Source organism: Nostoc sp. LPT (genome assembly GCF_017115165.1).
Taxonomy (GTDB): Bacteria; Cyanobacteriota; Cyanobacteriia; order Cyanobacteriales; family Nostocaceae; genus Nostoc.
The window spans coordinates 1-54,132 of the sequence record NZ_JABXKF010000160.1; the positions used below are offsets into that span (position 1 = coordinate 1).

The following is a 54,132-nucleotide window of genomic DNA, read 5'->3' on the forward strand; positions in this document are numbered from 1 at the left end:
AATTCGGGTGGTCGTTTATTGAATTCGGGTGGTCGTTTATTGAATTCGGGTGGTCGTTCATTGAATTCGGGTGGTCGTTCATTGAATTCAAGCAGTGGTTAGGGTGGGGTAAAACCCAGATTCAAAGAACAACGTAGAGACTTGTGTGTACACCGTAGCGCCTTTTAGGAGAGGGAGGCTGGGAGGGAGAGGTCTGTCGAACTCACGTAATAATTAGGTGCTGTAGAATGCTTTAACCCTGACCAGTTTTGCATTTTAAATTCCCTGAAGGCGAACAGCGTCTCCAAGAGTTGGGCTGACTGCTAGGCTAAACTTATAGCAATGAGACACTTGTTGCCATGTCTGTCGCCCAAGATTTAGAATCCCCAGAAAATGTTATATTTCCCCCAGGGGATTTATATAGTGACGAACCGCCTTGGGAAAGTGACTTGCATCGGTTGCAAATGACACTGCTCATCCAATGTTTGGAGTGGCTGTGGCAAAATCGCAAAGATTTTTATGCATCGGGTAATCTCACCATCTACTACAGTCCACGCCAACGCAAATCAGAAAATTTCCGGGGGCCAGATTTTTTTGTCGTATTGGGGACTGAACGCAAACCCCGTAAAAGTTGGGTTGTCTGGGAAGAAGATGGCAAATATCCCAATGTAATTATAGAAATTATCTCGGATAGCACAGGCGACACTGATAAAGGCTTAAAAAAACAAATTTACCAAGATATATTTCGCACACCAGATTACTTCTGGTTTGACCCAGAAACGTTAGAATTTTCAGGGTTCCATTTGCTGGATGGTGAATATCAACCGCTAGAACAAAATCCCCAAGGCTGGTTATGGAGTCAACAGCTAGGTTTATATTTAGGGGTTGTTCAAGAAAAATTACGCTTTTACACTCGTGAAGGAGAACTGATTCCCACACCGGAAGAAGTGGCACAACACCAGAAACAACGTAGCGATCGCTTGGCAGCAAAACTGCGAGAATTAAATATAGATCCAGATACTATTTAACTTCCACGCTGTCTTGCTTGTGCCTGTTGACTCAAATGCTATGGATCTTCAGGAAAAACCCATTTTGGCGGTTCCGTCATTTTTTTGTGCAGACGTTCTTGTGCCAACTCCAGCATTTTGTCTAAGGGAGTCTCTTCAATAAATTTTGTGGCTGACTCTCTAAACTCGATATTGGGGCATTTATTCCCTAAAACACACCCGTTAACACAGGCTACAGCGCAGTTAATCTTTTGCTCCACAGTAAATTCCTCTCTCTAAAAGTTATGAGTTATAAGTTGTGAGTCGTGATTTTCATCTCTAACTCTTTGCTCTTAACTCTTTACTATCAGGCATGACCTACAAGTAAATTTTACCTTGCCAGTTGGTATCTCATTAGTTTAAATACTTACCATTTAAAAACTTATGAGTTATAAATTAACGCGGTGTGCAACTTTATAGCAAAGTGCTGAGTGCTGAGTGCTGAGTGCTGAGTAGAAACCCAGTTATATCATGGCTTTTAGCAATCAACATTGTCCTAACTTATGTGGCTACGGCTATATCTCAAACCTAACCCCCAGCGCCTTCCCTACTAGCGTTGGGCAGCAAGACTTAAAGCCTCTCCCTGAAGCGGGGAGAGGAATGGAAGTGGGGTTTTAAGAATAAGTCGCACATCGCGCAAATTATGATTTTTACTTTTTACTCTATAATAAAGGGCGCTCATGTCAGAACTCTTTGCTACTACTGGAACTATAGCCGCGATCGCCACTGCTGTTGTCCCCCAACAGGGTAGTGTTGGGATTGTGCGGGTGTCCGGTTCTCAAGCAATGGCAATCGCCCAAAGTCTCTTTCATGCACCAGGGCGACAAGTTTGGGAAAGTCACCGGATTCTCTACGGTTACATTCGCCATCCCCAGACGCAACAAATGGTGGATGAAGCCCTGTTGTTGATGATGAAAGCACCCCGTTCTTACACCCGTGAAGATGTAGTGGAATTCCATTGCCACGGGGGAATTATGGCAGTGCAGCAGGTATTACAACTGTGTTTGGAAAATGGCGCCAGACTAGCGCAACCTGGAGAATTTACCCTCCGCGCCTTTTTGAATGGACGATTGGATTTAACTCAAGCCGAAGGTATTGCTGATTTAGTGGGAGCTAAATCGCCCCAAGCGGCTCAAAGTGCTTTAGCTGGTTTACAAGGAAAATTAGCTCATCCGATTCGGCAGTTACGCGCTAACTGTTTGGATATCTTGGCAGAAATTGAAGCTCGGATTGATTTTGAGGAAGACCTTCCCCCGTTGGATGATAAAGCAATTATATCAGCAATCGATAAAATTGCCGCAGAAATAACTAGGTTATTGGAAACCAAAGATCAAGGTGAGTTGCTACGCACTGGTTTAAAAGTGGCAATTGTCGGGCGTCCAAATGTGGGTAAGTCGAGTTTATTGAACGCTTGGAGCCGGAGCGATCGCGCCATTGTGACTGATTTACCTGGCACAACCCGCGATGTGGTGGAATCTCAGTTAGTTGTTGGCGGAATTCCCGTACAAGTACTAGATACAGCGGGGATTCGGGAAACAACAGACCAAGTAGAAAAAATTGGCGTCGAGCGATCGCGTCGTGCCGCCAATGCAGCTGATTTAGTCTTGCTTACCATTGATGCTTCCACAGATTGGACAGAAGGCGATGAAGAAATTTATCAGCAGGTGCAACATCGTCCGTTGATTATAGTTATTAACAAAATCGATTTAGTAGAAGAAAGCGATCGGGAAAACCTTCAATCCAAAATCCCAATTGTACTGGAAGCACACCAAATGTGCGATCCGAAATCTACAATTGTCACAGCAGCAGCCCAAAATCAAGGTATTGATGCTTTAGAAACAGCAATTTTAGAGATAGTTCAATCTGGAAAAGTGCAGGCGGCTGATATGGATTTAGCCATTAACCAAAGGCAGGCAGCAGCCTTAACTCAAGCTAAAATATCTTTGGAACAAGTACAAGCAACAATTGTTCAGCAGTTACCTCTTGATTTTTGGACAATTGACTTACGAGGTGCGATTCAAGCTTTGGGAGAAATTACTGGAGAAGAAGTAACAGAATCAGTTTTAGAGAGGATTTTTAGTAAGTTCTGTATCGGGAAATAAACAGCAAAATTGCCAAATTTAAAAGGAAGTAGCAACCTGTAATATGTAGAATTTCTGAAGGGGTGACAAAGAAGCAACAAAGTAGACTAGTACCGCAAGGCGGAAGTCAAAAGTCAAAAGAATTGTATTTCGGGCTTTTACACCATTTGAAATGGTATGTTTATTTACGCCGTGCTGTACTAGATAAGAGACAATTTATAAAGTAAATCTTTAGACAACAAGACGACGCAGCATGATACGAGTCATGACAGCGTATATGGCAGCTTCACTCACAACCACTTTCAACAACAGTCCCAGACCATTCGTGAAAGACTAAGATAAAGTGTCTTTTATCAATCAGTTAAAATACTCAAAATAACCTTAATAAAAATTTTGACAGATTCCTTGCTGGTTCTAAAATGAAATTGGACTTCATCGCTGACACACCCTAGCTTATGCAAGACTTTAGACAAGAAATAAATGCCAGAGCTTCTATGGATTTGGAACAGCGAAGGACTTGGTATTCTCCCGTTGCGGATGTTTATTACAACGCAAGAGCACGCTATCCAAAGGAACTAATCGATCGGTCTGTCGCTTTAGCCCAACTTTCTTCAGATGCATCGATTCTTGAAATTGGTTGTGGTCCAGGAAATGCGACGGTGGCTTTTGCTCAATTTGGTTTTTCAATGACGTGTATTGAGCCAAACCAGGATTTTTATCATTTGGCACAACACAACTGCGATCAATATCCAAAAGTTACAATTTGCAATACTTCATTTGAGGAGTGGGAACTAGAAGCAAAACAGTTCAATGCCGTTCTATTTGCCAATGCCTTTCACTGGATACCGCCAGAGATTAAATATACCAAGGCAGCATCGGCAATGTGTGATAACGGTTTTCTTATCCTACTATGGAATCTGACCCCAGAACCGAAATACGAAGTTTACCAAGCGATCGAGGAAGTGTATCAAGCTTATGCTCCCTCATTTGCCCGATATGACGGTGCAGAAATTCAAGCGGACATTTTGAGGGGGTTTGGACAAGAGATTTTAGACTCCAATTGTTTTAAAGAGTTGGTTGTCGAGCAAACTGCGTGTGAAGTCACCTATAGCATTGATGACTACCTCAAGCTTTTGAGTACCTTTCGGAGACTAGAGCCACAAGCCAAAGAGTTACTATTTGCAGGATTGCGGGAGAAGCTAGAAAAATTTGGAGATAGCGTACAACTCTCGTTTCTTTCTGCTGTTCATGTTGCCCGCAAAGCACCCGTAAGAGATTAAGAGAATTGCACAAATGCCTTTAATTGTAAGTCGAAAACTTTTATGAAACTCTACTATGTAACTTTAAATAATACAGATGAAGCACGGCAAATTGGTCGGGCATTACTGGAATGTAAGTTAGCAGTTTGTGTCAATTGGTTCCCGATTACTTGTGCTTATAGTTGGCAAGGAGAAATTACTGAAGAACCAGAAGTTGTTTTAATTGTCAAAACTCAAGATGGTTATGCTTTAGAAATAGAAAAACTTATTCAAGAGCATATTACTTATACTAATTTTATCGCCGAAATTCCTCCGACAGCAGTTAATCAGGGTTTTGTCAATTGGTTGAATGCAGAAGTTTCACTGCGCTAACAATAGAAATTACCTAAGAAGACAGCAAAAATAAAGGTATACAAGGTATAAGAGCAGAGAAAATAGCTGGGAGCAAGATATGAACCTGCCACGGGTATGATTAACGCTCCTGCAAAATATGAAACAATAGAATACTTTTTAAATAGTGTATTTGCTACTACAAGTTATGCCTCGAAAGCCTGATTATAACTATTTTACTGGAGGTCAAAAATGGCAGTTCTCAAACTAGAAAATGGAACTCTCCACACCGATTTAATTCACATTTCCCAGGAATTAGCCCCCCTGAATATTCAAATTAATCGCCTGACTGTAGCAAATAACCCCAAACTCCAACATTTGTTGGCACAGGATAGTCTCAACGAAGATGAAAAAGAACAAGTACTCAAAGCAATAGATAGTTACTTTGAGCAACTACAACAGACAGCCGGCTATAAATCTCGTGATTTGGTTGTCCTTCATCAAGGGATTCCTAACCTTGATGAGTTAATGGCAAAGTTTGACCAAATTCATACCCATGCAGATGATGAAGTCCGCTACATCATTGATGGAGAAGCGATTTTTGGTTTTGTACTTTCTGATGGTAGTCAAGTAGAACTGACAGTGCAACCAGAAGAATATATCAACATCCCAGCCGGAACCGAACATTGGTTTTATCTCACCCCAGCAAGGCGGGTGAAAGCAGTACGCTATTTCATCACCACAGAAGGTTGGATACCTCAATATACAGGCATAGAAATTCACACTCGCCAACCCCTGGGGAGGTAAATTCTAAATTATCAAACATTACAAATTACAAATCAGTATGAAACGGATTGTTTTTTGTGACTTTGATGGCACTATTACAGTTGACGAAACTTTTGTTGCAGTTCTGAGAAAGTTTGCACCAGTACTTTCTGCAAAACTCCTGCCTGAAATGTATGCAAAAAGGCTGACACTGCGAGAGGGAGTCAAGGAAATTCTGCAATCAATTCCATCTGCAAGTTATCCAGAAATTCTGGAATTTACTAAACCTCAATTGATGCGTCCTGGGTTTATAGAATTGTTGGATTTTCTGGAGTGTCAGGGAGTTTCATTAATAGTAATTTCTGGAGGGCTACGGGGAATGGTAGAGGTTGTTTTGGATGAGATAGTGCATAGAATAGAGAGAATTTATGCTGTAGATGTCGATATTAGCAGTGCTTATTTAAAAGTAAATTCTGAATACGAAGGAGATACAGAACTGATGGCTAAGGTGCAGGTTATGGATCAGTACCCAGCCGATGAAAAGATCGCTATTGGTGATTCCATCACCGACTTAAATATGGGATTGCAAGCTTCTGTTGTCTTTGCACGCTCTCCTTTAGCACAATATTTAGATGAATACCAAAAACCCTATATTTTCTGGAATGATTTTTTACAAATCCGCGATTATTTAGCAAAATCATGGAGTTAAACCCAACAATAGCAGATCCTCGTTTGCAACTAATTGCCACTGCTCGGTATTTTTACCAACAAGGTTGGATGGTAGGAACTGCCGGCAACCTCTCTACTCGATTAGCTGATGGTAGTTTTTGGATTACAGCTAGTGGTAAATCTAAGGGTGAGTTATTACTCAACGATTTTGTTCTCATCGCTCCAGATGGCAAAATAGAAGCATCAGCAAGCCAGGGGCTACCTTCAGCTGAAACAGCTATTCATCAACTACTTTACCGCCTGTTTCCAGAATCACTTGCTTGTTATCATATACATTCTATTGAGAGCAATTTGGTTTCTCGCTTGGTTGAAGGTGATACTTTACCTTTACCGCCGCTAGAAATGCTCAAAGGTTTGGGAGTTTGGCAAGAAAATCCCTGTTGTGTAATACCAATTTTTGCTAATCATCTCCAAGTTGCCCAGATTGCTGGTTATATTGAACAACGCTTTGCCGTCACTCCACCGCAAATATCCGCATTACTAATTCGGGATCATGGTTTGACAGTTTGGGCTTGTTCTCTTGAAGCTGCTCGTAATTATATTGAGTTATTAGACTACATCTTTCGCTATATGGTTGCTGCCATTCGGTCAGGCATAAATATCTGAATCAGACTAACTATTGACTATGGACTTTTGATTATGAACTAATAGCTAATAATGCTGGAGTGCCAAAATAAGATATTGTTTTGGGTTTTCATGCTCCCTACAAACGGAAGTTTACTAAGTTAGTAGGTTAGGCAAAATAGCTGTAGAAGTTATAAGTTATGAGTGATAAGTTATGAATTTTTAACTTATCACTTATAACTCATAATTCATAACTCATTTTCTGTAGCGATCGCTCTTGGGATATTACCAACAGTTGCCAGTTGCACTGTAAAGGTAGAACCTTCAGATAATTTACTTTTTACAGAAATAGATCCACCACAACGCAGCAGCAATTGCTGTACAATTGTTAACCCTAACCCAGCACCACCATAATCTTCGGTTGCTGCTGTACGCACGCGATAAAACCGATCAAAGATTTTGGGAATTTCGTTTTCGGCAATACCAATACCTGTGTCGCGGAATTCTAATTGGACATAATCGCCTTGATTACGGGCACGCACCCATACTTGACCTCCATTAGGGGTAAATTTAAGACTGTTGTGTAGTAGATTAATTACAATTTGTCTCAGCTTACCAGTCACGCACCAAACAGATGGGAGTTCAGTCGGTACGGTGTAGGCTAGCATAATTCCTTTTTCTTGGGCTACAGGTTGGTAAGTACTGACTACTCCAGGTACTATATCTGAGAGACGCACCAACTCCAAAGTCGTCCCCTCCAAATTCTGTTCTAGCTGCACCAGTTCCAAGAAACCAGTAATCAGGGAATTTTGCCGATCGCACTGGGTATTTAACATCTGTAAATAACGTTGTCGCTGTGGGGGTTTAAGATTAGGGGAATTTAATAACGAAAGTGCTGTCTTCATGTGCGTCAAGGGTATACGCAGTTCCTGACAGACATTTTTCAGGTATTCATCTTTGAGTTGCTCTTTGTTATGCAGTTCTTGATTTTGCTGCTCCAACTTATTAGTGCGTACTGTGATGATTTGACGATTAATTTCATCTTGTCGGAGGAGTTGTTTTGCCAAGAGTTGATTCATCAGTGCGGCTTGGGGCACGGTTGGACAAATAAAACTAGCAGGTAAAATTGAGGATGATTCTGGTGCAATCGCTTGTTGGATACCATTTAATACTTGCTGAATTACTCTCCCCTCAACAGTAGTTATAATCAGCAACGGCTGGTTTTTATTAGTATTTACCTTCCCCGATGTCTGATTTTTGCGTTTTTTAAGTGGTCGATGAGCCAAAACTAAACTGCAAAACTGGGGCGATAACACCATTAGAAAGTTTTCCCGTCGCATTTGGCTATCTGGTGGTAGGTGAACGGGGACATAATGAGAAGATGGGGATGAGGGGGATGAGGTAAAATTTTCTCCCCTTGCTCCCCCTACTCCCTCATCTCCCCCTGCTCCCCCTTTCTTACTCTCCTCAATCTGGCAAGTATAAATGAGACTAGACGCACCTACCGAGGATTGATAACGCGCTAATTCTGATTGCCAAATTTTATCTGGTGGTAGCTTCACCCAGAGAGTGGCTGCAATTTGCTGCTCAATGAGTAAGTCAATTTGCGCTCTTACCAGTGATAGCAGAGTAGCAGGACTGAGGGACAATGGTTTAGGAGGCGTTTGCACTCCCATAACCAGTTGATAAACAGACAGATCCTTAGCCAGAGAAACATTCATGAGTCAAGCACAACTTGGATGAAGCAAGAAATAATTCTGTCTTCGATTTTCACCTTTATATGTGCATTTTTTACAAAATCCCCACGGAAAGAAACATTAATACCAATTCAAAATTCACGCATTCAAAATTCAAAATTAAGAAAGCCAGACAGAACAAAGGTTTGGAAGTATGTATCTGTCGCATTCTTTTTTCAAATTGGTATAACTATAAAAAACTCTACCTAGAGGGGGAATGGAGAATAGGGAATGGGGAATGGGGAAGTAGTTTGCAATACCCAATCCCAATGCCCAATGCCCAAATTAAGCTTGTACGTTAAGTTTTTGCTGTAAAGCGTCGCGTGCGTGTTCTCGGTCGTCAAAATGGATTTTTTCGGTGCCGAGAATTTGGTAGTCTTCGTGACCTTTACCAGCAAGCAATACTCCATCACCGGGTTGTGCTTGTAAAATAGCGGTACGAATTGCGATCGCCCGATCGCAAATTACTGTTGGCTGCACTGTGTCAGCTATTCCCGCCAAAATATCTTGCAAAATCCTTTCTGGATCTTCAGTCCGGGGATTATCTGATGTCACCACTGCCACATCAGCTAACTGGGCGGCAATTTTACCCATTTTTGGGCGCTTAGTGCGATCGCGATCGCCTCCACAACCAAATACACAAATTACTTTGCCAGGTATAAACGGACGCGCAGCTTTCAATAAATTTTCCAAGCTATCGGGCGTGTGGGCATAATCCACAATCACGCTAATATCTTGCTCAGTACTAATCTGTACCCGTTCCATCCGTCCGGGAACTCCGGGAAACTCAGGTATCACAGATGCCACTAACTGCAAATCTAGCCCTAAGTGCAAAACTGCTGCTACGGCTGCTAAAAGATTTTCTAAATTATATTGTCCGACTAGGGGCGATCGAAAAGCCACGTCACCTTTAGGTGTATGTAATGTCCCACTAACACCATTTGGCTGGTAACTTAAATCGCTCATCCAGAAATCAGCGCTGTTGTCATTGACGCTGTAACTCCAAACCCGTTGGGAATCCAACGACGCAATTAACCGCTTCCCGTAAGAATCATCAGCATTAATTATTGCCCGTCCCTTGAGATAATTAGGACTAAACAATAACGCTTTGGCAGCAAAGTAATCTTCCATATCGCTGTGATAGTCGAGATGGTCTTGAGTAAGATTACTAAATACCGCCACCTCAAATTCACAACCCAACACTCTACCTTGGGACAAAGCGTGAGAACTGACTTCCATTACCCCGAACTCACTCCCAGCATTTACAGCCTCTGCTAGCTGCTGTTGCAGTTCCACTGCAAAAGGGGTAGTGTGGGCAGCAGTTTGCTCAAAACCTGCCCAACGAGTGTAGAGAGTTCCCATCAAAGCTGTAGCTAAATTAGCTTGCCCTAGCAGAAATTCAATTAAATGAGTAGTTGTAGTTTTGCCATTTGTACCAGTTACGCCTACCAACTTGAGTTTTCGCCCTGGATAACCATAAAAAGCACTAGCTATCTGGGCACAAGCTTGAGTTATGTTACTTGCACTAATGACCACAGCCTGATTTGTGGGAGGATTTTTTTGTGCAGCTTCGGGAGAAACGATCGCAGCTACCGCCCCCGATGCGATCGCACTTTGCCAAAATTCCCCACCATCAACCCGCGTTCCTGGCATTCCAATAAACAAATCTCCCACACGACAAGCATGGGAATTCGTCTTTAAACCCCTAATTTCCACATCTTCCAAAGTTGGATAACTAGGCAATTGCTCAACACTGTCTACCGCTGTTAGTAATTCCCGCAATTTCATTTTGTGAACCTCGTCACATTCTCGATCTTGCGCTTATTCTGCATTATTTTTTTCTAATTGGCTAAATATTTACGCAACATTTGCTCCAACTGTTGCACACTAGCACGAGGAGAAGGACGCGGCAATGGTTTCTCACTTCCCTCTTTTTCCTCTGTGCCTCTGTGGTTCGATAAATAAAGTACCGGCACTTCATACTCATACGCAGCAAACCAATCTTCACGAGTCGTAATATCCCTAATTTCCAACTCGAAACTGAGATTTTGGATTTGTTCTAGCTTTTCTTGCAAGCCTTCACATAAATGACAGCCGGGTTTACTGTATAAGATTAATCGCATTTGTTAATTAATTACCATGAACACTATTTTACATATCACCAAAAGCGAACAATGGGAACAAGCAAAAATCCTCGGAACTTATCCTTAAATATAATTATCGTTGCGAGAGGGTGATTGCGCTCTTTCTGCTCAAGCTTGTGCAATTACGGTATGGTTATCAAAACCGAATCCTTACTATTGGCGCTCAACTAGCATAGTTGTCACCAGGGCAAATCGATTATTTATTTAGGTAGTAAATTTAGCGTGCAAAAATCTCCATATCAAATCAGGTCTAACTTAGTAAGATTAATTCAAGATTCTCAAGATACTTATCCAAATTTGGCATCAAGGCTAAGGGAAATCAGTAGATGGATTGCTGATAAAAAGTCTGGACAACTGGTATCTAAAAAACACGTAATGCTTCTTTTGGAAGAGTTGATAGAAGATGCAACATTTTGGTTAGAACTACAATTAATACCTAAAGAGGACAAGGATGCTGAACTTTCCTCACTGACACCAATAGAGATGTATTGGTACGAATATTTATTCCCCCTTTGGATTAATGAGAGAGATCCAAAAAAAGAAACCTGGAAAAAAGAATTAATGGCTGGTAAATTCCAAGCAAACGATACTTCTTTAGTTGAGAAGATATGCCAAGTAATAGAGTTTCTTGGAGGTGATACATTTCATTTTTATATTGCGGATTTATCAATGGCAACAGATTTATTCCCTTCTGGACTAACCAATTTACCTCTTTCTGTTCAAATAACTACTATTCAAAATACACTTTCTCAACCAAAGCAGCAAAAATGGTTAGATACTTTACAATATTGGGGAATTGATCGGGGTTTGTTTGTAAGTTACAACCACCTGCTTGTTTAAGTGATCAGAGAATATACTGAATGCAGAGGGGACGGAGGAGGAGAGATGAGAACAGAAGAGTTTAATGTGGGTGAGTATGTTGATCAAATGGCGTTGTTGTTGGATTTGCAGCTAAGAGATGAGTATCGTGATGGTGTGGTGGCAAATTTTGAGAGAATTAGTGCGATCGCTAATCTTGTAAATTCTTTCCCTTTACCAGAGGAAATTGAAGTTGCAACAGTTTTTGAACCATAATCAATCGCTTCAAAAATAGCTATATTGATGTTTAAATATTTTTACTGAGTTTGAAATATAACTATAAATTCCGTAGTCCAAGCTTGGGAGAGAGATTTAGAGTGAGGGCTTTTGATTCATGAAAGAAGTCTAATGACCAAATTCTGTGACAATGATTAACAATCAACCAGAATACTGTATTTAAGCTACTCATGAGCCAAAGTTCTCAAAACAGACCTTTACCAGGCAAACCTGTTCAATCATATTTCCAGTGGTTATACGCTTTTTGGAAATTCTCTCGCCCTCACACGATTATCGGTACAAGTCTAAGTGTTTTGGGTTTATATTTAATTGCCATTGCCATAAGTAGAGACGCGATTAATCATATCTCTACAGACGCGATGAATCGTGTCTCCACGTATTCCTTACTCCCTGTCTTCGGTGCATGGATTGGTTGTCTATGTGGCAATGTCTACATTGTGGGGCTGAATCAATTAGAAGATGTGGAAATTGACAAGATTAATAAGCCTCATTTACCCTTAGCGTCTGGTGAGTTTTCTCAACAAACTGGGCAATTAATTGTCGCTTTAACTGGGATTTTGGCGCTGGTTGTGGCGTGGCTAACTGGCCCGTTTTTATTGGGTATGGTAGCAATTAGTTTGGCCATTGGTACTGCTTATTCTTTACCGCCAATTCGCTTAAAACAGTTTCCCGTTTGGGCGGCGCTGTGTATTTTTTCGGTGCGCGGTACGATTGTTAACTTAGGGCTATATCTGCATTACAGTTGGGCGTTGCAACAAAGCCAAACAATTCCGCCCGTGGTGTGGGTGTTGACATTATTTATTTTGGTGTTTACCTTTGCAATCGCTATCTTTAAAGATATCCCCGATATGGAAGGCGATCGCCTCTACAATATTACTACTTTCACGATCAAACTTGGGCCCCAAGCTGTGTTCAATCTGTCTCTTTGGGTAATAACAACCTGTTATTTGGGAATAATTCTGGTTGGGGTGCTACACGTCGCCTCAGTTAACGCCATATTCCTGGTAATTGCTCATTTGGGGCTGTTGGCTTGGCTGTGGTTGCGGAGTTTGACGGTAGACTTACAAGATAAAAGTGCGATCGCTCAATTCTACCAATTTATCTGGAAACTCTTTTTTATAGAATATCTGATTTTTCCTATCGCTTGCCTTTTGGCTTAGACAATGCTAGAAACCTTTCCCACTAGTTCGATTATCGCTGCTGTTGTAGTTGTTCTGAGTCTGTCAATCCTTGGCTATTTCGCTTGGAAAACTTTGATCACCTCAGACTTGTTTCAAAAAGGCATCAATCTTGCCCAAGCAAAAGATTACCAAGGTGCAGAAGCAGCCTTTCGCAAAGTGATTTCCATCAACTCTACAAATGATGTAGTGCGCTTGTTTTTGGGAGATGTTTTAAACCAGCAAGGACAAGTAGAGGAAGCAACAGAATTATTTCGGGAAGTGATTCGCCGCAGTCCGAAAAATCCTGATGCTTACTTGCGTCTGGCGAATATCCTCATGCAGCAAGAGCAAGAAGAAGAAGCTAAAAATAACCTGCTACAAGCTAAAGATTTATTACAAAAACAGCGCCAACCTGAAAAAGCTCAAAAAATCACTAAACTGTTAGATAAAATGAGTGCTAAGTCAAGCGAATCTTAACTTTAATGAGAATTGCAGAGATTAAATTTTCCTGTTGTGTCTCCTAATTTTTTGCCATTCTCATCATAATGATGGGAATGGTTTTTATTTGGTAACTTACTAGTGCACACTAGAATTATGTCCGTAATTTCCGCAAGTTTGACCACTCTATTCATAGCCATTAAAATTGTAATCGGATGCGCGACAAGCTCCATAGCCACAATTAATTGATTTAGGCTTAATAAGAGAAAATCTTGGGAATTTTAAATGATTTATTTTTGTAAAACAGCGATGATACTAACAGCCTTTTTGTTTTGTCAAGACATATTGTAGTCTCCTTAAGGAGTACAGAAATTAGACACACTGTATCAGTAATATTTTGGTACTAGAATAATATTAAGCAAAACAGAGATTTTATAGATTAAACAATCAAGTATTTATGTCAAATATAATATCAGAATTTTGGACTAACTTTTTGACATCAGAATCATTTATTCCACATGGACATTGCTATCTATGGCAAACGAATTTAGTTTGGTTACACATATTATCTGACGCATTCATTGCACTAGCTTATTACTCAATTCCAGCTACACTCTTCTACTTTGTTCGCAAGCGACAAGATTTGCCTTTTGATTGGATTTTTTTGCTGTTTAGTGGATTTATCGTAGCTTGCGGCACCACTCATTTAATGGAGATTTGGACACTTTGGCATCCAATCTATTGGATATCGGGATTTCTCAAAGGAGTAACTGCAACAATATCTGTAATTACAGCAGTAGAGCTTATACCTTTAGTTCCACAAGCACTGGCACTTCCTAGCTCTACTCAATTAGAACAAGCAAATCAACAACTTCAAACACAAATATCCGAACGTTTATGGATAGAGGAGGAACTGCGAAAATACCAGAATCATCTCGAAGAAATGGTTGCTGTTCGCACCAATGAAATTACTAAGACTAACGAACAATTACAACAAGAAATTCTTGAACGCCAACGCATCTTAGAAATTCTCCGACAAAGCGAAGAACGCTACCGTTACTTGGCTGAGGCAATTCCTCAACTTGTCTGGACAACTAAACCTAACGGTGAATGTGATTTTTTTAATCAAAATTGGTGTGAATATACCGGGCTAACATTAGAGCAATCTTTGGGTTCTGGTTGGTTAGCTGCATTGCATCCAGATGATCTTCAAAGAGCTGATAAAGTATGGTCTGATGCTGTAAAAAATAGCACTATATATAACAATGAATATCGCTTTAAACGAGCTGTTGATGGCTCCTATCGTTGGCAGCTAGCGCGAGGTTTACCACTCAAAGATGAGCAAGGTTTTGTAGTCAAGTGGTTTGGAACCTGTACAGATATCCACGAACAAAAACAAATACTTGAAGAACGAGCGCACCTGCTGGAATTAGAACAAGTAGCACGAGCAAAAGCAGAAACAGCCAATCGAATTAAAGATGAATTTTTAGCTGTCCTCTCGCACGAACTACGCACTCCACTGAATGCAATTCTCGGCTGGTCAAAGTTGTTGCAAACCCGCAGGTTAGACGAAACAAAGACATCTGAAGCACTAGCCACAATTGAGCGAAATGCTACCTTACAGGTTCAACTCATTGAGGACTTACTGGATATTTCCAGAATCTTACAAGGCAAACTGACACTGAATATTACGAAGATTAATCTTAAGTCTACGGTATTGTCGGCACTACAGACAATGCAATTAGCAGCAGAAACAAAATTGATTGAGGTGAATACAGTATTTGAACCGGGTGTAAGGCAAATCATGGGCGACTCGACTCGTTTGCAGCAAGTCGTCTGGAATCTCCTTTCTAACGCAATCAAATTTACACCCAGGGAAGGAAAGGTAGAAGTGCGACTCCAGGAAACTGATGGCTATGCTCAAATAATCGTTAGCGATACGGGTAAGGGAATTAACGCTGACTTTTTGCCATTCGTGTTTGATTACTTTCGCCAAGCAGATAGTACCTCTACGAGAAATTTTGGTGGATTAGGATTGGGATTAGCAATTGTGCGTAATATCATCGAAATGCATGGCGGCATCGTCAAAGCAGATAGCCACGGTGAGGGTCAAGGGGCAATATTTACTGTTAGCTTACCGCTTCTGGCAGATGAAAGTCCAAGGCTAACGGATGAACAAAACTACCCTGCACTTTTAGCTACTAACTCCTTACCTCTGAATGGCATCCGGGTTTTAGTTGTCGATGATGATACTGATTCGCGAGATTTTGTTGCTTTTGTATTAGAACAAGATGGGGCTTTTGTAATGGCGGTATCTTCTGCTGATGAAGCATTACAAACCTTAGCAGAGGTAAAGCCAGATGTGTTGGTCAGCGATATTAGTATGCCCGATATGGATGGCTATATGTTAATACATGAAGTGAGAACTCGAACACCAGAACAAGGTGGACAAATTCCAGCAATTGCCTTGACTGCCTTTGCGAGAAACGATGACTACGAAAAAGCTCTAAAAGCTGGGTTTCAGATGCATTTATCCAAACCTCTTAACCCAGAAAAATTAATTGCAGCCACTGTTAAACTTATAGAAACAAAAGTGTCAGCAATTACCTAAAAACGACTTTTTACTTTTAATAAAGCACCATCTATTAGACTTCTTATCTGAATCAATGAGCTTTCACCCTAAATCCCTCTCCAAGGTTGGGAGAAGGACTTGGAAATTGTCTCTTGTGTACAAATAGACATTTTTATCCTACATTCCGCACCCGGAAGTGTCACAAGCGGTAATTACTGAAATAAAAAAGTTAAACAAGAATAAAATCAGACATATATAGCCAAAAAAGACACATGATAAACTATGAATGTTTAATTCTCCCAGTCAAACCTGTTATCAAGAAGGAACAATAAGAATAGGAAGGATGTGAAATTGGGTTTGATAACTAAATGACTATGCAAAATGTCTAACGAGTGAAGTTTAACTGATAATTGGTTCTTTTAACCTAAAATTAGAACATCTGAACTGAGAGCTACCAATTAAATAGAATAGCTCAAGGATGGGAAATGCATCAACTAGCTTACAAATATAATAAGTAAAAATAGTTAGGTAACAAAGTGATAGTAATGAAGGCAATTTTCTGGGAGTAAATTCAATATGAAATTTCGATTATCATTCCAATTAGAAACTTGCTGTTGTTGATTAAATGTGACTAAATGAATCGATTGAAAACATTGAAATAACCACCTTAATGAGGGACGGTCAGTTGATTTACCAAGTTTATTTTTAATTTTTAATTTGGATTCAGATAACGCTGCTCGTATTTGTCTTGCTTATTGGACTTCCGAATTGGCGGCGTGGTCTTCATGATTGCTCTGGGCTACTGTCCCGTTTATGCACTGTACATTGATTGCTAAATGTAGGTCTTGGCAAAATGCTGACGTAGCAAATCATGGACGAAGCGATAACCACCACCGACTCGTTGCAGAAATAGGCGATTTGTGCAGTAATTAAGGAACTGTGCATAATTCCAAGGGATGTAACCGCTAGACCAGAGAATTACACGCAAAATAAAGTGTTTAATAGCAGGTGTTCCACTTCTAGGTATTGCAATCAATATTCCAAATAATAATCCTAGTATTAGGTTAGAAGTTAAAGCTAATTCTAAATTATTATTCTGTTGTGTAATCGTTTGGAATAAAAATATTAGTAATGCCACGAATAAAGTCACTGCTGATATAATAATAGTATTGATAACGGATTGACGAATTCCTTGATTTGGAATAGTTTTACTTTCTATTTCTACTGTATTAATTCCAAAAGCTATCCCTGCACCTAAACCCAAAAATAGCCCTGCTAATAATCCAAAAATTAGCCCAAAAGTAATCGTAAAACTTAGGCAAATAAATAATAAAACTAGAGCAATCATCGGTACTCCCAGCAATACAGGTAATAAACTAATTTCATTATGTAGCCAAAAATATTTTCCAAAATCAATTATCAAAATAAAATACAAAAACAGCCCAGTAGAAAACCCTAAAAATAGTCCACTAATTAATCCGTAAACTAAACCATAAATCACTCCATTAAAAGATTTTTTAAGAGATATTTTTATATTTTCAACAGCTTGAATATCTTCTCCAATCAATCCAAAAATTGATGCGAACAACATTCCTATTAGCCCATAAATTATACCCGTAATCATCAGTAAAAACGTATTTTCCAATATAAGCTCTGCCCGAAATACTTCAATTAACATACTAATCTGTCTAAAAAAAAGTTCATAAATTAGCCCGATTAGCCCATAAGCTAGTCCAAAAATCAGACCAATATTTAGCGATTTCAAGTTAATAATTTTTTTTAATTTATTTTCTATTAGTTCTTCAATTAATCTCATACCCTGTATACTAAGTAAAGCGGAAAAAATTCCATACATTAACCCTATAATTATTCCTAAATTTAGTAAAAACAATAATAATGAAAATCCTCCCATCAAATTTGTTAAGCCATAAAATAGCCCAAAAATTACTCCATTAGTTAATCCATAAATTAATCCAATTACTCCATTCATAAAAACACTAATTAGTCTTATTGTAATTTTCATGGTAATTTTTTTTAAAAGGTGAAATAAATTATCTTCTTTTGTTTTCTTTTCTAATAAATTGTCAATATAATCATGAAACAATCCATAAATCAACCCGAAAATAAATCCTATAATTAAACCATTAGTCAGATATTCAATCAATCTAAAAGCTAACTCAAAAATCAACCCTCCAATCAGCATTCCAATAATTCCCCAGGAAATCAAATTATAAATATGCTTTTGGAATTTATTATTCAAAAAATCTGGCTGTATCCTTTCAATCAAAAATTCAGTTGCACTTTCCTTAATTAGTTGATGTGCTAACCAGCCTAACCAACGCAAGGTATTTTCTTGTTTAGGTTGTTTTTTATCCTTATAAGGACGTTTGAACATTATATGGATATAAGCATCAAACAGATAGCTTAAACGTTCCTCGGAAGATTTGAACTGCTGCCAAATTGGAATTGATATTTTTAGAGCAGAAATTACAATGACATTTAATATAAACGGTGTTCTAGCTAATTGTTTTAAATCTTCATTCTGATTAATACTCTCCCACAATTGTAAATTACTAGTGTTTTGTAAATGTAAATATTGATAGACTTGCTCTTGAGTAAAAGGGCATAATTCCAAGGAGTTATTTAGTTGTAGTAGAGTAGCATAATGCTGATACTCTTGAGTGCGACTACAAACAACTAAAGGATTGCTCCATCCAGAGTGTAGAAAATCATTAATTTTTCTAACACATAGTTCTTGACGTTCTGCTGCTATTTCATCTAAACCATCTAGTAAGGGTATAATTTCTTGATTATCTACCCACTTTTTACCAATATCTTTCCGTACCCCGTATTTATCTTTAAGCTGTTCAATTAACCAATCTTTAATGCTTTGATTATCCTTTTTCCAAGTAAATAAAGAAAATAGCACTGGTATGGGATGTGTAAGATTATCATTGGCACGTTTTATTAACTCCTCAGCCAGCTTAAGAAGCATGGTAGTTTTTCCGGCACCAGGCTGACCTAAAATCAATAATCTACCTGCAATATCTGGCTGGTCAAAAATTGTGATAATTTCTATATTCTTTAGACGAACTTTAGGTTTAGAACCAACTTTAACATCCATCTCCCAAGGAGATTCTACCTGAGATGGATTTTGCTCTGCTTCTAGAACAACATAAATCAGATTATGTAAAGAACTATTTATCCGACTTTTTACTTCAATGCTGACTTGCTTTAACAATATTTGTCGGACACGGTTTCTGGAACTTGATGATTCACTACTATCTTTACGTCCAATAATAATATTAATTATCGATTTGAAGGCATTACCTTGAACGTAATCTCCTTCAATCCGTTCGTTATAATTACCTCCTCCAGTATTGATATTGCGGTTATCTGGCGGGTTCGGGCCTTCCATATTTTTACATGAGATAAATTTTCAGCCTAGAAGCTGCGGGTTGGTAAACTATGAACTTAGAAGTTTGTTATATTCAGTTCCCTCAATCTTTTGCCTCTAGTTCCTGCCAGCCTTTAATAGCACCAACAATAAAAGCGCCTGCTGGATTATCAATAGCTTTCTCAAATGCAGCCAAGCCACCTTCCTTAACGGCGTTTATTGCACGTTTTTTCAATGATGGATTACTCTCAATTTGCTTGATAGCTTCTGCTGCTACTACCATTTGTTGTGATGTATTAGTGGTCGGATAAGTTTGCTCTAATTGTTTTAGTAATTGCTGAATCTCGGCAGCAGCTTGGGCAAGGCTTTGGGGCTGTCCAGCAGCGTAGTAATTACCTTGGATATAATCGCGTTCAATGCGCTCGTTATAGTTGCCGCCACCTGTGTTGATATTGCGATCGCCGATCACTGTTGTATCTCCTTGAACTACTTTATTGTTATCGCCTTGAACGTTGTTAAAGTTGCCATCGACAGAACCGCCAACTGAAAGCCCACCTTGATTGTTAGTCATAGTACCTGTGACTTCAATAATATTTTGAATAGGTCTTTTAGCCATTGATTTAACTATTTCCGTCAAATCAGTACTTTGCTGACGATAAATTGCTATTTGTTCATCTTTGGCTTGTAAGTGAAATTTGTACTTTTCCTCAACAGCTACTAGTGCTAAGTCGTATTCTCGCTTTAAATAGTTTTCAATTTCCGCTTTTTTCGCGTCGCAAGGAACATTAACCCGAATAATCAAAGCACCATCATTCTTATTTTCAATAGCTTGAATGAATAGTTCTTCACCACCACATTCAACTTGTAGTTTTTGAAATGATGTTAGAAATGCTTGCCAATCAATACCATTACGAAAAATTAAATCAACTGTTTCCAAAGCTTTTTGGAATAGTTTGGTAAACTCTCCAGGCGCAAACTCACCGATACTTGGACGACGTTCTTGATTACCACTTTTCATATATACATACTGGCAATCAATATTATTAAGCTTTGTATCTGCATTGATATTCCAGTCTTCCAAGCAAGCACCTGTAAACTTTGCACCAGTAAAATCTGTTCCTAATGCTTGTACTCTTGTAAGGTTAGTTTCCCGAAAATCTGCTCCAGCAACGTTTGCTTTCCTAAGATTAAACCCTGTCAGATTCTGACCAGAAAAATTCGTTTCCTTGAGATATAATCCAGTTAAATCTGCTGCCGATAACTGTTTATAGACTTGTGCTTGTTGTAACAACCGTCGCAAACGCTGGCGCAAAACTGGCCAGTGAATTGGTTTGGTTATGTAATCCATTGCCCCTACTTCAAAGGCACGGTTGACAGACTCTTCATCATCCAGGGCTGTAATCATCAAGATGGGAGTCCGCTCCCATATTTTGGAGATGACAATATCGTTAGTATCAAAAGTTGCAAGGGCTGAGATTAAATTGTTCCTAGCAATTTGAAGCAACTGCTTACAGCAGGTAAAGCCATCCATTACAGGCATCACAGCATCTAGCAAAACTAGCTCCGGTTTGACAGTCTGGTAAGCATCTAAACACTGCTTACCATCAGAGACCTCGACTACTCGATAGCCTTCTAGTTCCAGAGCTTTACGCAACAGCACTCGCATGGACTTGTCACTATCAGCCACTAAAATCAGTGGTGGTTGCTTAGAAAGAGAAAATGGCCTTATGCCTGACATGAGATAGCATTACTGAGAAAATGCTGGAATATATGCTTAGATACATCCTGAGTATCCAATGTTCCGATTTATAACGCAATATTTCGCAGAAAATCAACGTTAAGCAAAGTTCGTAAAATGTCGGATAACAATTTACTTGTCATGTTATCAAATTAATGTCGTTAAACTTTTAAATTGATGAAATTACCATCCCAGCTATATTGCAGCACTTTGGATTCCCTGGAACAACGGCAGATAAAAAAGACTTATACTATGTGCGTATAATGGGCTAATCCTTGATATAGCCTAACTTGGCAGGGTGCATCCTAGAGCGACAGTAATGTGTTAACGACGACAAATAATTTGTTATCCGACAGAATTTATTTATTTCATAGTTCCTATGTACTATCTCTTCCTGTGTGACAGTTAAAGGTGCGGAATGTGGGTTTTATGAGAGTACACTTGTATCAAGTTAGTTTAATCACTTATAATTCCTGCTATAACCTCGCCAATACGCTTTTGCTCCTCTAAGAGTAAGGAAGGGCTGCCATGGGGGATTTTGACGATCGCAATTAGCCGAACTTGATATTATATGTAAACCAAGCAGGTAAGGTAATAAAAATGCTGAAAAACAAGAATCTACTGGTAGCAGCTATTATCTGCTTGTGTTTGAGTAATGAAAATACTGCCTTTGGTAAAGATGTTGGCGTTATTTTAGCAAAAATTAAAAATACTCAGTCCGCAGTTATTCAAAACAAAAACGCAGTTGCTAACTTCGAGCAAGGAAGCAATCTCTATAAACAGGGAGATTTAAAAGGAGCAGAGGCGGCTTTTCGGAAGGCAATTGAACTAGAACCCAATTTTGCACAAGCTTATATTGCCTTGGGAAATACTCTCGACGATCGAGGTAAACCACAAGAAGCGATCGCCCAATACAATAAAGCCATTAGCCTCGCTCCTCAAGACTCTGGAGCATACTTTAATCTGGGTTTGACTTTAGCAAGACTAAATCAGTTAGAACCTGCGATCGCCCAATATCAAAAAGCCATCAGCCTTGAACCCAAGTATGCTGAAGCTCACTATAACTTAGGAAATGCTCTCTACGCTCAAGGCAAGCTCACAGAAGCAGTTACCGAATATACAGCAGCAATTCGCCTCAAACCAGATTATGCACCGACTTACACCCGTTTAGGAAATACTCTGTACGATCGAGGTGAGCTAGCAGAAGCAGTTACTCAGTATAAAAAATCCATTAGCTTCGATCCTAACTATGCAGACGCTTACTATTACTTAGGAAACGCCTTGTACGCTCAAGGAAAGCCAGCAGAAGCAATCGCCAACTATACCGAAGCCATTCGCCTCGCTCCGAAAAATCCAGCAGGTTATAATGCCTTGGGAAATACTCTATACGCTCAAGGCAAACTAGAAGAAGCGATCGCACATTACAAAAAAGCCATCAGCTTCGCTCCCAACTATGCAGACGCTCACTATAATTTAGCAAGTGCTTTTTACGCTCAAGGCAAGCTAACAGAAGCAATCGCCGACTATACGGAAGCGATTCGCCTCGATCCCAAACACGCACAAGCTTACACAGGTTTGGGAAATGCGATGGACGATCGAGGTAAACCTCAAGAAGCGATCGCACATTACAAAAAAGCCATTAGCCTTGTACCTAACGATGCATTCACTTACTATAATTTGGGAATCACTTTGGGAAGAGAACAACAACCAAAAGAAGCGATCGTTAATCTCAAAAAAGCCAGAGAATTATTCCAAGCTGAGAAAAACAAGGAGATGGTTGAGCAAGTTGATCGGCTAATCCAAAAAATTAATACCCAAACGAATTGAATAAACGGATTGGGGATTGGGGACTGGGGACTGGGGACTAGGAAAGAAGCAGGGAAGAAAAACTATTAACAAATGACAAATGACAAATGACAAATGACAAAACAAAGGGGTAAAGTCTACCTCGTAGGTGCTGGGCCTGGAGATGCGGCATACCTAACAATAAAAGCTTACAATCTCTTAGCTACTGCTCAGGTATTAGTCTACGATGCTTTAGTAGATGCTCAATTATTGCAGTGCGTACCAGATAATTGTCTGAAGTTAGATGTCGGCAAACGCGGTGGCAAACCCAGTACAAGCCAAGCACAGATTAACAAGTTACTGGTAAACCACTGTCTGCAAGGAAAACAAGTTATACGCCTCAAATCAGGCGATCCGTTGATTTTTGGGCGTTGCACTTCCGAAATTGAAGCGTTGAAAGCATCCGGTTGTGATTTTGAACTAGTACCAGGAATTTCCTCAGCCCTAGCAGCACCTTTATTGGCAGGAATCCCCCTAACAGATCCGGTGTTAAGCCGCACTTTTGCAGTCCTTACAGCTCACGAACCAGAAGTTTTAGACTGGGAGGCGCTGTCACGCTTAGAGACACTGGTAATTTTGATGGGAGGGCAACATCTACCAGAGATTGTAGATCAACTGGTAAAACACGGGCGATCGCACTTAACACCCATTGCGATCATCCGTTGGGCAGGAACTCCCGAACAACAAATTTGGACAGCGCAACTGGGCAATATTCTGGAACAAACCGTCGGATTATCCCTTTCCCCAGCAGTAATTGTGATTGGCGAAGTTGTTAGGCTACGCAAGTACTTACAACCTGAGAAAATAGATTGTCAGGATTCGACTTCAGCCAAAACTTTTAGCCCCTCTGCTATGTCAAGCAATTTCCCCCTATCTCCCCTTACTGGTAAAATAATCTTAGTGACACGTTCAGTTGGTCAATCGAGTCAATTTAGTGATCGCCTTATTGCATCAGGTGCAACAGTCATCGAAATGCCTACCTTAGAAATCGGCCCGCCCTCCAGTTGGGAAGCTTTGGATCGTGCGATCGCTCATTTATCTGACTTTGACTGGTTAATTCTCACTTCTACCAATGGCATAGACTACTTTTTTGAAAGGCTAACTACCCAAGGTAAAGATAGCCGCGCCTTAGCTGGCATCAAAATTGCCGTCGTTGGTGAGAAAACAGCCCAAAGTCTCAAACAACGCTCTCTGCAAGCAGATTTTATTCCCCCCAACTTTGTTGCCGATTCTTTAGTGGAAAATTTTCCAGATAAATTAGATGGTAAAAAGGTATTATTTCCCAGAGTTGAAAGCGGCGGCAGAGAAGTTTTAGTTAAGGAATTAACTCTCAAGGGAGCAAAGGTGATAGAAGTTGCGGCATATCAATCTTGTTGTCCTAGTAGTATTCCACCTGCGGCAAAGTTAGCTCTTCAAAACCGCAAGGTAGATGCGATTACCTTTGCCAGTTCTAAAACTGTACAATTTTTCTGTCAACTTACTAATAATATATTTTCCAACAATGATGCTAGCCAATTCTTAGAGGGAGTTTGTATTGCCTCTATCGGGCCCCAAACCTCCAAAACTTGCCATGATTTATTTGGACGTGTGGATATAGAAGCCCAAGAATACACTTTAGATGGCTTAACCCAGGCACTGATCGTATGGGCGACAAATTCTTAGATGAGGCAGGGGAGGCAGGGGGAGCAGGGGAGCAGGGGAAGCAGGGGAGGTAGGAGAAGTGAGGGACAAAAATTAATAACCAATGCCCAATGCCCAATGCCCAATGACAAATGACAAATGACAAATGACAAAACGTATAATCGGTTTAACCGGAGGTATTGCCACAGGCAAAACCACTGTCACCAATTATTTAGCTAGCACTTATAATCTGCCGATTTTGGATGCAGATATTTATGCTAGAGAGGCAGTATGTTTAGGTTCGCCGATTCTGGGTGCGATCGCTCAACGTTACAGCGAACAAATTTTATTACCAGATGGCAGCCTCAACCGTCAAAAGCTAGGTGAAGTTATCTTTAATCGTCAAGATGAACGCAACTGGATAGACAATTTGATTCATCCTGATGTGCGCGATCGCTTTCTCAAAGCAATTGCTCAGTCTTCGTCACAAATACTGGTGTTAGTAGTGCCTCTATTATTTGAAGCGGGAATGACTGATTTGGTAACTGAAATCTGGGTAGTGCGTTGTTCTCAAGAGCAACAACTACAAAGATTGATACAACGAAACCATTTAAATAGAGAACAGGCACGTGCCAGGATTAACAGCCAGTTATCTATCGAAGAAAAAGTGGCTCATGCAGATGTCGTTTTAGATAACTCCTTCACCCTAGAAGTATTACTAGAGCAGGTAGATATAGCTCTAAAAACTACTAGTAAGGACTAGATGCTATTTATCTTAAAAAAGATACATAGATGACATTCTCAAGACATAAAAGCTTTATAAATTTTCGGATTATCTAGTTAAGTAAAAGAATGTCACCGAAGAGGCAGAGGGGAAGGGGGCTCTTAGCAGTTCTTGAGCAAGCCCAACACTCTGCGACAAGCGTTGCGGAGTATGGGTACGTTCGCGGAGCGTCTCGTTGGCGCAGCCTCTCGTAGAGAAGAGAAGCCCCGCCCTGGAAGGGCGCTCGGCTGGGAAGGGGTTACAAGCTTCGTCCCAGCCTCTCTCCCCTGCTCCCCCGCTCCCTGCTCCCCTACTTCTTTTGACATCTGACCTATTATTGTCCAATAATTCGGTGATTTTACAGTTGAAGCTGCAATTGATAGTACTGTAAATTTAAATGGTTGTTGGGCAAAAGATATCATGGAGTAAATTCAAACATTAATTCAAACATTAATTCAAACATTAATAACTAAAGATTAAGATTGAAGAAAAAATAATTTAAAATCATTGATTTTCTTTTAAAATTATTATTTAAGTACCTTTTCAACGAACTGCCTAATTAGACATTGGGTGATAAATTGCCTTTACTAGCTGTCAATGTGGTTAATTACTAACTAAATTGTCCACCTGTTCAATTCTGGATTGGTGATTGAAAGAGATTTAGATTTACCTAGAGTCTAGAACTCTTTGTTATAGATTTCTTCTTTTGGAGAACTCACTTATGTCTTTGATGAGGACAGGTATGAACTTAAGTTTTAGTTTTTTAAATAAATTAGCTGTGGTTATCTCTCCAGTAACAGAATTAAAACAAAAGAAGAAAATCCATGATTACAGACAACAAGTTTGTGGAGGCGACTACATATTTGAGCGCCTCAATGAAGGAACAATCGGGTACATGACTGGAGTAGGGAAAAGCGTTAAAGCCTGCGATCGCATTATTTTACGAGAAGGTTGTGAATCTTATCAATATCAAGTTGAAGAAATTGATTACTACTCCGCTCCATCTGATATGTGGATAGCTTTACTCAAGCAAATACCGAATGACTAAATATTAAAGTCAACCAGTTGCTTCAATTATAGAGTTCAATACAGTTCAGAATGAGCAACAAAATCCCGTTTATCGCATCTTTAAAGACCAATTATCTACACGATTCTCCTTCTCTTACTAGATAATAGTAGAAGTAAGGTACATCATAGTCTGCTCCTGGCTTGTTACAGGTTTTTGCAAATACATGAGATACACCCCTCCCCAACCCTCTTCTTACCAAGGGGAGGATGCGCGATAACGCTCTGTGAATCCTAGCTCAATTTCCTGTAAATTTTGTTCAAAGCCAATCGGTTTAATGTTCCTTAAAATGGCTTTATCAAATTTGCCTATTCTCCAGTATTGATTTCCCCAAGGCTTATTTTGATCGTAAAATCCTGGCGCTCGAAAACTTGCAAATTTAATTTCATTTTTAACGTTGTAAAAATCTCTCCATTTTGTGATGTTGGTAGCTAGCGTAGTTCTAACTTTTCTACTTTGCTCTCCTGATACAATTATCCTCTGATCAAGGGGGAACTGAGTAGCAACTTCTTTTTGATCGATTAGATTTCTCAGAAGATTAGTTTTGACTATTGTGCCGCTTGGATCTTGCCACGTTTACTTTTCTTAATTGGATAAAGTCGGACTCAGCTGTCGAAGAAACTCAATATTCAAATCTAGCTTTTCTCCTAACCATAGCGAATGAACTGCGTGGTCTGTCACAGCATCGCCTGTCTCAGGGTGGACGAGGATATCCAATCCGTCACGATTGAGCATTAACCAGGGAACGACTTTATCAAACTGATTCGGTAAGAAAGCAACTTGATACATTGCTTTTGGGTGAGGGCCGATGGGCTTGTCAAACCAGCGTCCGAGTTGCACGTCAAACCTAGCGCCTAATCCTTCGCGTACACGCGCAGCTACATCCCGACTCTCAGGATCGAAGTAAACATGAGCATGAAAACCAGTTATCTCGATAGTCTCTTCTTTCATAAATCCACTTTTCGCTCTCAACTCTAATTTTGGGTAGCAGACTTTTTCTTTCGTCGTAGTCAATTTTCATCCTGGGGCGGTAAGGTGTCATTTTGACAGTATAATCGAGCATTGTTTGAATGAAGCGATCGCTGATAATCCGCCCATAACTTTTCGCCCCCGCCTCTACTTCATAATCGCATTGTGGCATCTTTTCTACGTCGTTGTAGGCGTGGACTTCGGGAAGGTTAAAGTCACCGTCTTTGGACTCTACCACTAAACCATATTTCTTTACCTGTTCATAATCACATCTTGAGCAAAAAGTGGACATCCAACCCAGCTTTTTGCAGTCTAGCGCCATAGAATCCACCTAATGCTTCAGCTCCCAGAATGGAATACGTGCGATCAGACATTTTTTCTATAACGGAATTTTCCTAGAAACATCAGAAGGTGATGTCTGACGGGAGTATGCGTCTAGGTGTAGTTTATTCACCGCCTGATTTTAAATTTATTTTGTTTAATAAAACTTAAAATAGGTTTATTATCCTTTAAAATCTTTTGCAGAGATTTAGGTAAGATATATGGCTGATATTGTTGATATTGCAGTTACGGCTGAGTCGTTTAAAACACTGGTGGCAGCTGTACAGGCTGCTGGTTTAGTAGAAACATTAAAAAGTCCTGGCCCGTTCACTGTCTTTGCACCAAATGACGATGCTTTTGCCAAATTACCAGCGGGAACTATCCAAACTCTGTTACAGAATATTCCCCAGCTAACGCGAATTTTAAAGTATCATGTCGTTCCCGGAAAGCTGCTACAAGCTGATTTAGCACAACTCGGTACGGTTAATTCTGTAGAAGGTTCACCGATTAAAATTGATTCTTCTGATGGTTTTGAAGTTAAAAATGCCACAGTTTTAGCAGCAGACATCGAAGCTGATAATGGTGTGGTACACGTTATCGATACGGTAATTTTACCGGGTTAATTCGGCTGGGGTGGGTGTTTTCCACCCTAGTTATCCAAAAATTTTATAATTAACTAACTATTGGTAGTATTAAAACGCAACTCAATAGTTTAATTTATGTTATATTTGCAATGTGATTACTCACTCATATATTAATGTTGATTTCGTTATTTTAAAATACAATAAATTAAATTCTTAAAACGCTAACATCTATCCCAACAAATTAATGCTCGATTTAAACACCTTAGTTGAGTTCTCTCGTGGCAACTGCATAAGTATTTGTGCATTTCTCGTACCAGCGAACTTGCTTGTCACAATTTTAACGATGAGCCTGGTAGCGTTACGTCGTCCATCGCATCAAGTGTGGCAATCTGCTGGAATCGCTAGCTTTTTCGCTTCTGTAATGATATTGCACGTATATACTTGGTTCATGATTGGCGTAGTGATGGCTCCTACTTATATTTTGCTGTGGCTAGCAATCACTTGTTTGGTGACTAATTTTGCAGCAATTATTTTTCAAAGACGCTACAGTAACAGTCCTAGTCTTTCCAACTGAAGTCTATCGGGCGTCTATAGGTGATATTTTCCGAAAATGATCATTTGACGCCTATCCATTCATGCTCAAGGATGGCATATAACCAAGAGTCTCGCCATTCTCCCTTAATCCAATGGTGTTCTCGCAAATACCCTTCCTGCTGCATTCCAATTTTTTGCATAACTCGTGCAGAGGCAATGTTTTCTGGATGGCAAGTGGCAAAGATGCGATGTAAGTCTAACTGCTGAAAACCAAAGGATACAACTGCTTTTACAGCTTCAGTTGCATATCCTTGTCCCCAAAATTCCTGAGTTAAACAGTATCCAATAGAGCCTGTTTTGTTACCAGCATCCTGAACGGATATGCGACAGATACCAATCAATTGCTTTCGGGGTTTTAAAGTTACTGCCAAGGCAAAATGCTGACGAGGTTCTTCCCATTGTAATGAAATCTCTGTTTGCAAAAAGTTTTTGGTATCTTCTTCACTATTGGGGCCAAAGGTTAAATAACGCACAACTTTAGGATCGCTAGCATATTGATGAACCTCTTGCCAATCTGATTCTACAAAGTCTCGCAGTATAAGACGTTCGGTTTCTAGTGGTATCATTTGGGAAATTCTGCACGTAACTGATTGACTACCCAATCTAGTCCCACGGAATGGGCGGCTTTGAATAATAAACGATCGCCTGCTTGCACAAATGTTTTCAACCTAGCCACCAACTCGGCATGAGTTGCAAAGCACTCCGATGGGATACCCTCGGCACTAAGAGCGATCGCTTCGGCATCTTGTCCATCTACCAAAACCAACAAGCCATCTAAATTCAACTTTTGCACCGTTTCTCCCACTCGCTGGTGCAACTGTTGCGATCGCTCTCCCAATTCTTTCATTGCACCCAATACGGCAATTTTTCGCTTTCCGGGTGTGTCTGCCAATAATTGCAACGCTGCAATCATAGCTTCGGGTGCAGCATTATAAGTCTCATCTAAGATTACCACATCATTGGGTAAGGTAAATCGCTGCGATCGCCCTGTGGGCATATCCACCATTACACCTGCTTTTAAGGATGCCCAATCGATCCCCAACACCTTTGCCACCGCTAAAGCTGCCAAGAAATTAGTGGCATTATGACGACCAGGTAAAGGTAGAGGTAGTTGGATTCCTGCGACTTCCACAGTCTCGTTATCAATTAACTGCCCTTGAATATCCCCACCAGAAAAGCCGTAAGTCAAAACTTTTCCGTGCCAAACTTTTGCTGCTGTGGCCATTAATAAAGGATTGTCGTGGTTGAGAATTGCCACACTATCAGCAGGCATTTCCGCTAACAACTCACATTTTGCTTCAGAGATCGCTTCTTCAGAACCTAGTAACTCAATATGTGCCGTCCCCACATTGGTAATCACTCCAATTGTTGGCCGCGCTATTTGCGTCAGTTCGGCAATTTGTCCCCTACCCCGCATTGCCATTTCAATCACAGCATAGTCATTTTCGACGCCAAGTTCTAGGAGAGTTTTCGGAACACCGATTTCGTTGTTGTAATTTCCATAAGTTTTGTGAACTCGTCCCTTTGTTCCTAAAACTGCGGCGATCAATTCTTTGGTTGTAGTTTTACCCACCGAACCTGTTACACCAATTACAGGAATATTAAAGCGATCGCGCCACCATCGACCAAGTTTTTGATATGCCTTGAGGGTGTCTTTTACCTGTAATACAGGAAATCCCGGATTTTTGTATTCAAAATCTACGATTGCAGCTATTGCCCCCTTTGCGATCGCAGTTGGCACGAATTCATGTCCATCAAACTTATCGCCTCGGAAAGCGACAAATATTTCACCTGGCTTCAAGGTACGGCTATCTGTTTGGATACCGCTAGTTACTTGTGTTAAAGCAGTTTCAGATAAGTTTACAGAGTGGGCTAAAATAACTTCAGCCAGTTGGGTTAGGGTGACAGAACAAAGCATAAACAATTTATAATTTAAAGTTCAAAATCATAAAAGCAAAAAATAGTGGCAAAGAAGTTTAACTTCCGTGCCACGCTTTATTTATAAGCTACTTATACAGTTTAATCAAGTAAAGGACAATGGGCATAACAAGTTATGTTCAATCGCCCTATGCACGATTTTTAATCAAGATTACTTGCACAATTTGTATTGCTATCTCACTCGAAACCCCTAAAGCTTGATATAAATCAATTAAGAAGTATTTTTCTTCTTCAGGTATAATACCTTCAGCTAGGACAAAATCGGTGGCTACTGCAAAGGCTGTTTCCCGCAAATCTTGAGATAAAGAATCTTTTGCTGCATTAAACAAAGCATTAAAGTCATCACCTTGGAGAATGCCCAAAATTTTTTCAAACAGCCTGTTCATTACTTCATTGGAATAACTTTTAAAAAGTTTCATCCGAGATAGCACAGAAATGATAGAATTTTCTTGCTCAACAGAAAGATAACCGTCTGAAGCAGTTGCCGTCAATATAATGACAGCAAAAGCTTCCGCTGGACTGAGTGCTGCTTGGGCTTGGCTTTCTCTGCCCAACACAGCGTCAAATAGACCCATTGTAGTAGCTCCTTGGTTAGAGTCCCAATAGTGTCACAGTTACCTGTATGTTTGGTAGATTTACAGGAAAGACTGTGATACTTGAGACTTTCATCCTTTAGTGTTCCCAGGATTTATTCACGGCGAACACTTATATCCAATGGTTTTTGGCAGGAACTACATTGCCATCTATAAACTTAGCGTTCTCCTGTCTTTTCTATTGTCTCAATTACCGCCAAACCTATACCAGAAGCTGCCATTAACAGTACTACTGATATCAAATAGGCGTTGGTCAGCATTCGTAAAGCTTCATCGAAAAAAATATAGGTGGTCATTGCTTCACCTTTTGAACTTTGTGTTGCTAGTGCTTTTTATTTCTCCACACCCTGATAGGTGAATTTCGTTAAGAAATTGCTAGCAATTGCATCTTAACAAAACTTTAGCTCTTTCAGAACAGCATTCAAACTTTTTATTTCTGAAGATTTGATGAATTTTAGAAAGCCTTTGTAAAAGAAATTACTTAGTTTTAGTTTAGTTCGCAAGTTGTATCACCCTAAATTTACGTAAAGATAGTTGTTAAATATGTCAACTAACTCACAAATAATTCTGAGAATAAACATCTACAAATTGCCTATTTTTGCAAACTATATTGTAAATATAGAAGAAGATTTCCAGTTTCTCAAAGAGATTAGGAATCTGAGCTACAAATTAAATAGGATTACTACATCTCAGTGCATATACGAAAGTTATTCAATTAGGAATTCTGAGGTTTCACTTAAAAAAAGGGTGTTGCAGAACAGTGGAATAAATTGGGACAAGCTGTTGAAGCTCTTGAAGCAGAGGGGGAATTTTAGAAGTCCCCAAATTATCACGCTTTCTCTGCAAGGCCAAAAAAGAGATGCCTAAAATAAACAGCGTTCAATTGTCGCTACAACTGATTGAGAAAGAGAATCAAAATCGTAACCACCTTCTAAGCCAAACAGAATTTTACGAGTTACTCCTAGACAATAATCAGTAAATAAAGCGTAGTCTTCTGGCTGCAAATTAATACTTGCCAAAGGATCTGCGGCATTGCCATCATAACCAGCACTCACAATCAGTAAATCCGCTTGAAAGTTAACTAAAAACGGTACGACTTGTTTTTCAAATAGTGGCTGATATATGGCAATATCACTACCAGGGCGTACTGGTAAATTTAATACATTATTGTGAAAGCCGCGTTCTGTCGATCTTCCCGTACCGGGATAGCATGGATACTGATGTAGGGAACAATAGGCGATGCGTGCTTCTGTTTCAATGATCGCCTGAGTACCATTACCGTGATGCACATCCCAATCGAGGATGGCGACGCGGTTAATTCCAGGTTGTTGTAGAGCAAATAAAGCAGCGATCGCGGCATTAGAAAATAGACAAAAGCCCATCCCTGCATCACTTTCAGCATGGTGTCCTGGAGGACGCGCTAGTACAAAAGCTGGATTAGCCAACCGTAACACAACCTCAACTCCATCTAACCATGCACTGACTGCCAACAATGCCACATCATAACTGCGCGGGGAAATTGGCGTATCTCCATCCAAAGGGCCGCCGCCATTAGAAGCGATTTGCCACAGTTTTTTGATGTAGGCTGGGCTATGTGCTCTAACCAACGAAGACATCAGTGATAGCTGTTCTGATGCTGGTGTGGGCGATCTCCAGGTAATTTTATCTGCGAATGTAGCTGCTTTTAGGGCATTTGCGATCGCACTTAAACGTTCTGGTTTTTCGGGATGGTATTTTCCAGTCTTGTGATCTAAAAATTCGTCGGAATAAATGACTGGCAGCATAGGACGAAAAAGGTCGGCAGCAGGACAATGAATTTTATTGTATCCTCACGGGTACAAACAGTTTTTACTGTACTAACGCTCTTCCATCACTCTGGTCAAAGAAAAATTTTAGGCAACTTTTAAACAAAGGACAGGAACTGGGTTTGGAGCTTTATTTTCTAACATTATGGCTAAAATCATCTCTTTTGCCTGAAAGTCTTGTGTAGTAAGGATTATTGTTTTATGCTCTGGTGAGAGTGATGGAAGAGCGCTAAGTAACTTGGTGCAATAAAACCAAACTATGTGAATAAAAGTTAACTAGGCTAAAACCCTCTTCCCTCCTACCTCCTGGCTTCTCTCAACGATAAATTTTCCCACCCAGTTACTTAGATCGTTGGTCGTTTACTTTTGAGAACTTCTGTTGCTTTGTGTTCAGAAAGTGGGCGGTAGAATAAAAAGCCTTGTACCTCCTCGCAGTTGATAGATTTCAAGAATTCCAATTCCTCTTCCTTCTCTACCCCTTCGGCTGTTAACTTTAATCCCAAGCTGTGTCCCAAGGTAACTATCGCCTGGATAATATGAGCTACTTTGGCATCCTGCGTCAAATATTGAATAAAAGATTTATCTATTTTCAGATTGTGGAGTGGCAAAAGTTGTAGGCGCGAAAGCGAGGAATGACCTGTACCAAAGTCATCAATGGAGATGTAAACACCCATCTGCTGTAGCTCCTCTAACACCCTTGTGGTAAAATCCAAGTCCTTAATCGCTGTGGTTTCCATAATTTCTAGTTCTAAAAAGCGCGGCTCTAGACCTGTTTGTTCTAAAACCTTGGCTATAGTCTCTACCAATTTGGGTTGGCGGAACTGCTTCAGAGAAAGATTGACAGCGATCATAATTGGTGGCAATCCAGCATCTTGCCATGCTTTATTTTGGCTACAGGCCGTCTGTAGAGTCCATTCGCCGATGGGGACAATTAATCCACTTTCTTCGACCAGGGGAATGAATACACTGGGGGCGACCAATCCCATCTCTGGGTGCTGCCAACGCAACAGAGCCTCCATACTAGTAATTTCTCCTGTGGCAATGTTCACACGAGGCTGATAGTACAGCGTAAATTCATTGCGTTCTAGGGCATAGCGCAAGCTCTTTTCTAAAGTCAGAAGTTCAGGATTTTTAGCACTTAGGGAAACACTATAGAATTGGTAGTTATTCCGCCCTTTGTCTTTGGCATAGTACAAAGCGGCATCTGCGTGCTGGATTAGTGTTTCGGCGTCAGGGCTGTTGTTATCAAGTAAGGCAATACCGAGGCTGGCAGTCACATAAAGTTCATGCCCTTGGAGATGAAAAGCATCTTCAAAGGCTTGTAAGATTCTCTGCGCCACCAAAGTTACCTCTTCAATATCATTGACTCGTGGGAGTAAAATCGTAAATTCATCGCCTCCCCAACGGGCTACAGTATCTCCGCCTCTGAGTGAGTCTTTTAATCTTTGAGAGACACTTTGTAACAATTGGTCTCCCAGAGTGTGCCCCAGAGTATCATTAATGACCTTGAAGCTATCCAGATCGAGAAAGATCACAGCTAAACTTTCGTCATTTCGAGTGGCGTTGGGCAGAGTTTTACTGAGCAGCTCATTAAATAGTAGACGATTGGGCAACCCTGTCAGCAAGTCATGGAGGGCTTGATAGCGAATCTTTTCTTCTACTTGTTGACGCTGCCGCGCACCAATGATACTAGCGGCCATCGTCAAAAGAGTAGATTCTTCGTGCTTTGACCAATGACGCTCAAAGGTACAGTCTGCCAAGCCAAGATACCCCCAGAAATCATTATCCAAGCGAAGAGGCACTAAGAGAAGAGATTGAATGCCATCTCGAATCAGGAATTCTTGTTCGGCGACAGGAAATTTTTGGGTGATTCCGCTAATCGATTTGCCGCTAGAGAGAACTGTGTACCAACGGGCTAATCCAGAAGTTTGATAAGGCTGATTCTGCCAATGGTTACGGGTAGATTCAATACAAGATTGTGTCCATTCAAACCGTAGGCTGACTGCCATTTCTTCTGTAACAGGATGGAGATGGTTCTCAAAGAGATAGGCACGATCTGCCTTGGCAGCTTCGCCTAGTACAGCTAGAGCTCGATCGATACCAGTTTCGTAATTCATTTCTCCTAGCAAATAATTGGCAGCTTCTGCAACTGCTTGTAACAAGCGATCGCGCTGCCGTAGTTCGGTTGTAGCTTGCTTTTGCTCTGTAATATCCCTAATAATAAAACTTCTAATTAAATCACTTTCAGGAAGATAGAGAACGGATTGTTCAAAAACTTCTGTACCTACTTCCACCTCCCGCACAAAAGAATTTTTTTCTAGATTGTTAACTCCAATCAAGAGTCCCGTTAAGATTGGGTGTTCTGTTCCAATTTCCCTAAGATTGGGAAACTTGATAGCTGCGGCTGGATTGAGATAAGTAATTCTTCCCTCGAAATCCATCTCAATAATTGGATTGGGAATGAGTTCAGGAAACGATGCTAGGCGAGCTAGAGCAGACTCACTAGCTGCTTCAAAGCTGGGATCGATAGCTAAGGTTTGAAAAGGATTGGCAGGACTGGCTTGCTCTGATAAGAAACCAGATAAGTCTTCAACATCAAAAGATTCAGAAAATGCTTGTTCTGAAATGTTGGAAATAGCATAATATTTAGCCTGAGCTTTATTACTGCCAAAAGCAATAATATCTCCATGCCTAAGATTATGAGAAAAGCATTTATTACCATTTACAAATAAGCCATTAGTACTTCCTTTACCCTTATAGTTGCCATCAATAATCTGGAAGCCGTATTGGTCAGTTTCTGGAACAGTTACTCGCAATAAAATTGCATGTTGCATTGATACTGACCGGGAAGCCAAGACAATAGTGTTTGCAGGATGCCGCCCCAGAGAATAAGTAGTCTCTCGTAAGGGGACAGTTCGCCGCCCTTCCAGGTCTTGGATGACCAACAGATGGCGTATTTTTTCCCGCTCATTTCCTCGCATGGCTGTTCCTCAATTTCTCATACAATTAATATTTATGTCTTAGTCTAAAAAAGACTGCTCCTATAAGTCCAGAATTTTAGGCTGCACTTATGGTAAAATTTGCTTCATAAAAGTTCTCAATCATTTGCGTAGGCGTAGCCCGCCGCAGGCATCGCAAAATTGGTCTAAAAGTGTAGACCAGCCTTTACCTTCATGATTGACCGCAAGCACTCTTCTTTTTATGGAATGAGTTGGCTAATTGTTAAATCAGTTTTTTTAATAGAAATTCTGTTGTTTTTTATATTCATACATAAGTTATAAACTTTGTTACTTTGTCTACATCATCTAACCTTGTCTTTCTTAGGATACCCAGACTAACAATTCAAAATTAAAATTTCAAAATTATACCCTTACAGGCAAGCAAGCTAGGCGTAGCGTCACGTAAAGCCTGCGGCATAGCTACGCTTAGGGCACAGCCTCTTGTAGAGAAGAGAGTTACATGAGGGAATTTCAACCCTGACTAAAACTGAACAAAGTCGGAGCCAATCCGTCTCCGAGCTAAGTATAGATGTTGGCGTTAGCCTCTCTCTTTAGGAACTAGTTATTCATTAGTCACATCTTTACTTAAAATTTATAAAATACCTAATCTCCAACCTCATAAAGTTAGGGACTTTTTATGTCTTATATATTGAGTATTAGTCCAACAACTTAGGGATAATAGAGAGGTATGTTTAACTTTTCCTTCCCCTGATAATGGGGTTAAGAAAGTAAGCATTGGTTAAGCATGGTTGATGAGTATGAATTGATACCTATTGTTTACGATTAAATGCTGAAAATAAGTGTTTTGAGCATTGGATGAGCATTTTAGAGAGAGTGAAGGCTGAAGTGTTGATATTATGTCGGTTTATCGTAATCTGCAAGAAACTCACTTAAATCGTGCCCGCGCCAGTCTCAGACAAGCGCTTTCTTGGTATGGATATCTTCGCAAGTCAGGACAGCTTTCATCTAACCCAGAATTGGTAGGTTTGGTAAAACCAGAATTGGAAGCTTTGAATGCCACACTCAACAAGCTAGATTCAAACATCATTAGAATAGCTGTCTTTGGTTTGGTGAGTCGAGGAAAGTCAGCAGTTTTAAATGCCTTACTGGGAGACAAAATTCTGCAAACTGGGCCCCTAAATGGTGTCACCCAATGGCCGCGTTCCGTGCGATGGCAGCCCGGTGGGAAGGTACTAGTAGAGTTAATTGATACTCCCGGATTAGACGAAATTGCGGGTGAGTCACGGGCAGATATGGCACGAGAAGTAGTACATCAGGCAGATTTGATTTTGTTTGTCGTGTCTGGTGATATCACGCGTACTGAGTATCAAGCACTGCTAGAATTAAGGCGATCGCAAAAACCCCTAATTTTAGTGTTTAACAAGATAGATCTATACCCAGATACCGATCGCGGAGTGATTTACCAAAATTTGCAACAACTCGGTGCTGGAAATCACGCCACGTGCTCCACTTGGGGAAACCCCAAGACCGCAGTGGCTCCCCAAGCAAAGCTTCTACTCCCGGATGAAATTGTGATGGTAGCGGCGGAACCAGCAGCAATGGAAGTGCGGGTTGAGTGGCCTGATGGGCGTGTCAGTTATGAATGGGAAACACCACCACCGCAAGTAGACGAACTCAAAGAGACAATTCTGAATATTCTTAATCGGGAAGGGCGATCGCTTCTGGCTTTAAATGCACTGATCCAAGCACGGGATGCAGAAGCCGCGATCGCTCAAAAAACTATCGATTTACGCGAAAAGGAAGCTGAAGAAATTATTTGGCAATTTACCAAATACAAAGCTTTGGCAGTAATGCTCAATCCCATCGCCTTCTTAGATATCCTTGGCGGAACTGTTGCTGATTTAGCTTTAATTCGTGCTCTCGCTAGATTGTATGGTTTGCCGATGACTAGCTATGAAGCCGGGAAAATTTTAAAAACGATTTTATTTAGTTCTGGTGGCTTGCTACTTGGAGAATTAGGTAGTAGTTTTCTTTTGGGTTTAGGTAAAAGTACGGCTGCAATAACTAGTGGTGACAATCCCAGCAATATTACTGCTTTTGCTGGCAGTGCGATCGCTCAAGCTGGTATCGCCGGATATGGCGCATATTCCGTTGGCAAAGCTGCCCAAGTCTATCTCGAAAAAGGCTGCACTTGGGGACAATTGGGCGCTAGCAGTGTCATTCAAGAGATTCTCTCTCAAGTTGACCAAAACACAATTATGTATCGTCTGCGACAAGAGTTAGGTATAAAGTATTAAGATTTTTGAGTTGTGTTCCGAAAAGTTTCTGTTGACTTAAATTAACCAGGAAGTAAAAACTACCATATCAAGCTCGCTGACACGGCAGTTATAAACTAGCCGAAATTGTGCGCCTAGATTATGCCTTTAGCTTTGCCTTGCTGCTTAGATTTTTTGCCCAAGAATATACCAAAAGCACTAGCCGTCAATGAACCCAATATGATTGAGGGTTCTGGAACAGAAGTAGGTTTCAAAACAGGTGTCAAAAGAAAAGCATGAACAGGGTAATTACGTTCAGGGTCTTGAATAGTACCAGTACCGACAATTTGTCCAGAGTTGTTGATCCCATCTGCGCTTCCCAGAACCCAACCAGAATTAGCAGGAATGAGGTTGTTTAAATTGCTCATTTTCCCGTCACTATAGAAGAAGGGAGAGTCTGCATTACCAACTATCTGCCCAAAATCATTAATATCAGTAGCGTCGCTGTTTGTCCCCCCAAGTGTGCCTAAGTCTTGCAGTGTTCCACTCCCACTGTAGAGAAAGGCGTGGCTAACATTACAAGGGCATTCTTTTGGATCGTTTGGTTCAAAAGTTGCTCCAGTGTCTGCGCTACCAACGACCTGTCCTAAGTTATTGATAGCAGAAGCTACACCTTTTTCACCCCCAAGTGTGCCTAAGTCTTGTAATGCTCCACTCCTAGTGTAGAGGAAAGGGTGATTTTGTCCTGACTGAGTTTGTTTAGAGCCAACTATTTGTCCTGAGTCGTTAATATCATTTGCAGAGCTTAATCCCCCAAGGGTGGTCAGGTCTTGTAATTCTCCACTCCCACTGTAGAAAAAGGCGTGGAATTCTCCTTCCTTGGTTTCTGCCGAGCCAACGACCTGTCCTAAGTTATTGATAGCATTAGCGACACTGGATTCTCCCCCAAGGGTTCCGAGATTTTGCATTCCAGTAGCATCACTCCAGAGAAAAGCATAATCACTTCCATATACAGACTTCTTTGACTCACCGACTACTTGACCAAAATCATTGATTGCGTAGCCAGTGCTTGAGTTACCACCTAAAGTGCCTAAGTCGTCAGTTGCTGAATTAATTGCACTGTTAGGAGCCGTGCGAAAGGCGTTAGAGCGAAAAATATCAGTACTAGGAAGAATTGAGTTACCAACCACTTGACCAGCATTGTTAATGCCGTATGCTGCACTAAAAGCATCAAAGCCAGTAGCAGTAGGGTTTAAGGAACCAAGATCGGTAATAGAGTATAAAGATCCAGCAGCAGCCTGCTGGGGAATTGTAACTTCTCCGATGATTAAGGCGATCAGCCCGATACCTGTAGCGCCCAGAGTATACTTCAACATATTGTTATTAAAACTTTACCTTTATATTTTATCAGTATTTGCTCTACTTAAACGATCAAAAAATATACTGTGTTTCAGGAATACTCGTATTGGTACTTGTGTAAGGGTAGCTGCTTGGAGACAGTACAAGCTGTTAACAATTCACGCATTCACGCATTCAAACATTTTAGACATTTCAGACGAACGCGAGTGCGTCTCTAAGAGTTGAGAAGTGCCAACTCCTGCGGGGAGACGCCAAGGGCGATGCGCTCTTTAAGAGCGTTGTGGCAACTACGTTCCATTTAAACCCCGACTGAAATGGATCGGAGGCGGAGTAGCTCCGACTCCGCGCTACATGTAGATGTAGGGGTCTTAAACCCTTTAATTTACGATAAATTGGGTAGTTAGTTGTACAGATGAGTAGTTCTTTAGGGAGTTTTGAGTTACTAGAGACACGAGTGTTGAGAATAAATAAAAATTGTTTCGCCTTTGTTACCGTTTATAAGTGTTTATCAACTTCTATCAAGCTCTTCTGACAATTGACTGACATTCTCAATTTGGGATGCAAGATTGAGAACATGACCATCTCTACTAGCGATCGCAACTAGTAGAATTCCCTTACCTTTTTAAATCAAAGATGACAAGAGGGTAATTCCCACTCACTTTTGCGAAAAAGATGGCGGTGTTTACCACTACCTCTTGTGGGAAGCCTATCTAAACTGGAAATGTGAGCTGACTGAGGTCATTGAAAGCTCATAGTTAATATCTATCTCTGTAAACAAAGGTGAAAGTATCATGACAACTACCTTAAACTCATTTGAAACTGCTGGAGCGGCAAATATTGAAGAAGCCATTACTAACGCCATTACTGAAGCCCGGACAACTTGCGATCTAGATGGCAGTAATTCTGCTGGTTGTGCCGTAGCTTGGGACATTGTAGAAGAATTGCAAGCTGAGAAAGCTCATAAACAGCAAGCAAAATCAAAGAAAACCTCTTTGGAAAACTACTGCGATCGCCATCCAGATTCCGTAGAGTGTCTAATCTACGACGTTTAACTCTTCCGTAAATCAGTTGTCGCTGATTGCGTTATTTGCTTAATTGCTTCTAAATCAAGTGGTGGTGTTTCACTTTCCATTGCCAACCACAACAGATATTCGATATTCCCAGCAGGGCCAGTGATCGGCGACCAAGTTAAGCCTTTGTATTTCCACCCTAATTTGTGGGCGGCTTGCAACACCTGGAAAATGGCATCAGCTTGGTCGTTTGGATCGCGTACAACACCTTTTTTACCCACACGGGATCTGCCAACTTCAAACTGTGGCTTGACTAATAACACAACTTCTCGGTTTGCTTGAGTTAGTTGCCATAAAGCAGGCAGAATCTTAGTTAAAGAAATAAACGATACATCAACTACCGCCAAATCAGGAATCGCGTCATTGTCGCCATATAACTCATCTGGTCCTAGTTGTCGTAAATTGGTGCGTTCCCGCAAAATCACCCGTGGATCGTTTCGCAACCGCCAGTCCACTTGTCCGTAACCGACATCAATACCGTAAACTTGTTTTGCTCCAGCTTGCAAAAGACAATCAGTAAAACCACCAGTAGAAATCCCACCATCTAAACAAATGCGCTCGGCTACAGGAATGGCAAATACTGACAAAGCTTTGGAGAGTTTTTCACCGCCTCTAGAAACAAAAGGCGATCGCTCTTTAATATTTATTCGAGCTGTAATATCAACTTCAGTACCAGGTTTATCAACTAACTGCTGATTAACAGTAACTTCTCCCGCCTGAATTAACCGTTGTGCTAAGGCGCGAGAAGAACATAAATTTAGCTCTACTAATAGTGTGTCGAGTCGCTGTTTAGCCAATTAACTAGACTCTCCTGGTAAGATTAAAACCAAAGCACGATTAATAATTTCTTCTTGGTTAACCAGCTTTTCTAATTCTTGGGCTTCATAATGACCTTCTTCTACTTTTAGAGAAGCCTCATCAATGGCATTTAAATAGGCTTCTGCTAAGATTTCTAACAATTATTCTGGCGTGAGATAATAGTCCCCAGCTTTGCGTCGCTTATTTTCCCGCTGAATTTCGCGAACTGAATTCCGAATTGAGACTTCCCAAGAGCGAGTCGTGCGATTTTCAGGTTGTTGTTTAATCAGATGCAACAATAAAATTACTGCATAGCTACGAATCGTTTTGATTATGTCATTTCGGCTCATTTCCTCTAATTCTTCAAGTATAATCAATGCTCCTTGAACATCGCCCTTAATAAGTAAGTCTTTCAGGGTTAATAATTCTTCCATAATCAGTGCCTCAAACATCGGCAACTTCTATTGTGGCTGATGACGGTTCTGGTTCAGATAACATAAGCTAATGCGTTTAATCTAGCGATCGCTACTTAAATGTATTATTCTTTTGGAATACACGACATCAAAATAATTAAGATACAGCAAAATCCGTGTATTGCCGTAGTTCAGCAGGATGGAAACCCAAGACAATATCTTTGTGCAAAATACCCGCTTCTAATAATGCCTCTGCTACTGGCTGGGAAGTACCATCATATTGAATCCACACTTTATCATTAATAATATCTATATTAGGACTTACGCAAAAATCGCCCAAAAGCTTAATTTGTCGAACCGCCAAGACGAGGCAGTGCGTTGGGCGGCTCTGCCGACTTGAAGCAACTGCCGTGCCAAGAACGCCAAGAATTCGTAGAGTGTGCGTAAGTCCTATATATGTACCACCGAACCATGTACGCGGCGCACTCCATCCCAGCCAATGTGTAACACTTCGTAGTGGTCTCGCTCCGAGTCTATGACTGCTTCTGTCTCTATTTGACCGTTAGCAGGCTTGTGACTAGCATAGTCAAATATCAACTGACGAATAATTTCACGATACCGAGCTAGCTTATCCATCTGATAATCCTTTCTAGTTGCTCGTCAAAGACAATTAGGTTTATTCCTATACTATTAAGAATTAGCTGACCAAAGCGTTCGGAAAATATACCTTCGTAAACCCGCTTGGGAACTTTGCGGGTAAAAGCTTGAATAAAGCCCTTCTCAACGTCTAGAGTTCACAAAAAAGCGATCGCTCCATAAAACCAAAGTGCGATCGCTATTTAAATTTATGTCGGGGCAGACACCTTGCCCACCTAAAATCTAAATATCTATCTCGCTCAACTCACGTGTGATGTGATCGAATGGTTCATCTACAAAACCAGTATTAATCACACCTGCTGCTGTCACTTGTTCCTTAATCAAATCCTTGAGAATTTGGATACCGCGAACCGTAGGCCCAATAGGCACTCCTAGAGAATTGTAAGTTTCCCGCAGTCCTTGCAGCACTCGTTCATCCAATACATTTGTGTTTCCAGCAACCAGCGCATAGGTGGCATAACGCAGATAGTACTCCATATCTCGCAGACAAGCTGCATAACGACGAGTCGTATAAGCATTTCCACCGGGGCGAATCAATTCTGGCAGTTCTTCAAATAACTGTAAACCAGCCTGCTTGACAAGTACAGCCGCATTAGAATTTATTGCCGCCGCCGCTTGTACTCTTGCTGTACCACTATCAAAGTAAGACTTCAGGCTATCGATCGCATTCCGGTCAAAATACCGACCAGCTAGGTCATAATTCTTAATTAAACTTGTTACTGCATCGCGCATTCCTTCTTCTCCCAATCATTGCTATTTATGGTTTGATATTTATTTGGCTGCACTTATGCACCAGTAAAGTTTTGTGCTATTAAAAATAGATTCGGCACAAAAACAATTTATCCACTATCTATGGATTCTATGCCAAAGTTGACCCCTATATGATGAACTTTCCAGTTTTGTACAGATGATCGCCGAAAGGTTAATATAACCTGATAATCGAGATATCTGTAACATAAGCTACAAAATCCCCTAATGTCTAGTATTTAAGATATTTCTGGTGTGTCACGGCCTGATTGAGATCACCAGGGTTAAGATGCTTTGGAAGATTCTGGTTTACTTTAGGAAATTGGTAGAGAAGGAGTAACAATGACAACACCGCAAGAAGTCTTGAAATTAATCCAAGACCAAAAAATTCAGCTGATCGATCTCAAATTCATCGATACAGTAGGGACTTGGCAGCACCTCACACTGTACCAAAACCAAATCGATGAGACTGCATTCACTGATGGCGTACCTTTTGACGGTTCCAGCATCCGGGGTTGGAAAGCGATCAACGAATCGGACATGACGATGGTACTCGACCCCAACACTGCTTGGATCGACCCATTCATGGAAGTCCCAACGCTAAGTATAATTTGTAGTATTAAAGAACCCCGCACGGGTGAATGGTACAATCGTTGCCCACGCGTTATTGCCCAAAAAGCAATAGATTACCTGGTTTCCACTGGCATTGGTGATACAGCCTTTTTTGGCCCTGAAGCTGAGTTCTTTATCTTTGACAGTGCTAGGTTTGCACAAACTGCTAACGAAGGCTACTACTTTATAGACTCACAAGAAGGTGCTTGGAATTCCGGTAAAGCTGGTACAGATGAAAAACCCAACTTAGGTTATAAACCACGCTTTAAAGAAGGTTACTTCCCAGTTTCACCGACGGATTCTTTCCAAGATATCCGTACAGAGATGCTGTTGACAATGGCACAATTAGGCGTACCAATTGAAAAGCATCACCACGAAGTTGCTACTGGTGGTCAGTGCGAACTTGGTTTCAAGTTTGGGAAGTTGATCGAAGCGGCTGACTGGTTGATGATTTATAAATATGTCATCAAAAATGTTGCTAAGAAATACGGTAAAACCGTCACCTTCATGCCAAAACCGATTTTTGGCGATAACGGTTCGGGAATGCACTGTCACCAATCCATTTGGAGAGACGGCCAACCCCTGTTTGCAGGTGATAAGTATGCTGGTTTGAGCGATATGGGGTTGTACTACATTGGTGGTCTTCTCAAACACGCACCAGCCCTGTTGGCAATCACTAACCCTAGCACCAACTCATACAAGCGCCTAGTACCCGGTTATGAAGCTCCTGTTAACTTGGCTTACTCTCAGGGGAACCGTTCTGCTTCTATCCGTATTCCTCTATCTGGCACTAACCCCAAAGCCAAACGTTTAGAATTCCGTTGTCCAGATGCTACATCTAACCCCTATTTGGCATTTGCTGCAATGCTTTGTGCTGGTATCGATGGCATCAAGAACAAAATCCATCCTGGTGAACCCTTAGATAAGAATATCTATGAACTCTCTCCAGAAGAACTGGCAAAGGTTCCTTCAACTCCAGGTTCTTTAGAACTGGCGTTGCAAGCACTGGAAAAAGATCACGCCTTTTTGACAGAATCAGGCGTCTTCACGGAAGACTTTATCGAAAATTGGATTGACTATAAGCTAGGTAACGAAGTCAAACAGTTGCAGCTGCGTCCTCATCCCTACGAATTTTACCTCTACTACGATGCTTAATGAAGAGTCGTATTTAACTAAAAAGTAATAAGCTTTGCCACCCTAAAGTAGAGGGTGGCTTTTTTTCCAGACTTGTCAGTTGAGACATTCACTAGACCTCTTGCATAAATCCAAAAAAAGAACCCCACCCCGCCAAAGCTACGCTTTGTCTCCCCTCCCAAAGAGCGGAGAGGGGTTGGGGGTGGGGTGTTAGGGACTTTTGCAAGAGGTCTACTCAAAAAATCCAGCTTATAACTCCTGAAACTTAGCTCATGGAAGCATGGCTGGGCCCATAAATCATCCGAGCGCTAGTATCTACTTTCCCTTGAATCGGGTTCCAGTAGTGAGATGCTTCCTCAGGAAGACCAAGTTCTTGTGCAGCCCGCATCAGCATTGATTGTTGGCGATTCTTGACTTGCTGATGTTCACGCACCATTAACGCACGAGATTTATCTGCGATAGACATAACGTATGAAACAGCACGCATCCGGCAACAGTCCATGCAGTTCCAATAATCAAATATTCTTTAATAAAATAATTAATATATTTTTTCTAAGTATTAACATCTACCTTAAGAGATAGTTTCAAACTACGTAAAAGCAAATATGCTGCTCATACAAAGTTATTTGCTTCGGTAAAGTCAACTTCCGGCTGTCCTTGATTGAGATTGTTCTCAATAACTTAAACAATCTGATATTTGTGTGTTCAGCTCAGACACTTTGTCTTAGATGTTCCCCTTGCCTAAATAATACTGATGCCTTTTGAGATCATTCCTGAAAGTTGAAAGGAAAAAACACATGGATATTATTGGTACAAATGAGGACGATTTTCTTGCTGGCACTATTGGCAGCGATCGCATTGATGCTTTCGATGATGACGATACTATTGTAGCCTTAGCCGGTGACGACGAAATCTTTGGTAACGATGGCGAAGACCTGATCGTTGGTGGAGCAGGAAACGACACAATTGATGGTGGGGATAGCGACGATTTAGTATTTGGAGATGCTGGGAACGACTCCATTGATGGCGACGATGGGGTTGACGTGATCAATGGGGGGAACGGCAATGACCGCATCATTGGTAACGATGACAATGACCGCATCTTCGGTGATGCAGGGAATGACACCATTAATGGTAATGATGGAGATGACATCCTCAATGGCTCTGATGGCGCCGACGTAATTTCTGGCGACGCTGGAAATGATCGAGTTTTTGCGGGTACTGGGAATGACACGGTATCAGGTAGCGGGAGTAATGACCAACTCAATGGTGATGCAGGCAATGATCTTGTTCAGGGTGAGGCTGGTAACGACACCGTATTTGGTGGGACTGGAGTTGGAAATGACACCCTTACTGGTGAAACTGGCACGGACTTATTGATTGGTGGAGCTGGAAACGACTCTTTATCGGGTGGTAATGGGAGCGATCGCCTGATCGGCGTTGAACCTTTTGCCCCAGGATTTGGATCGATTGTTAACGAAGTTGATACCTTAACTGGCGGGGCTAATGGCGATACCTTCGTCCTGGGAGCAGGTAGTGAAGTTTTCTATGATAATGGTGGAAATAGTGACTACGCCCTGATTACTGACTTCAACATCAGCCAGGACTCTATTGAACTACCTGAATCTACCTTTAGCTTGGGTATCATCTCTATTAATAATGTCGTGGGGACGGGGATATCTTTTAACAACGACTTAATCGCGTTTGTTCAAGGAGTTTCAATTTCAGATTTTAACGATGGTTTTGATTTCGTCTAAACACATATCACTATGAGTTGTGAACTTTGAAGTAAAAGGAACTGGAGAACTCGGAGCCCCTACGACCGGAGGGAGTGGGGATTAGGGGCAATGGGGATTAGGGATTAGGGATTGGGTGCCAAATCGAAAAATTATGGTGGGGGCTGTCTTGGAAAGTTCTAATCTAAGGAAACCTTAGCTGAGACTTTCCGCTTTTACCCACCACCAAATTTTAAAAAACTTTTTCCCAGTCCCCAGTACCCAGTACCGGAGCGGCTACCTGAACTCAAAAACCAAATCCATCCTGGTGAACCCTTAGATAAGAATATCTATGAACTCTCTCCAGAAGAACTGGCAAAGGTTCCTTCAACTCCAGGTTCTTTAGAACTGGCGTTGCAAGCACTGGAAAAAGATCACGCCTTTTTGACAGAATCAGGCGTCTTCACGGAATACTTTATCGAAAATTGGATTGACTACAAACTAGGTAACGAAGTCAAACAGTTGCAGCTGCGTCCTCATCCCTACGAGTTTTACCTCTACTACGATGCTTAATGAAGAGTCGTATCTAACTAAAAAGTAATAAGTTTTGCCACCCTAAAGTAGAGGGTGGCTTTTTTTTCCAGACTTGTCAGTTGAGACATTCAATCAAAAAATCCAACTTATGACTCCTGAAACTTAGCTCATGGAAGCATGGCTGGGCCCATAAATCATCCGAGCGCTAGTATCTACTTTCCCTTGAATCGGGTTCCAGTAGTGAGATGCTTCCTCAGGAAGACCAAGTTCTTGTGCAGCCCGCATCAACATTGATTGCTGGCGATTCTTGACTTGTTGATGTTCGCGCACCATTAATGCACGAGATTTATCTGCGATAGACATAATCATAGTCCTCTCTATTTCGTGAATATATAATTTTTTTTCCTTACAAAACTAATATAACAAAAATTCTGTAACATAAGCTACTTTTTACAAAAATTTATATTTTCTTTTGCTTACAGTTATCCGGCTTTGAGGGAAAATCTCTCCAATTTACTTTTGATAACTAAAATCATCTAGCTTCAGATTGGTTTGAGCTTAAAAACACACCTTACCCAAGACTGAACATTTTTTCGTTACTTTTATTTACACTTAGGTTCAACTCAAGTGATTAATTTTTGTAACTTTTACTCTTTTTTTCGTTGAAGCGGCACAAATACAGCACTCGCAAAAATTAAGTTACTATTAAATAAAGATTTACAAAAGTTTACATAATTTATGACAGTTACCTACCCGCGTAAATTTCAGAATGTTTTGAGTGCGAGAGATATATTAAAACGGGTGGTATGCGATCGCGAAATCCATCTGATTACCCTCAACCGCTACCGTTACAGTGAACAACGCAGTTGTAAAGACCTAACTGAGGTAATTGAACAACTTAATGGACAGCCACGGGAACTGGTGCGGGATTTGTCTCATCACATCTCAGATGAAGCTCGTCATGCCATGTGGCTAACTGACTTGTTGATTGATTTGGGAAGCGATATAGGAACTCCCCCTGGAACTTCCTATATTGATGAATTTGATCGGCTGCTCGACAAAGATACCTATGACCCAAAACACAACCTAGAGGACGGCATGATTGCTGCCTTGGCCGCAATTAACGTCACCGAAAAACGGGGCTGTGAGTATTTCTCTGCTCACATTCACGCCCTCAAACAAGCACCGCACACAGAAGAAAACATCAAAATTCGGGAAACCATTGAAAAAATTCTCCCAGAGGAAGTAGGACACGTCCGGTGGGGTAATCGTTGGCTAGGAGAACTTGCGCGTAAAAGTCCAGAACATCAGCAAAAAGTCGAGCAAGCCAAGCGAAAATATACTGCAATTGAACAAGCAGCATTTGAATCAGGAATGGATATCACCTTGGGTGCAGAACTACGGCGAGTTGCCAACTTGGTGGAAGTCGCAAATACCATGCCGCTTTGGCAACGTCCCCAATATCTGATGGAACGCTTACCCCAGACTTTGCTAGCGCCTGAGTTGCAATTTACTAGAATTCAAACTGCACAAAAGGCTTGGCAGCGCGATCCACAGATGTTTATTGAGAAGTTTGTGCCAATGTTCCTCAACGGCATCCAGGGAACAGAGAATAATCGCAAGAAAACAACGGTGTAAAAAGGCATTGGGCACAAGAGGCAGAGGTGCACAAGGGCAGAGGGGCAGAGGGGAAAAACTTACTGAACTTCTCCTCTGCTCCCCTACTCCCCACTCCCTTTCTTTAACTAAAATTCATCTAAAAAGACCAAATGCAAAATTTTGCATCTGGCCTTGGGTGTAGAATAATTAAAACGGCTAAGATGATCTGGCAGATCCTTTTTAATGTCGGGAGCCATCTGCGAGGAGAACGAACCAGGGGGCAAAAGTAGGTCAAGAATAGTAGATTTGTTAGCAAGTGCAATAAATCTATACTACCTGTGTTAATCCATACGCTAGATAAGCAAGAGATGAAACGAAAGAGATTTTATGCTTCGGCAAAGGACGTTAAACAGATGTCGGAGCTAAGATCGGTTACTTGCTTATGTAGATAACCACTTACTGAATGCATGAGAAGAAAATCTATTGGGGAATTTTGAGCGGCAGGATTGAGGCCAACTATATATACATAAAGCTTGCAGTTGAAATACTAAGCGATCGCTGAAGACTTTCGTGTGTCAACTGTATATATCTCTGCCAGAAAAGCTGTGTAACAGATGTGAGCATAACATCCTGTTTTGTGGTAATTTTGTTCCTTTGGGAAAAGAAGCATTACCCTACAGTAGTTAAACCACAGCATAGATATTTCGGGCTTTTTGTGTCACTTCTCTGCGCCCACTACCGCGATGACGTGGCGCATCATCTGAAGCTTGTTCAGATGCCGCCGAGAGCCACTGTTGTGAAGTAGGCGTGGAAGGCAGCCCTGTTGATAAGTGATTGACCATTGCTTGGCAGTTAAAAGCTAAGGGGCCGAACACCAGACTCGAAACTAAAAGTGAAATGGCAGCACGCATAGCAGATGTCTATTTTGGAACTCTCCTCTTCACTGATACTTAGCTTTTTAATGAATATCCGGACAATTAATCAAAAAGTATTCTGTTTTACTGAAAATAAACTCTTCTTATCCTCTGTTTAAATATTCGACTAATAACCAATTACCAGAGTGATTGTGACGACCCCACAATGTAACTAATTGTTCGTGGGGATAAGCGCGTAATTGCTCGTCGATATGCGATCGCAAAGTCACAAGCTGCCAACTTTGCCCTTGATATGCGGCTGGGGCTGTGACAGTGAATCTATATTCCTGGTCTTCCAAGCGGTAAAAGATGCCTTTAAAACAGTTACTTTCCTGAATTAATGCTTTGTCAAAAGCAGAATCAGGGCAATCGCCACTAACTGGATAGGCTTGTGGGTTATCTAAGTAATACAGTTGCCAGTGCTGCCAATCCGAATGATTGGGAGGTAGATTAAAGAAAGGAATAATTAGCGCTTTTGAGCGATTATCTTCTAATAAAGCCGTTTGCAGTGTCCTAACAGGTAAATCTCTCGGCTGGCAGTTTAACTCAACACATATCGCCGCTGCCATCCCTGCTGCTTGACCAATTCCCATAACCACAGGTTGTAATCTGGTGGCGCCATTGGCAATGTGGGAGACAGAAATATTCTTTTCACAGACCAAGAAACCATCTGTTGTGGCCGGAATTAGACAACTGTAGGGAATTGTAAAAGGAGTCCCCGTCCAACGTCCGCCCCAGCGGATAGATTTTGGTTGTAGTGGGAATTGAACGCCAGGATAATGATGGTCATTGGCGTAATTACCAACTGCGATTGCATCATTAAATATAGATGCAACTCTACCTTTGGCGCTCGGCAAAATATCCCGTTCTCGGACAATAGTTAGCCCCACCAAGCGGCGGCTTTCCCGGTAATAGGGATGTAGTGCAAAAGCTGTAGAAGTGTGAGGAAATACTTTTTTTGCTAAACCATAACGACGACCAAGCTGTTTTTGGATAAAATGAGCAAAATTTTGGCTGTGCCAGCGAGATTCTTGGATGAATTCACGTCTGGATACATCTGACTCTATCAATCGCCCTACCCCTTCGCCGTAGTCATTGCCACAGATTGGCCAATTCATCATAAACAGGCCACCAGGCAAACGTCCATAATTTAAAAATGTCTCTGCTCCATAGCCATCCCAAGCACCTACAAACTGGGATGGATTATAGTCAGATGCAGCCGGAATCTCTGGTGCGATCGCTTCACCAAAGTCTTGCATAATCACTACATAAGTGGGCGCTTGCACAGGATATTTCTGAGTTAAAAAGTTAAAAGTCACTGGGGCGCTGGGTTCTCCCCACTCAGATTGCAATTCCCAACCCCAACGGTAAGGTATATCAGCTAAAGCTAATAAATCTCCTAACTCTGTGCCGTCGAGAATAATCTTGGCTGTGACAGCAAAATCAGCAAAGCGGACACCAGTAATCGAATCACCTTGTCGGAACACCTCTAAAGGCACTTGTCCAGAAATCCAGTGCAAATTGGGCAATTCCTGCACCCAATCTGCAAAAATCTTTGCTCCAGTTTGGGGATCGTAACTAAAAAAGCTTACCCAGCTATTATCTAATCCTTCAGGCTGTCGTTGTCGCAATTCTTGCAAAAACGCACCCCATAACCCTGTTTGAAAGGCTTCTAATTCATTACCATCGGGTACAGATACACCAGCGGAAGTTAGCATTCCTCCCAACCAAGGAAATTCACTCACCAAAATGGTTTTAGCTCCCCGTCGCGCCGCTTGGATAGCAGCCGCAGTCCCTCCGGTTCCGCCACCGACGATTAAGACATCAGCTATGTATGTCTGATGAACCATGACCAAATCCTCTACCAGGGTTAGCTATCTAGCTGATTTCGGTTGATCCTTGGCTCTACTTTTATCAGCTGAGTTTATAATTCACTTCTAGAAATCAGCTTTTGTCAAGTTTAAATTGATGGGTAAGCACTTAAGTTCTTACTACAAACGATCAAAACTAGTTTGACAAGGTATTTAGACAAATACGTATTAAATATTACATTTTTCTTTTGAGGAAGTATAGGGTCTTGCATTTTACACATCTGTATGTAAAGATAATTTTACATAAAACACTGTAAATCTATCAAGTTACCGGATTTGCGAAATCTTTTAATCTACCTGATTGCAGATGAAAGCGATCAGTAAATATTCATTTGGCAATTAGCAATGAATAACTAAAATCTAAATAATAATTTGCTTTAGTGTAAATCGCACTGACAGAGTAAAGAAAAAGAAGAATTTAAACTAAAAAATAATGTGGATTGTTAAACTTGCTCTTCGTCGCCCCTACACCTTTGTAATTACTTCCATACTTATTTTTGTCTTAGGAGTAGTTACTATTACGCGCATGGCAACAGACATTTTTCCAGAAATATTCCTGTTGTCAGTGTAATTTGGTCTTATGGTGGTGTCTCACCAGAAGAAATGGAACAGCGTATCGTTACAGCTAGTGAACGCTCTTTTACAACCACTGTTAATGATATTGAACACATCGAATCACAATCACTCAATGGTGTTAGCGTCATTAAAGTTTTCTTCCAGCCAGGAGCAAAAATTGAGGCAGCAGTAGCTCAACTTACTTCTAATACTCAAACAATTCTCCGAGGTTTACCTCCAGGAATTACACCTCCTTTAATTATTCGCTACAATGCCTCTAATGTGCCAATTCTCCAGCTAAGTGTTAGCAGCACATCATTATCAGAGCAAGAACTTTACGATAATGGCAATAATTTTCTACGGACTCAGCTAGCGACTGTTCAAGGTGCATCTGTACCGTTACCTTATGGAGGTAAACCTCGGCAAATTATGGTAGATATTGACCCACAGGCACTATTTGCCAAAGGTCTTTCAGCTACAGATGTCACAACCGCAATCAGCGCCCAAAATCTTATCTTACCTGGGGGGAATGCCAAATTAGGCGATCGCGAGTACAGTGTTCGACTCAATAGTAGTCCACAAGTCCTAGAAGCCTTAAACAATTTACCAATTAAACAGATCAACGGCACGATCATTTATATACGTGATGTTGCCCAAGTCCATGACGGCTTTGCTGTGCAGAACAATATTGTCCGTCGAGATGGGAAACGTTCTAGCTTATTAACTATTCTTAAAAGTGGTAGTGCTTCAACTTTAGATGTTGTAGCTAGAGTCAAAGAAAGACTACCAAAAATTCAAGCTACATTACCCAAAGAATTAAATTTAGATATCTTATTCGATCAATCGATATTTGTTAAAGCTTCCATCCACGGAGTATTAACCGAAGGATTGATTGCTGCTTGTTTAACTGCCGCGATGATTTTATTATTTTTAGGCAGTTGGCGCAGCACTTTAATTGTGGCAATCTCCATCCCTTTATCAATTATTTGTTCGATTATTGCTCTACGATTGATAGGACAGACTTTGAATATTATGACTTTGGGAGGACTATCTCTAGCAGTTGGGATTTTAGTTGATGATGCCACAGTAGAAATTGAAAAATCGTAATTTGGGACAAGGAAAACCTTTGCAACAAGCTATTTTAGATGGTGCACAACAAATAGCTGTTCCCGCTTTCGTTTCCACCTTGGCAATCTGTATTGTTTTTATCCCGATTGTCTTTTTAACAGGAGTAGCACAATCGCTGTTTATGCCTTTAGGAATGGCGGTTGTTTTTGCTATGCTTGCCTCTTATTTACTCTCACGTACAGTAGTACCAATGTTGGCAAAATTTCTGCTTGGTAAGGAACTACATCTTTATACTGAACATGAAAATTTAGCTGATAATGGTAATGGTCATATATCTACCCAACTTCCCAAAAAAAATATTTTCTGGCGTATTCATGAGCAGTTTAATCGCCAATTTGAGAAATTTCGCCAAAACTATCGAAATACTTTAGCCAAAGCTCTAAATCATCGCGGTATAGTTTTTGCGATGTTTGGGGCTTTTTGGGTAAGCGCCTTAGTTTTACTACCTTTTGTTGGTCAAGACTTTTTCCCTCAAGTAGATGCAGGTCAGTTTCGCTTGCATGTCCGCGCTCCTGCGGGAATCAGACTTGAGAAGACAGAACAGATTTTTACTCAAGTTGAAAATGAGATTCGCCAAGTTATTCCTGAGGAAGAATTAGAAATTATTCTTGACAATATTGGTCTACTCATATCTTGCACCTGGAAATAGTAATGTCAATTCCATGACTAAGTGCTAAGGG

The 54,132-nt window shown here is 40.9% G+C and carries 47 protein-coding genes and 3 pseudogenes; 26 read left to right on the top strand and 24 right to left on the bottom strand.

From position 1 onward, the window contains the following. The first annotated feature begins 338 nt into the window (after nucleotides 1-338). Nucleotides 339-1,007 (top strand): Uma2 family endonuclease, encoded by a 669-nt coding sequence (locus HWQ58_RS30220; protein WP_292871238.1) that lies wholly within the window; start codon nucleotides 339-341, stop codon nucleotides 1,005-1,007. A gap of 38 nt (nucleotides 1,008-1,045) precedes the next feature. Here the strand turns inward: HWQ58_RS30220 and HWQ58_RS30225 are convergent, their stop codons facing one another. Next, nucleotides 1,046-1,246 (bottom strand): hypothetical protein, encoded by a 201-nt coding sequence (locus HWQ58_RS30225; protein WP_292871240.1) that lies wholly within the window; start codon nucleotides 1,244-1,246, stop codon nucleotides 1,046-1,048. Between the two features lie 459 nt (nucleotides 1,247-1,705). On the opposite strand from HWQ58_RS30225, the gene mnmE reads away from it, so the two are divergent. The 6 genes from mnmE (at nucleotide 1,706) to mtnB (ending at nucleotide 6,795) form a co-directional block, all read left to right on the top strand. Beyond that, nucleotides 1,706-3,127, top strand: coding sequence for a tRNA uridine-5-carboxymethylaminomethyl(34) synthesis GTPase MnmE (mnmE, locus tag HWQ58_RS30230; protein ID WP_292871242.1), 1,422 nt, complete (start codon nucleotides 1,706-1,708; stop codon nucleotides 3,125-3,127). Nucleotides 3,128-3,561: 434 nt separating this feature from the next. Beyond that, entirely contained in the window at nucleotides 3,562-4,386 is an 825-nt protein-coding gene (locus HWQ58_RS30235) for a class I SAM-dependent methyltransferase (RefSeq protein ID WP_292871244.1), read from the top strand. Nucleotides 4,387-4,428: 42 nt separating this feature from the next. Next, nucleotides 4,429-4,737, top strand: a complete 309-nt coding sequence (gene cutA, locus HWQ58_RS30240; RefSeq protein WP_292871246.1) for a divalent-cation tolerance protein CutA — start codon at nucleotides 4,429-4,431, stop codon at nucleotides 4,735-4,737. 210 nt (nucleotides 4,738-4,947) lie between these two features. Then, nucleotides 4,948-5,502: an acireductone dioxygenase gene (locus HWQ58_RS30245; RefSeq protein WP_292871248.1), complete on the top strand. Its 555-nt coding sequence runs from the start codon at nucleotides 4,948-4,950 to the stop codon at nucleotides 5,500-5,502. A gap of 37 nt (nucleotides 5,503-5,539) precedes the next feature. Next, nucleotides 5,540-6,169: an HAD-IB family phosphatase gene (locus HWQ58_RS30250; RefSeq protein WP_292871250.1), complete on the top strand. Its 630-nt coding sequence runs from the start codon at nucleotides 5,540-5,542 to the stop codon at nucleotides 6,167-6,169. Continuing rightward, the gene (gene mtnB, locus HWQ58_RS30255) at nucleotides 6,160-6,795 is read left to right on the top strand and encodes a methylthioribulose 1-phosphate dehydratase (RefSeq protein ID WP_292871252.1); all 636 of its coding nucleotides are present in this window, start codon (nucleotides 6,160-6,162) and stop codon (nucleotides 6,793-6,795) included. Before HWQ58_RS30250 ends, mtnB begins: the two co-directional genes overlap by 10 nt. 206 nt (nucleotides 6,796-7,001) lie before the next feature. Here the strand turns inward: mtnB and HWQ58_RS30260 are convergent, their stop codons facing one another. The 3 genes from HWQ58_RS30260 to HWQ58_RS30270 form a co-directional block, all read right to left on the bottom strand. Further along, complete coding sequence (locus HWQ58_RS30260) at nucleotides 7,002-8,474, bottom strand: DICT sensory domain-containing protein (RefSeq protein ID WP_292871254.1); 1,473 nt, start codon at nucleotides 8,472-8,474, stop codon at nucleotides 7,002-7,004. Between the two features lie 300 nt (nucleotides 8,475-8,774). Further along, entirely contained in the window at nucleotides 8,775-10,277 is a 1,503-nt protein-coding gene (locus tag HWQ58_RS30265) for a UDP-N-acetylmuramoyl-L-alanyl-D-glutamate--2,6-diaminopimelate ligase (RefSeq protein ID WP_292871256.1), read from the bottom strand. Nucleotides 10,278-10,330: 53 nt separating this feature from the next. Beyond that, the gene (locus tag HWQ58_RS30270) at nucleotides 10,331-10,612 is read right to left on the bottom strand and encodes a glutaredoxin family protein (RefSeq protein ID WP_292871258.1); all 282 of its coding nucleotides are present in this window, start codon (nucleotides 10,610-10,612) and stop codon (nucleotides 10,331-10,333) included. 243 nt (nucleotides 10,613-10,855) lie between these two features. Between HWQ58_RS30270 and HWQ58_RS30275 the strand changes: the two genes are divergently transcribed. The 5 genes from HWQ58_RS30275 (at nucleotide 10,856) to HWQ58_RS30295 (ending at nucleotide 15,937) form a co-directional block, all read left to right on the top strand. Further along, entirely contained in the window at nucleotides 10,856-11,473 is a 618-nt protein-coding gene (locus HWQ58_RS30275; RefSeq protein ID WP_292871260.1) for a hypothetical protein, read from the top strand. Between the two features lie 45 nt (nucleotides 11,474-11,518). Then, the gene (locus tag HWQ58_RS30280) at nucleotides 11,519-11,707 is read left to right on the top strand and encodes a DUF4089 domain-containing protein (protein WP_292871262.1); all 189 of its coding nucleotides are present in this window, start codon (nucleotides 11,519-11,521) and stop codon (nucleotides 11,705-11,707) included. 191 nt (nucleotides 11,708-11,898) lie between these two features. Beyond that, nucleotides 11,899-12,888 carry a homogentisate phytyltransferase gene (locus tag HWQ58_RS30285; protein WP_292871264.1) on the top strand — a complete coding sequence of 330 codons (990 nt, stop codon included), beginning with the start codon at nucleotides 11,899-11,901 and terminating at the stop codon, nucleotides 12,886-12,888. Between the two features lie 3 nt (nucleotides 12,889-12,891). Continuing rightward, entirely contained in the window at nucleotides 12,892-13,365 is a 474-nt protein-coding gene (locus HWQ58_RS30290; protein ID WP_292871266.1) for a tetratricopeptide repeat protein, read from the top strand. Between the two features lie 418 nt (nucleotides 13,366-13,783). Further along, on the top strand, nucleotides 13,784-15,937 hold the full coding sequence (locus tag HWQ58_RS30295; protein WP_292871268.1) for a hybrid sensor histidine kinase/response regulator: 2,154 nt from the start codon (nucleotides 13,784-13,786) through the stop codon (nucleotides 15,935-15,937). Nucleotides 15,938-16,730: 793 nt separating this feature from the next. Here the strand turns inward: HWQ58_RS30295 and HWQ58_RS30300 are convergent. Both HWQ58_RS30300 and HWQ58_RS30305 read right to left on the bottom strand, forming a co-directional pair. Further along, entirely contained in the window at nucleotides 16,731-19,316 is a 2,586-nt protein-coding gene (locus HWQ58_RS30300) for an NACHT domain-containing protein (RefSeq protein WP_292871270.1), read from the bottom strand. Nucleotides 19,317-19,398: 82 nt separating this feature from the next. Beyond that, a complete protein-coding gene (locus HWQ58_RS30305; RefSeq protein ID WP_366838901.1) occupies nucleotides 19,399-21,033 on the bottom strand; it encodes a response regulator in 1,635 nt (544 codons plus the stop codon). 600 nt (nucleotides 21,034-21,633) lie between these two features. Here HWQ58_RS30305 and HWQ58_RS30315 point away from each other — a divergent pair. From HWQ58_RS30315 to HWQ58_RS30330, 4 genes are all read left to right on the top strand, one after another. Next, nucleotides 21,634-22,860 (top strand): tetratricopeptide repeat protein, encoded by a 1,227-nt coding sequence (locus tag HWQ58_RS30315; protein WP_292871272.1) that lies wholly within the window; start codon nucleotides 21,634-21,636, stop codon nucleotides 22,858-22,860. Nucleotides 22,861-22,953: 93 nt separating this feature from the next. Further along, on the top strand, nucleotides 22,954-24,540 hold the full coding sequence (cobA, locus tag HWQ58_RS30320) for a uroporphyrinogen-III C-methyltransferase (protein WP_292871274.1): 1,587 nt from the start codon (nucleotides 22,954-22,956) through the stop codon (nucleotides 24,538-24,540). 124 nt (nucleotides 24,541-24,664) lie between these two features. Next, a complete protein-coding gene (gene coaE, locus HWQ58_RS30325) occupies nucleotides 24,665-25,261 on the top strand; it encodes a dephospho-CoA kinase (protein WP_292871276.1) in 597 nt (198 codons plus the stop codon). 742 nt (nucleotides 25,262-26,003) lie between these two features. Beyond that, entirely contained in the window at nucleotides 26,004-26,309 is a 306-nt protein-coding gene (locus tag HWQ58_RS30330) for a hypothetical protein (protein ID WP_292871278.1), read from the top strand. A 603-nt stretch (nucleotides 26,310-26,912) separates the two neighbouring features. On the opposite strand, the gene HWQ58_RS30335 is transcribed toward HWQ58_RS30330, so the two are convergent. Next, on the bottom strand, nucleotides 26,913-27,278 hold the full coding sequence (locus HWQ58_RS30335; protein WP_292871280.1) for a DOPA 4,5-dioxygenase family protein: 366 nt from the start codon (nucleotides 27,276-27,278) through the stop codon (nucleotides 26,913-26,915). Nucleotides 27,279-27,315: 37 nt separating this feature from the next. Beyond that, a pseudogene (locus HWQ58_RS30340) lies at nucleotides 27,316-27,670 on the bottom strand (2-dehydropantoate 2-reductase N-terminal domain-containing protein); the annotation flags it as partial. A gap of 168 nt (nucleotides 27,671-27,838) precedes the next feature. Between HWQ58_RS30340 and HWQ58_RS30345 the strand changes: the two are divergent. Then, nucleotides 27,839-28,240: a fasciclin domain-containing protein gene (locus HWQ58_RS30345; protein ID WP_292871282.1), complete on the top strand. Its 402-nt coding sequence runs from the start codon at nucleotides 27,839-27,841 to the stop codon at nucleotides 28,238-28,240. A gap of 205 nt (nucleotides 28,241-28,445) precedes the next feature. Beyond that, complete coding sequence (locus HWQ58_RS30350; protein WP_292871284.1) at nucleotides 28,446-28,775, top strand: hypothetical protein; 330 nt, start codon at nucleotides 28,446-28,448, stop codon at nucleotides 28,773-28,775. Between the two features lie 40 nt (nucleotides 28,776-28,815). Here the strand turns inward: HWQ58_RS30350 and HWQ58_RS30355 are convergent, their stop codons facing one another. The 6 genes from HWQ58_RS30355 to HWQ58_RS30380 form a co-directional block, all read right to left on the bottom strand. Further along, nucleotides 28,816-29,361: a GNAT family protein gene (locus tag HWQ58_RS30355; RefSeq protein WP_292871286.1), complete on the bottom strand. Its 546-nt coding sequence runs from the start codon at nucleotides 29,359-29,361 to the stop codon at nucleotides 28,816-28,818. After that, entirely contained in the window at nucleotides 29,358-30,713 is a 1,356-nt protein-coding gene (murF, locus tag HWQ58_RS30360) for a UDP-N-acetylmuramoyl-tripeptide--D-alanyl-D-alanine ligase (protein WP_292871288.1), read from the bottom strand. Before murF ends, HWQ58_RS30355 begins: the two co-directional genes overlap by 4 nt. Nucleotides 30,714-30,861: 148 nt before the next feature. Continuing rightward, on the bottom strand, nucleotides 30,862-31,308 hold the full coding sequence (locus HWQ58_RS30365; protein WP_292871290.1) for a tellurite resistance TerB family protein: 447 nt from the start codon (nucleotides 31,306-31,308) through the stop codon (nucleotides 30,862-30,864). Nucleotides 31,309-31,484: 176 nt separating this feature from the next. Beyond that, nucleotides 31,485-31,622 (bottom strand): hypothetical protein, encoded by a 138-nt coding sequence (locus HWQ58_RS30370; protein ID WP_190240853.1) that lies wholly within the window; start codon nucleotides 31,620-31,622, stop codon nucleotides 31,485-31,487. Between the two features lie 567 nt (nucleotides 31,623-32,189). Then, nucleotides 32,190-33,110, bottom strand: coding sequence for a histone deacetylase (locus HWQ58_RS30375; protein ID WP_292871292.1), 921 nt, complete (start codon nucleotides 33,108-33,110; stop codon nucleotides 32,190-32,192). Between the two features lie 365 nt (nucleotides 33,111-33,475). After that, a complete protein-coding gene (locus tag HWQ58_RS30380) occupies nucleotides 33,476-36,112 on the bottom strand; it encodes an EAL domain-containing protein (RefSeq protein WP_292871294.1) in 2,637 nt (878 codons plus the stop codon). A gap of 875 nt (nucleotides 36,113-36,987) precedes the next feature. Here HWQ58_RS30380 and HWQ58_RS30385 point away from each other — a divergent pair. Beyond that, a complete protein-coding gene (locus tag HWQ58_RS30385; protein WP_292871296.1) occupies nucleotides 36,988-38,388 on the top strand; it encodes a GTP-binding protein in 1,401 nt (466 codons plus the stop codon). Between the two features lie 113 nt (nucleotides 38,389-38,501). On the opposite strand, the gene HWQ58_RS30390 is transcribed toward HWQ58_RS30385, so the two are convergent. Further along, the gene (locus HWQ58_RS30390) at nucleotides 38,502-39,722 is read right to left on the bottom strand and encodes a PEP-CTERM sorting domain-containing protein (protein ID WP_292871298.1); all 1,221 of its coding nucleotides are present in this window, start codon (nucleotides 39,720-39,722) and stop codon (nucleotides 38,502-38,504) included. Nucleotides 39,723-40,496: 774 nt separating this feature from the next. On the opposite strand from HWQ58_RS30390, the gene HWQ58_RS30395 reads away from it, so the two are divergent. Beyond that, nucleotides 40,497-40,757, top strand: a complete 261-nt coding sequence (locus HWQ58_RS30395; RefSeq protein WP_292871300.1) for a Calvin cycle protein CP12 — start codon at nucleotides 40,497-40,499, stop codon at nucleotides 40,755-40,757. Here HWQ58_RS30395 and HWQ58_RS30400 read toward each other — a convergent pair. From HWQ58_RS30400 to apcB, 5 genes and pseudogenes are all read right to left on the bottom strand, one after another. Continuing rightward, nucleotides 40,754-41,572 (bottom strand): TlyA family RNA methyltransferase, encoded by an 819-nt coding sequence (locus tag HWQ58_RS30400; RefSeq protein WP_292871302.1) that lies wholly within the window; start codon nucleotides 41,570-41,572, stop codon nucleotides 40,754-40,756. The genes HWQ58_RS30395 and HWQ58_RS30400 overlap by 4 nt on opposite strands. Continuing rightward, a pseudogene (locus HWQ58_RS30405) lies at nucleotides 41,573-42,007 on the bottom strand (DUF29 family protein). 136 nt (nucleotides 42,008-42,143) lie between these two features. Next, nucleotides 42,144-42,350 (bottom strand): element excision factor XisI family protein, encoded by a 207-nt coding sequence (locus HWQ58_RS30410; RefSeq protein ID WP_292871304.1) that lies wholly within the window; start codon nucleotides 42,348-42,350, stop codon nucleotides 42,144-42,146. A gap of 86 nt (nucleotides 42,351-42,436) precedes the next feature. Beyond that, nucleotides 42,437-42,622, bottom strand: a complete 186-nt coding sequence (locus HWQ58_RS30415) for an element excision factor XisI family protein (protein WP_292871306.1) — start codon at nucleotides 42,620-42,622, stop codon at nucleotides 42,437-42,439. A 243-nt stretch (nucleotides 42,623-42,865) separates the two neighbouring features. After that, on the bottom strand, nucleotides 42,866-43,375 hold the full coding sequence (gene apcB, locus HWQ58_RS30420; protein WP_292871308.1) for an allophycocyanin subunit beta: 510 nt from the start codon (nucleotides 43,373-43,375) through the stop codon (nucleotides 42,866-42,868). A 357-nt stretch (nucleotides 43,376-43,732) separates the two neighbouring features. On the opposite strand from apcB, the gene glnA reads away from it, so the two are divergent. After that, entirely contained in the window at nucleotides 43,733-45,157 is a 1,425-nt protein-coding gene (gene glnA / locus HWQ58_RS30425) for a type I glutamate--ammonia ligase (protein ID WP_292871310.1), read from the top strand. Between the two features lie 244 nt (nucleotides 45,158-45,401). On the opposite strand, the gene HWQ58_RS30430 is transcribed toward glnA, so the two are convergent. Then, nucleotides 45,402-45,602 carry a hypothetical protein gene (locus HWQ58_RS30430; protein WP_292871312.1) on the bottom strand — a complete coding sequence of 67 codons (201 nt, stop codon included), beginning with the start codon at nucleotides 45,600-45,602 and terminating at the stop codon, nucleotides 45,402-45,404. A 331-nt stretch (nucleotides 45,603-45,933) separates the two neighbouring features. On the opposite strand from HWQ58_RS30430, the gene HWQ58_RS30435 reads away from it, so the two are divergent. Together HWQ58_RS30435 and HWQ58_RS30440 are read left to right on the top strand one after the other, a co-directional pair. Then, a complete protein-coding gene (locus tag HWQ58_RS30435; protein WP_292871314.1) occupies nucleotides 45,934-46,893 on the top strand; it encodes a calcium-binding protein in 960 nt (319 codons plus the stop codon). A gap of 264 nt (nucleotides 46,894-47,157) precedes the next feature. Then, nucleotides 47,158-47,424 (top strand): annotated as a pseudogene (locus HWQ58_RS30440) (type I glutamate--ammonia ligase); the annotation flags it as partial. Nucleotides 47,425-47,547: 123 nt separating this feature from the next. Here the strand turns inward: HWQ58_RS30440 and HWQ58_RS30445 are convergent. Continuing rightward, on the bottom strand, nucleotides 47,548-47,748 hold the full coding sequence (locus HWQ58_RS30445; protein ID WP_292871312.1) for a hypothetical protein: 201 nt from the start codon (nucleotides 47,746-47,748) through the stop codon (nucleotides 47,548-47,550). Nucleotides 47,749-48,123: 375 nt separating this feature from the next. On the opposite strand from HWQ58_RS30445, the gene HWQ58_RS30450 reads away from it, so the two are divergent. Beyond that, nucleotides 48,124-49,023, top strand: coding sequence for a ferritin-like domain-containing protein (locus HWQ58_RS30450; protein WP_292871316.1), 900 nt, complete (start codon nucleotides 48,124-48,126; stop codon nucleotides 49,021-49,023). A 644-nt stretch (nucleotides 49,024-49,667) separates the two neighbouring features. On the opposite strand, the gene HWQ58_RS30455 is transcribed toward HWQ58_RS30450, so the two are convergent. Both HWQ58_RS30455 and HWQ58_RS30460 read right to left on the bottom strand, forming a co-directional pair. After that, nucleotides 49,668-49,895 carry a hypothetical protein gene (locus HWQ58_RS30455; protein ID WP_292871318.1) on the bottom strand — a complete coding sequence of 76 codons (228 nt, stop codon included), beginning with the start codon at nucleotides 49,893-49,895 and terminating at the stop codon, nucleotides 49,668-49,670. A gap of 107 nt (nucleotides 49,896-50,002) precedes the next feature. Further along, nucleotides 50,003-51,748, bottom strand: a complete 1,746-nt coding sequence (locus HWQ58_RS30460) for an FAD-dependent oxidoreductase (protein ID WP_292871320.1) — start codon at nucleotides 51,746-51,748, stop codon at nucleotides 50,003-50,005. Nucleotides 51,749-52,372: 624 nt separating this feature from the next. Here HWQ58_RS30460 and HWQ58_RS30465 point away from each other — a divergent pair. After that, nucleotides 52,373-53,431 (top strand): efflux RND transporter permease subunit, encoded by a 1,059-nt coding sequence (locus HWQ58_RS30465; protein WP_292871322.1) that lies wholly within the window; start codon nucleotides 52,373-52,375, stop codon nucleotides 53,429-53,431. After that, on the top strand, nucleotides 53,418-54,101 hold the full coding sequence (locus HWQ58_RS30470) for an efflux RND transporter permease subunit (RefSeq protein WP_292871324.1): 684 nt from the start codon (nucleotides 53,418-53,420) through the stop codon (nucleotides 54,099-54,101). The genes HWQ58_RS30465 and HWQ58_RS30470 overlap by 14 nt, the downstream gene beginning before the upstream one ends. Nucleotides 54,102-54,132 lie beyond the last annotated feature (31 nt).

What these genes read in the sequence shown, in the direction of transcription:
- HWQ58_RS30220 (WP_292871238.1), top strand. Translation starts at nt 339, where the DNA reads ATGTCTGTCGCCCAAGATTTAGAATCCCCAGAAAATGTTATATTTCCC.
- mnmE (WP_292871242.1), top strand. Translation starts at nt 1,706, where the DNA reads ATGTCAGAACTCTTTGCTACTACTGGAACTATAGCCGCGATCGCCACT.
- HWQ58_RS30235 (WP_292871244.1), top strand. Translation starts at nt 3,562, where the DNA reads ATGCAAGACTTTAGACAAGAAATAAATGCCAGAGCTTCTATGGATTTG.
- cutA (WP_292871246.1), top strand. Translation starts at nt 4,429, where the DNA reads ATGAAACTCTACTATGTAACTTTAAATAATACAGATGAAGCACGGCAA.
- HWQ58_RS30245 (WP_292871248.1), top strand. Translation starts at nt 4,948, where the DNA reads ATGGCAGTTCTCAAACTAGAAAATGGAACTCTCCACACCGATTTAATT.
- HWQ58_RS30250 (WP_292871250.1), top strand. Translation starts at nt 5,540, where the DNA reads ATGAAACGGATTGTTTTTTGTGACTTTGATGGCACTATTACAGTTGAC.
- mtnB (WP_292871252.1), top strand. Translation starts at nt 6,160, where the DNA reads ATGGAGTTAAACCCAACAATAGCAGATCCTCGTTTGCAACTAATTGCC.
- HWQ58_RS30260 (WP_292871254.1), bottom strand. Translation starts at nt 8,474, where the DNA reads ATGAATGTTTCTCTGGCTAAGGATCTGTCTGTTTATCAACTGGTTATG.
- HWQ58_RS30265 (WP_292871256.1), bottom strand. Translation starts at nt 10,277, where the DNA reads ATGAAATTGCGGGAATTACTAACAGCGGTAGACAGTGTTGAGCAATTG.
- HWQ58_RS30270 (WP_292871258.1), bottom strand. Translation starts at nt 10,612, where the DNA reads ATGCGATTAATCTTATACAGTAAACCCGGCTGTCATTTATGTGAAGGC.
- HWQ58_RS30280 (WP_292871262.1), top strand. Translation starts at nt 11,519, where the DNA reads ATGAGAACAGAAGAGTTTAATGTGGGTGAGTATGTTGATCAAATGGCG.
- HWQ58_RS30285 (WP_292871264.1), top strand. Translation starts at nt 11,899, where the DNA reads ATGAGCCAAAGTTCTCAAAACAGACCTTTACCAGGCAAACCTGTTCAA.
- HWQ58_RS30290 (WP_292871266.1), top strand. Translation starts at nt 12,892, where the DNA reads ATGCTAGAAACCTTTCCCACTAGTTCGATTATCGCTGCTGTTGTAGTT.
- HWQ58_RS30295 (WP_292871268.1), top strand. Translation starts at nt 13,784, where the DNA reads ATGTCAAATATAATATCAGAATTTTGGACTAACTTTTTGACATCAGAA.
- HWQ58_RS30300 (WP_292871270.1), bottom strand. Translation starts at nt 19,316, where the DNA reads ATGGAAGGCCCGAACCCGCCAGATAACCGCAATATCAATACTGGAGGA.
- HWQ58_RS30305 (WP_366838901.1), bottom strand. Translation starts at nt 21,033, where the DNA reads ATGTCAGGCATAAGGCCATTTTCTCTTTCTAAGCAACCACCACTGATT.
- HWQ58_RS30315 (WP_292871272.1), top strand. Translation starts at nt 21,634, where the DNA reads ATGCTGAAAAACAAGAATCTACTGGTAGCAGCTATTATCTGCTTGTGT.
- cobA (WP_292871274.1), top strand. Translation starts at nt 22,954, where the DNA reads ATGACAAAACAAAGGGGTAAAGTCTACCTCGTAGGTGCTGGGCCTGGA.
- coaE (WP_292871276.1), top strand. Translation starts at nt 24,665, where the DNA reads ATGACAAAACGTATAATCGGTTTAACCGGAGGTATTGCCACAGGCAAA.
- HWQ58_RS30330 (WP_292871278.1), top strand. Translation starts at nt 26,004, where the DNA reads ATGAACTTAAGTTTTAGTTTTTTAAATAAATTAGCTGTGGTTATCTCT.
- HWQ58_RS30335 (WP_292871280.1), bottom strand. Translation starts at nt 27,278, where the DNA reads ATGAAAGAAGAGACTATCGAGATAACTGGTTTTCATGCTCATGTTTAC.
- HWQ58_RS30345 (WP_292871282.1), top strand. Translation starts at nt 27,839, where the DNA reads ATGGCTGATATTGTTGATATTGCAGTTACGGCTGAGTCGTTTAAAACA.
- HWQ58_RS30350 (WP_292871284.1), top strand. Translation starts at nt 28,446, where the DNA reads ATGCTCGATTTAAACACCTTAGTTGAGTTCTCTCGTGGCAACTGCATA.
- HWQ58_RS30355 (WP_292871286.1), bottom strand. Translation starts at nt 29,361, where the DNA reads ATGATACCACTAGAAACCGAACGTCTTATACTGCGAGACTTTGTAGAA.
- murF (WP_292871288.1), bottom strand. Translation starts at nt 30,713, where the DNA reads ATGCTTTGTTCTGTCACCCTAACCCAACTGGCTGAAGTTATTTTAGCC.
- HWQ58_RS30365 (WP_292871290.1), bottom strand. Translation starts at nt 31,308, where the DNA reads ATGGGTCTATTTGACGCTGTGTTGGGCAGAGAAAGCCAAGCCCAAGCA.
- HWQ58_RS30370 (WP_190240853.1), bottom strand. Translation starts at nt 31,622, where the DNA reads ATGACCACCTATATTTTTTTCGATGAAGCTTTACGAATGCTGACCAAC.
- HWQ58_RS30375 (WP_292871292.1), bottom strand. Translation starts at nt 33,110, where the DNA reads ATGCTGCCAGTCATTTATTCCGACGAATTTTTAGATCACAAGACTGGA.
- HWQ58_RS30380 (WP_292871294.1), bottom strand. Translation starts at nt 36,112, where the DNA reads ATGCGAGGAAATGAGCGGGAAAAAATACGCCATCTGTTGGTCATCCAA.
- HWQ58_RS30385 (WP_292871296.1), top strand. Translation starts at nt 36,988, where the DNA reads ATGTCGGTTTATCGTAATCTGCAAGAAACTCACTTAAATCGTGCCCGC.
- HWQ58_RS30390 (WP_292871298.1), bottom strand. Translation starts at nt 39,722, where the DNA reads ATGTTGAAGTATACTCTGGGCGCTACAGGTATCGGGCTGATCGCCTTA.
- HWQ58_RS30395 (WP_292871300.1), top strand. Translation starts at nt 40,497, where the DNA reads ATGACAACTACCTTAAACTCATTTGAAACTGCTGGAGCGGCAAATATT.
- HWQ58_RS30415 (WP_292871306.1), bottom strand. Translation starts at nt 42,622, where the DNA reads ATGGATAAGCTAGCTCGGTATCGTGAAATTATTCGTCAGTTGATATTT.
- apcB (WP_292871308.1), bottom strand. Translation starts at nt 43,375, where the DNA reads ATGCGCGATGCAGTAACAAGTTTAATTAAGAATTATGACCTAGCTGGT.
- glnA (WP_292871310.1), top strand. Translation starts at nt 43,733, where the DNA reads ATGACAACACCGCAAGAAGTCTTGAAATTAATCCAAGACCAAAAAATT.
- HWQ58_RS30430 (WP_292871312.1), bottom strand. Translation starts at nt 45,602, where the DNA reads ATGTCTATCGCAGATAAATCTCGTGCGTTAATGGTGCGTGAACATCAG.
- HWQ58_RS30435 (WP_292871314.1), top strand. Translation starts at nt 45,934, where the DNA reads ATGGATATTATTGGTACAAATGAGGACGATTTTCTTGCTGGCACTATT.
- HWQ58_RS30445 (WP_292871312.1), bottom strand. Translation starts at nt 47,748, where the DNA reads ATGTCTATCGCAGATAAATCTCGTGCATTAATGGTGCGCGAACATCAA.
- HWQ58_RS30450 (WP_292871316.1), top strand. Translation starts at nt 48,124, where the DNA reads ATGACAGTTACCTACCCGCGTAAATTTCAGAATGTTTTGAGTGCGAGA.
- HWQ58_RS30455 (WP_292871318.1), bottom strand. Translation starts at nt 49,895, where the DNA reads ATGCGTGCTGCCATTTCACTTTTAGTTTCGAGTCTGGTGTTCGGCCCC.
- HWQ58_RS30460 (WP_292871320.1), bottom strand. Translation starts at nt 51,748, where the DNA reads ATGGTTCATCAGACATACATAGCTGATGTCTTAATCGTCGGTGGCGGA.
- HWQ58_RS30465 (WP_292871322.1), top strand. Translation starts at nt 52,373, where the DNA reads ATGGAACAGCGTATCGTTACAGCTAGTGAACGCTCTTTTACAACCACT.